Below are 53,149 nucleotides of genomic sequence, written 5' to 3' on the forward strand. Positions count from 1 at the left end.
CGATCGTACGGCTCAATGCCATGCTAAGGACGGGCAAGCCTTGGCTTGATCTGGTCTTGCCACAGCCTATGCGGACCTAGAGCAGGAAGCCGACGTAACTCATACAGGAGCGGGCTTGCCCATCAATCCAATACCGCGCTGGATGGCACGGGCTTCGCCCGTGGCCGCGCGACAAGCGCGCCCCCTGGGGGGGCGGGCTAGATTTTAAATAAATCGGGCAAGACAGTTGCTCCCACCCCGGGAGGCGTTAGCCTTCAGATGCGGTGCTAGGCAGGCGATGACACGGCGTGAAGCACAGGCCTACCCGGACCTGTGGGAGCGGCCTCGCGCCGCGATGGGCCGCAAAGCGGCCCCAAGATCTAAAGCGCGCCCACCATCTCCGCGGCTCTTACCCCGTAGGGCACCCAGCACCCCCGCATTCAGCACCACATCACACACCCTAACCCCCAAGCGACTACCCCGACACGCTTGTCAGACTCAAGACCCCCACCACGTCAGCCCCATTTTCCATCGGCCATCCCCCTGCCCATAAACCCTGCACGCCCCGGCCAACCCAGGCAAAACCACCTCTCCAACCACCCCCCACCCTAAGCCCACCCCCGACCAATCCGGTAACCATTACCCCATCCCCAACCCTGTCCCACCCCCACCTCCAGCGCTAGGGTTAACCCCGCAGCCCAAGGAACAGGCTGCCAGAAACGACCAACCCTAGGAGTCTTCATCATGCGTAAAAACCTGCTCACCGCGCTGCTGCTCCCACTCATCGCCAGCCTTTCGTTCACCGTAAACGCAGCACCGACCAATGCCACGAACATGGTCGAACCCATGGCGATGGTCGCCCAGGCAAGCCAGTCAGCAACCCCGCTGGTCGACCTCAACAGCGCAGATGCCCTGACGCTCCAGAAAGAACTCAACGGCATCGGCAAGGCAAAGGCCGAGGCAATCGTCGCCTACCGCGAAGCCCACGGGCCATTCGCGTCAGTCGATGAATTGCTCGAGATAAAAGGCATCGGCAATGCGCTGCTAGAACGCAACCGCGACAAACTGAAAGTGCAATAAGTACAGAGGGGCGGGCCTTCGACAGGCCCGCTCATTGAAAGGCCATCAACCGCATTCAGCGGTCTTGCGCATCCCGGGCATCGGCCTCGGCGTTGCGTTCATGAACCTTGCGCAACTGCTCGTCAGTCAACGGCAGCTTCTTGGCCGTGTCGCGCAGCATCATCAAACCGCCGACGATCGAGCCAATGGCAACGATGAGTATCAGCCAGGCATACCAAGGCATTTTCCTTCTCCTGTTGCGAATGTAAGCGGCTTGCTCACCTGTTTTGAGCCAGGCGCCGCTTCGTTGGTTCAATGGTACGGCGCCTCACGCAGGCCCAGCACCCACCGGCCCACATCCTGGCCCACCGTCCGACCAATTCCTGGGCCAGCGGCCCCCCCAGCCTGCGTCACATCGTTTACAATGCGCGCCGTTTCCGACTTGCCAAGAGACCCTGCCATGCCTGCTTGCCAGACGCCCCTTATCGTCGCCCTGGACTTCCCTACCCGCGAAGCCGCCCTGAAGCTGGCTGACCAGCTGGACCCTGCGCTGTGCCGCGTCAAGGTGGGCAAGGAGCTGTTCACCAGCAGCGCGTCGGGCATTGTCGAAACCCTGTGTGACAAAGGCTTCGAAGTGTTCCTGGACCTGAAATTCCACGACATCCCCAACACCACGGCCATGGCCGTCAAGGCCGCTGCCGAGATGGGCGTGTGGATGGTGAACGTGCATTGCTCCGGCGGCTTGCGCATGATGGCTGCTTGCCGTGAAGAACTGGCCAAGCGCAGCGGCCCGCAACCTCTGCTGATCGGCGTGACCGTGCTCACCAGCATGGAGCGCGAAGACCTGGCCGGTATCGGCCTGGATGTAGACCCGCAAGAACAGGTACTGCGCCTGGCGGCGCTGGCCGAAAAGGCCGGTATGGACGGGCTGGTGTGCTCGGCGCTGGAGGCCCCGGCGCTCAAGGCCGCTCACCCTGGCCTGCAGCTCGTCACCCCCGGCATTCGCCCGGCAGGCAGCGCCCAGGATGACCAACGTCGCATCCTCACGCCGCGCCAGGCCCTGGACGCCGGCTCGGACTACCTGGTAATCGGCCGCCCCATCAGCCAGGCCGCCGACCCGGCCCAAGCGTTGGCAGCGGTAGTGGCCGAGATTCGCGGCTGAGCCTGAGCCGCACGCCTTTCAGGCACCGTCATCGGATCGGGACCTGAAAGGCGTGCGTCCAGTCAGTCATTACACCTTCAACACCAGCTTGCCGAAGTTCTGCCCGTTGAACAGTTTCAACAGGGTGTCTGGGAAGGTTTCCAGGCCGTCCACCACGTCTTCCTTGCTCTTGACCTGCCCATTGGCCAGCCAGCCGGCCATTTCCTTGGCCGCTTTGCCGTAGTCCTTGGCGTGGTCCATCACCACGAAGCCCTCCATGCGCGCACGGTTCACCAGCAGCGCCAGGTAGTTGGCCGGGCCTTTGACCGCTTCCTTGTTGTTGTACTGGCTGATCGCACCGCAGATCACGATGCGCGCCTTGAAGTTGATGCGCGTCAGCACCGCATCCAGAATCTCGCCCCCGACGTTGTCGAAGTACACGTCCACGCCTTTCGGGCATTCGCGCTTAAGGCCTGCCTGTACGTCCTCGGCCTTGTAGTCGATGACGCCGTCAAAGCCCAGTTCATCCTTGAGGTACTGGCATTTCTCGGCACCGCCCGCGATACCCACGACGCGGCAGCCCTTGATCTTGGCGATCTGCCCCGCAATGCTGCCCACCGCACCCGCGGCGCCGGAGATCACCACGGTGTCGCCGGCTTTAGGCTGGCCCACTTCCAGCAAGGCAAAGTACGCCGTCATGCCGGTCATGCCCAAGGCCGACAGGTAGCGGGGCAGGGGTGCAAGGCTCGGGTCGATTTTCTGCAGGTTCTGGGGCTCGCCGGTGAAGTAATCCTGCACGCCCAATGCGCCGTTCACATGGTCGCCAGGCTTGAAGTCCGGGTGGTTGGACGCAACCACTTCGCCCACGCCCAGGGCGCGCATCACCTGCCCCAAGGCAACCGGCGGGATGTAGGACTTGCCCTCGTTCATCCAGCCGCGCATGGCCGGGTCCAGGGAAAGGTACAGGTTGCGCACCATCACTTGCCCTTCACCGGGTTGTTCGGCAGGCAGGGTCTCGAACTTGAAGTCTTCACGCGTTACCGCCCCGACCGGGCGTTTGACGAGCAGGAAGCGGCGATTGGTCTGGGTCATGACGGGTCCTTGAAGAATGGGATGTGCACAAGAGGATAAATCTACCTTGTTGATGAAAGCAGGTCCTCAACATCACTGACAAGCATGGTCCTATAAATGTCCATGTGATGATGCTGCGGCCTTACCAGCGGCTGGCTATGCTCGTGTGCCTCACAGGCCCTGACAGGAGCGCGGCATGAGCATGAGTTTTTCGGGCCAGGTAGCACTGGTCACCGGGGGCGGGGCGGGCATCGGCCGGGCAACGGCGCTGGCCTTTGCCGGCGAGGGCCTGAAGGTGGTGGTCGCCGACCTGGACGCCGTGGGCGGCGAGGAAACGGTCGGGCAGATTCGGACCGCAGGTGGCGAGGCGTTGTTCATCGCCTGCGACGTGACCCGCGAAGACCAGGTCCGCCAGCTGCACGAGCACTTGGTCGCCGCCTATGGCCGGCTGGACTATGCCTTCAACAATGCGGGCATCGAGATCGAGCAGGGCAAGCTGGCCGACGGCAGCGAGGCGCAGTTCGACGCCATCATGGGCGTGAACGTCAAAGGTGTGTGGCTGTGCATGAAATACCAGCTGCCGCTACTGCTGGCCCAGGGCGGCGGCGCTATCGTCAATACCGCCTCGGTGGCGGGGTTGGGCGCAGCGCCGAAGATGAGCATCTACAGTGCGTCCAAGCATGCCGTGATCGGGCTGACCAAGTCTGCCGCCATCGAATATGCCCGCAAGGGCATCAGGGTCAATGCCGTGTGCCCGGCCGTGATCGATACGGACATGTTCCGCCGTGCCTATGAAGCCGACCCCCGCAAAGCCGAGTTCGCTGCCGCCATGCACCCGGTAGGGCGCATCGGCACCGTGGCCGAAATCGCCAGTGCGGTGTTGTACCTGTGCAGCGATGGTGCGGCGTTTACCACTGGGCACTGTCTGACGGTGGATGGAGGGGCCACGGCAATTTGAATCGGTGAGGTTGTGGTGGATGAAGCCCAAAGGCTGCCAGGGGCTGAGCACTTGTCTGAAGAGGCATTATTACGCTGACATCCTGGGGCCGCTGCGCGCCCCATCGCGGTCGGTCCGGCGCCCCGGAAAGGCCGCTCCCACACGGGGCTCAGTAGCCTGTAGATTGCACTTTTGTGGGAGCGGTCTTTGTGCCGCGATGGGCTGCGCAGCGGCCCCAAGTTCTCCGCCCCGAGCCGCAAATCTTCATCCCTCGCGCACCCCCAGCGTGCCGCCACCATGTCCCTCCACCAACCACCGTCGTTGCCAGACAACATCCGGCCACCCATCCCTGCCTTTCATACGTAGGACGACTCCTACAAACCCATTACCGACATACTCATAGCTATTTGACACTATTCTGACGTCAGGCCCTTGTTCAGGGGTTGGCAACGTTGCCACCCTTGGCGTTCGGGATAACCTGACACCCACAAGGGGAATCGGCATGGGCGCGAGCAAGCACGGTGTGTTGGCCAACCTGGGCATGGCGCGCAAACTCGCGCTGGGCTTCACCCTGGTGTTGCTGCTGACCCTGGCGGTGGCTGCCATCGGTATCGCGGCGTTGCACAGTGTCGGACAGCGCTTTGACAGCCTGCGCGCGCTGGCACAATTCAATACCGACCTGTTGCGTCTGCGCCAGCACGAACAGGCATTTGCACTGCGCTCCGACATCAAGCAAGCCGAAGCCTTGCGCGCCGGCTTGCAAGGGTTGGTCGAGCGCGCTCGTGCACTGCCGGCCCTGGCCGCAGCCGAGCCCGAGCTGGCCGCCTATGGGCAGGCATTCGAAGCGTTCGTCGGCGCGGTGCAGGCCAAGGAACTGGCGCTCGATACCGCCAGCTGGTCGGTCTCAAGCGTTGCCAACAACCTCGACGTGCTGCAATCCGGCCTGGCTGATGACGGGGTGTATACCCTCAAGCAATCACAAGGCCAGCAGGGCGGTGAGTTCCTGGAGCAGGCCGCGCAGGTGGCGCAGGTCTCGCGGTTGATGCTCCAGGCCATGGATGAAGCCCGGGTGCGCCTTGAGAAAAGCCGCAAGGGCGAAGACGACGTCAGCCAGGCGCGCATCGCGCAAACGGTCGAGGCCGCCAGCCTTGTGGGCCAGTTACAAGCGGCTGTCACCGACAGTGGCTACCAGAGCGTACTCAACGAGGTGGCGGGGCACATTGGCAGCTTCTCCGAAAAACTCAACGAATACACCGACCAACTGGCCAGCGAACAAGGCCTCAAAGCGCAGTTGCAGGCCTCGGCCGAGCACGTCACAAGTCGCGTCGATCAGGCCTACCTCACCGAAGAGCGCGTGCTGCAAGGCGACTTGCAGCGCAACACGGTGGCCATCGCCATCGCCACCGCGCTGGCCTTGCTGGTGGGCGTGCTGGCCGCCTGGCTGATCACCCGCGCCGTGGTTGGCCCGCTCAAACATGTGATTGCCCGTGCGCAACGCATTGCCGACGGCGAACTGGCGTTCGAGCCCGTCGCCCCGCGCCGCGATGAAGTGGGGCAACTGATGCAGGCCATGCAGCAGATGGCCGCCGGCCTGTCAGGCATCGTCAGCGGTTTGCAGCAAGGCATCGAGCAGTTGGCCGGCAACGCCCAGGCGCTGTCGGCCGTGACCGAGCAGACCAACCGCGAAGTCGGCAGCCAGAAGGAAGAGACCGAACAAGTGGCCACGGCAATGCAACAGATGACGGCTACCGTGCACGATGTGGCGCGCAACGCCGAGGAAGCCGCGCAAGCGGCGCAGGCTGCGGACGAGAAGGTCGATTCGGGGCAGCATGTGGTGCGCCAGAGCATGCAGCGCATCGAGCAGTTGGCCGCCGCGGCCGAAACCGCCAGTGCGGGCATCGAGAGCCTCAGCTCTGAAATCCATACCATTGGCGATGTGCTCGAAGTCATCAAGAGCGTGGCCGAGCAAACCAACCTGCTGGCCCTCAACGCGGCCATCGAAGCGGCCCGGGCCGGCGAGCAGGGGCGCGGCTTTGCAGTGGTGGCCGACGAGGTGCGTGCACTGGCCAGGCGCACGCGCCAGTCCACCGAGCAGATCGAAACCCTGGTGGCCAGCCTGCGCGGCAATGCGCAGCAGTCCGTCGCGCAGATTCGCGGCAGCACGGAGCTGGTGCGCCTGGCCGTGGCCGATGCCCTGCACACTGAAAGCGCGCTGGGCAGTATTGCTGCAGCGGTGTCGTTGATTCAGCAGATGAACCAGCAGATCGCCGCCGCCGCCGAACAGCAAAGCTCGGTCGCCGAAGAAATCAGCCGCAGCGTCACGCAAATTCGTGGCAGTGCCGACCAGGCTGCGTTGGCCATGCAGGACAGCGCCCGGTCCAGCGTCGAGCTGGCGCAGCTCGGCACCGACCTCAAGGGCATGGTGGGGCACTTCAGGCTGTGATGGCGCCGCCCTGGCAGGGCTCCGCCGGCGTAGAGCCTGCCATGGGCGGGTGTCTTACGCCTTGCGTGGGTTCAGGATCAGCAGGGCCAGTACACCGGCCACGATGCCCCAGAAGGCCGAACCGATGGAGAACAGCGTAAGCCCCGAGGCCGTGACCATGAAGGTGATGACGGCCGCTTCACGCTCGCGCGCTTCACTCATGGCTACCGTCAGGCCATTCATGATCGAGCCAAACAGGGCCAGCGCCGCAATCGACAGCACCAGTTCCTTGGGCAAGGCCGCGAACAGCGCTGCCAGGGTCGCTCCGAACACGCCGGCTACACCGTAGAACACGCCGCACCACACGGCCGCGGTGTAGCGCTTGCTCGGGTCTTCATGGGCATGCGGCCCGGTGCAGATGGCCGCGCTGATGGCGGCCAGGTTCACCCCGTGCGAGCCGAACGGGGCCAGCAGCAACGAAGCCAGGCCGGTGGTTGAAATCAACGCAGAGGCCGGCACCTGATAACCGTCTGCCCGCAGCACGGCAATGCCCGGCATGTTCTGCGAGGTCATTGCCACCACGAACAGCGGAATGCCGATGCTGATGGTGGCTGCCAGCGAAAAGTGCGGCGTGGTCCATACCGGCGTTGCCATTTCCAGGGCGAAGCCGCTGAAGTCCAGCAGCCCCAAGGCACCGGACAGGGCCGTGCCCACCAGTAGAGCGGCCAGTACGCAGTAGCGCGGGGACAGGCGCTTGACCAACAGGTAGCTGAAGAACATGCCCAGCACCAGCAAGGTGCGGTGCTGGGCGGCGACGAAGATTTCGCTGCCGATCTTGAACAGGATGCCTGCCAGCAGCGCCGATGCCAGCGAGGCAGGAATCCGCTTGACCAGGCGCTCGAAGCTGCCGGTCAGCCCACAGATCAGCACCAGCGCAGCACAGGTGATGTAGGCCCCGATCGCCTCCCCGTAGCTCACCCCGCCCAGGCTGGTGATCAGCAGCGCCGCGCCGGGCGTGGACCAGGCCACGGTCACGGGCGTGCGGTAGCGCAGGGACAGGCCGATGCTGCAGACCGCCATGCCGATCGAGAGCGCCCAGATCCAGGAGGATATCTGCGCGGTGGTCAGGCCAGCCGCTTGCCCGGCCTGAAACATCAGCACCAGCGAGGAGGTGTAGCCGGTGAGCATGGCGATGAAGCCTGCGACCACCGCCGAGGGCGAGGTATCTGCCAGGGGGCGAAGACGAGCGGAAGTGGCATCGGTCATGAAAAATCCTTGTAAGGGTGTACGCCGTGGTTTTCAGACTAACGCCAGGCGAGGTGACAGCAGCGATACAGCGATCATTGCTTTTAACCGTACAGTCGTTAACTATCAGGCGCTCTGGTATGACGGCATTGCAGGGGTAGGGGTGATGTACAAGGTTTACGGCGATTATCAATCGGGTAACTGCTACAAGGTCAAGTTGATGCTCAGCCTGTTGGGGCGGCCCTACGAGTGGCACGCCGTGGACATTCTCAAGGGCGAGACCGAGACGCCCGAGTTCCTGGCCATGAACCCCAACGGCAAGGTGCCGGTGTTGCAACTTGAGGACGGTAGTTACTTGTGGGAATCCAATGCCATCCTCAACTACCTGGCCGACGGCAGCGAGTTCCTGCCCGCCGAGCCGCGCCTGCGCACCCAGGTCTTGCAGTGGCAGTTCTTCGAGCAATACAGCCATGAGCCGTATATCGCTGTGGCCCGCTTCATCCAGTTCTACCTGGGGCTGCCGGATGATCGCGTGGAGGAGTACCGCAAGTTGCACAAGGGCGGGTACAAGGCGCTGCGTGTGATGGAGCGGCAGTTGCAGGTGACGCCGTACCTGGTAGGTGACCAGTATTCCATCGCCGATGTGGCGTTGTATGCCTACACCCATGTGGCACAGCAAGGCGGTTTCGACCTGGCGGACTACCCGGCCGTGCGTGCCTGGCTGGAGAGGGTGAGCAGCCATCCGCGGCATGTGCCGATGGTGGGCTGATTCACGAGCAACATGTAGGAGCGACCTCGCTCGCTGGCGGGTGCCAAGGCTGCACCCGCCACCGCTGAATCAACCCTTGCCAAACCGCTCATCCAGGTAAGCAATGATGGCCTTGGACTCATACATCCAGGTCACCTTGCCCGCTTCCTCGATGCGCAGGCAGGGCACCTTTATCCGGCCACCGCCTTGTTCCAAGGCCTGGCGGTGCACAGGGTCGTTCTTGGCATCGCGCAACGCCACCGGCACATTCAGGCGGTGCAAGGTGCGGCGGGTCTTGACGCAGAACGGGCAGGCATGGAACTGGTAGAGCGCCAGGCCCTTGGCCGCCTCGTCCACGCGGGCCTGGGCCGCCGGGTCGCGCTTGCGCTTGGCCGGGCGGCTGGCCCAGTCGCCGAATACGATAAGCTGGCCGAGGCCAACCCGCAGGGCTTTGACGATCATGTACAAACTCCTGAAATGAAAAAGGCCGACCGGCAGGGGTCGGCCTGGGTGACGCAGCCGGTTACTTGATCAGGCTGAGGAACTCGCTGCGGGTGGCCGCGTTGGCGCGGAACTCACCCAGCATCACCGACGTGATCATGCTCGAATTCTGCTTCTCCACACCGCGCATCATCATGCACATGTGCTTGGCCTCGATGACCACGGCAACGCCGGCGGCACCGGTCACCTGCTGCACGGCATCGGCGATCTGGCGGCTGAGGTTTTCCTGAATCTGCAGGCGGCGGGCGTACATGTCGACGATACGTGCCACTTTCGACAGGCCCAGCACCTTGCCCTTGGGCAGGTAGGCCACGTGGGCCTTGCCGATGAAGGGCAACATGTGGTGCTCGCACATCGAATACAGCTCGATGTCCCGGACCAGCACCATTTCGCTGTTGTCGGAACTGAACAACGCGTTGTTGGTCACTTCTTCCAGTGTTTGCTCATAACCGCGGCAAAGATACTTCATCGCCTTTGCAGCCCGCTTGGGCGTGTCGAGCAGGCCCTCACGGGAGACGTCCTCGCCAATCTGGCTGAGGATCTCGGTGTAGTTCTGTTCCAGGGACATGGATCTACCTGTGGGAAAAATCGCAAAAACGAAGGTTACGGCGGCAAGGGCGGCGCTGCAAGCGCGGCGTTACTCGTCGCGGCCTTCGAGCATGGTTCGTTTGAGCATCACATAGACCGCGCCGGTGCCACCGTGGCGGGCACTGCAGGAGGCAAAGCCGAGCACTTGCGGGTGCTGGCGCAGCCAGGTGTTGACGTGGCTCTTGATCATGGGGCGCTTGCCGTCCAGGCGTGCCGCCTTGCCATGGGTGACCCGCACGCAGCGTACTTCAAGGCGCGTCGCCTCGGCGATGAAATCCCAAAGCGTCTCGCGCGCCTTTTCCACGGTCATGCCGTGTAGGTCCAGGCTGCCTTCGAACGGTATCTGTCCAAGCTTGAGCTTGCGCAGCTGGGTTTCCTGAACACCGTCACGGCGCCACATCAGTTCGTCTTCGGCGCCCACGTCGATGACGAACTGGTCGGACATGCCATCGATGACCAATGCCTTGTCGCTGGACACGGTCGCCGACTGGCGCAGGCCGGCCAGTTTCTGGCGATCGGCCTTGGGCTTGCCGACCTCGGCACGGTCGTGCGTGATCGGCTTGACGCCGCGCACTTCGGCCTTGAACAGGGAAAAATCGTCGTCTTGCATGATGCCTCCGCGTGGGCGGCATAGTTTACGCGAGTGCGCGGCGGTGTGCAGCCATGGTGGTCGGGTGGGGAAGGGCGACGGTGGGCTACTAAGGGGGACGGTGAGCTAAGGGAGACGGTGAGCTAATGTAGGAGCGGCCTAGTGCCGCGAGGGGACGCGCAGCGGCCCCGGCGATCTAGGCGGCCAAGCTGAAATCCTGGGGCCGCTGCGCGCCCCATCGCGGCACTAGGCCGCTCCTACAGGGGGGCTGCGGTTGCAGGAACCTCACTCATGCTTCTTCATCAAGTGGGGCGACATGTTCAGCTCCCGAGCACGGCGCATGCGAATGCGGCTCAGGCGCCAGAAGCGTACGCCAAGCCACAGCATCAGCAGCCCCACCACCGTCAAGGTGGCGGCAAGCGGCTTGTTGGCGTTGAGTTCGGCCAGGGCAGGGTAGTTGCCCAGCAGCCCGGCCACGCCGGCCATGGCCAGTAACACACCAAGGGTGGCCAGCAGCGCGGCAAGCGCAGCACCCAGGCGTGCGCCCCAGCTGCGCGGTTGGCGCGGGCGCAGGCGCTTGGCGTCGATACTGCCTTTAAGCTTCATCCTGCTCTCCTGTAGGGGTCTGGGCCCTTGGACCCACAAACACACCTCGGGTTCCTGCCTGCCGCCACCCTCCTGATCGGATCAGATCAGGCTGGACGTCGGCGCCACGCAGGCGAAGTTGTCGGCCATCACGGCCATTTCACATCGGTGGATCTGCGCCGCTGGAATCACCTCATTGTTGAAAGCCAGGTCGCGAGTGGCCGACGCGTCTTCCACCAGGGTGCACCGGTAACCATAGTCCTTGGCACGGCGCACGGTGGTGCTGACGCTGGAGTGGCTCATGAAGCCGCAGACGATCAGGTCGAGATGGCCGAGTGCTTGCAACGTCTCGTGCAGCTTGGTGTTCTTGAAGGCATTGGGCATGCGTTTTTCGATCACGGTCTCGCCTTCCAGCGGTTCGAGCCCCGGAATGAACTGACCTGCAGGGCCCTGGGGGTCGAAGCGCCCGCCAACGGTGCCCAGATGGCGAACATGGATGATCGGACGGCCGCCCTTGCGCGCGGCGTCGAGCAACCTGGCGATGTTGGCCACGGCCTCATCCATGCCCGACAGCGCCAGGGGCCCGGTCAGGTACTCCTTCTGCGCATCAATGATGATCAGGCTGGCTTGGCTCAGCTTGGCCGGCGGGTAATCGCGGCCAGTGAGGCGGAACATCGTGGTTGGAACGGACATCAAGGGCTCCTTGGTATAGGGCTTTTGTACGCCTATTCTCCCCTGCCTTGGCGACAATGGGAATGGTTGACAACGCAAGCGGCGTGGTTGCTGGCCTGTGGCTACCGTACAGGCGATTGCAGGGAACAAATCCAGGGCCTGGGCTGTTAGACTTTCGGCCAGTCTGAATTAGGAGTTTCCCGTGATCACATCCCGTCTGCGCACGCTGCGCGACTACATCCGTTGGGCGGTCAGCCGCTTCCATGAGCACGACCTGTTCTTCGGCCACGGTGCCGACAACGCCTGGGATGAAGCCCGGTTGCTGGTGCTGGGGGCAGTCCACCTGCCGTGGGAGGTGGCCGACAGCTACCTGGACTGCATGCTCGAGGATGCCGAGCGTGTACAGCTGCAGCACCTGCTCAAGCGCCGCATCGAAGAACGGGTGCCCACCGCCTACCTGTTGGGCGAGGCCTGGTTCTGTGGCATGTCGTTCATCGTCGACGAGCGTGTGCTGGTGCCGCGCTCACCCATTGGCGAGCTGCTGGAAAAGCGTGTTGAGCCGTGGCTGGGCGCTGAGCCAGCCCGCATTCTGGACCTGTGCACCGGCTCCGGCTGCATCGGGATCGTCGCCGCCGACGTCTTCCCGCAGGCCGAGGTGGTGCTGGCCGACCTGTCGTTCGAAGCGCTCGAAGTGGCCAACCAGAACATCGAGCGCCATGGCCTCGATGGCCGGGTGTACACCGTGCAGGGCGATGGTTTCGAGGGGTTGCCGGGCCAGCGCTTCGACCTCATCCTGTCCAACCCGCCCTATGTGGACGCCGAAGACTTCGGCGACATGCCGGCCGAGTACCACCACGAACCGGAGCTGGGCCTGGCCTGCGGTGCCGATGGTCTGGACCTGGTACGGCGCATGCTGGCCGAAGCGGCCGATCACCTGACCGACAAGGGCTTGCTGATCGTGGAGGTGGGCAATAGCCAGGTTCATGTCGAGGCGCTGTACCCGGAAGTCGACTTCGCCTGGCTCGAATTCGAGCGCGGCGGGCATGGGGTATTCATGCTCACCGCCGAGCAGTGCCGTCAGCATCAGGCGTTGTTCAAAGGCCGCGTCTGAGGCCGAGTGGGGGGCACGGGTGCCAGGCGCCCGTTCCGCCCAAGCCGTCTTCACACCACCTGAGGCTCGCACAACGCCGGCCCCAGGCTTTCAACGCGTGGCGATCCAGATCAGCAGCCCGGCCTGAAACAGTGCAAAGGCCACCAGGCAGGTGATGGTGAACCGCAAGCCGCTGTCTTCGCGCTGGTACTTGGCCACACGCTCGTCGCGCTCGCGCAAGCGGGCTTCGCCTTCCTGCAACTGCTGGTCTGCCTGCTGCAGCAACTGCGCTGCATCCAGAAGGCCCACGCGCTGCACGCGCTCGCTGTTCCAGCCTACCTCCAACTGGTCTACCCGGGTCTCGGCCGTTCGGCCCTTGAGCACCTGCCCGTCTTCGTAGTGCACCTCAAGGCCTACCCCACGCAGGCACTGGTCCCGGCGCAGGCGCGAGTCCTCCTCCAGCGCATCCTTGCTCGGCAGCGCAAAAGCCTCTACTCGGTAATTCGGCCATTTGCGCTGCAGCCACTGGGCAGCCTGGGCCAGCAAAAAGCGGCCCAGGCCGCGATTGACCGGCTCCAGTTGCAGGCCATGTTCATCCCCCAGGTACACGCGCTTCGTCTGGTGATCTACGCGTATGTCCACCTGGTTATGGCCCTTGTGCACCTTCTGGCCGGGCAACCCAATCTGCATGCGCAGCAGGCTGTGGGCCGGGTCGTGGCGCTCGGCATAGCCGAACTGCACGAAACGCAGGGGGCGGGCGCCGGTTGCGCGGTCGCCAGGCAGGGGCGCCAGGCGCAGCAACTGGTGATGTTCGACGGCCAGGTCCGCCCAGGGCAGGGCGGGGGTGTGTTGGGGCTCTTCAGCCGGCTCTGTGGCAGCAGGTGGTGTGGTCATCAGGGCATGTCCTTGGCTATGCACGCTGTATCGGCCGCCTGCGCGCAGACCTGAGCCCGTCGATCAGGCCGGTGGCAACTGGCGAATGAACGCGACGATCTGCTCGCCCAGCTCCCGTGCCAGCGGCAACTGGGGGTTCTGGTAACTCTCGCGCTGTTCGCTCATGTCCTTGGGGCTGATGCGCAGCATATGGTTCATGCCCTCGATCAGCACCAGGTGGGCATCGGGTTTGGCGTCCTTGAGCTTCTGCGCATCCGCCACGTCCACCTGCACGTCGTTGCGCCCCTGCACGATCAGCGCCGGCATGGACAGCCGCGCAAACGCGGCTGCCGGGTCCTGCCGGAACAAGGTGATCAGGTAGGGCTGCACGCTGGGGCGAAACACCTGGCGCAGTGGTGCGGGCACGTCCAGGCTGGTCTGGCCAGCTTCCAGGCGGTCGAGCAGGGCGCTGCCACGGGCCAGCTGCGCAGGCGGCAGGCGCTCGGCCAGCTGCTCACGCACCACCTCGGCCATGGGCCTGCCGCTGCCGGCCAGGCTGATCACTGCGCTGGCCCCGGCCTGCTCGGCGGCCAGGCTGGCGATCAGCGCACCTTCGCTGTGGCCGATCAGGATCAAGGGGCCGAAGCGGGGGTCGGCCTTGAGCTTGTGGCCCCAAGCCACCACATCGGCAACGTAGCGTTCCACGCTCAGGTCGCGCTCATCGGGCGTGGCCGGTTGGCTGGCGGCCACCCCGCGCTTGTCGTAGCGCACGCTGGCGATGTTTGCATTGGCCAGCAGCAGGGCCAAGCGCTTCAGGTTGTCCACGCGCCCGCCGGCCGGGTTGTTGCCGTCGCGGTCGGTGGGCCCGGAGCCTGCGATGATCAGCACCACCGGCGGCGGCGTGTCCTGCTGGGGTAACAGCAGGCTGCCGTGCAGTACCCCCTGACCGGTGTCCAGGTCGATGGGGCGGTGCAGGACGGTGGGGGTGGCGGCATGGCAAAGGCTGGTCAACAGCAGGCAAAACAGGGCAATGAAACGCGGCATCGTGCGCAACTACACAGGGGGAGATAGCACTTTGACCCACAATGGCCAATGAAGGTTCTAGGGCCAGGTCCAAGGCCCTGTATCGTCCGTAACGATGCGCTTGCCAACCGGCCCGCACAGGCAGGCAATCCATCTGTATACTGCCGCTTTCGTTCACTTCAGGCAGATCTCGCGGAGCGTCCATGTCCGGCAATACCTACGGCAAGCTGTTCACTGTCACCACCGCTGGCGAAAGCCATGGCCCGGCGTTGGTCGCCATTGTCGATGGGTGCCCGCCAGGCCTTGAGATCTCTCTCGCCGACCTGCAGCGTGACCTGGACCGGCGCAAGCCCGGCACCAGCCGCCATACCACCCAGCGCCAGGAGCCCGATGAGGTGGAAATCCTCTCGGGCGTGTTCGAAGGGCGCACGACCGGTTGCTCCATTGGCCTGCTGATCCGCAACACCGACCAGAAGTCCAAGGACTATTCGGCCATCAAGGACCTGTTCCGCCCGGCCCATGCCGACTACACCTACCACCACAAATACGGCACCCGCGACTACCGTGGCGGCGGGCGTAGTTCGGCCCGCGAAACGGCCATGCGCGTGGCTGCCGGCGCCATCGCCAAGAAGTACCTGGCCACCCAGGGCATCACCGTGCGTGGCTACATGAGCCAGCTGGGCCCGATCGAAATCCCTTTCAAGACCTGGGACTCGGTGGAGCAGAACGCTTTCTTCAGCCCCGACCCGAGCAAGGTGCCGGAGCTTGAGGCGTACATGGACCAGCTGCGCCGCGATCAGGATTCGGTAGGCGCCAAGATCACCGTGGTGGCCGAGGGCGTGATGCCGGGCCTGGGCGAGCCGATTTTCGATCGCCTGGACGCCGAGCTGGCCCACGCGCTGATGAGCATCAATGCTGTGAAGGGTGTGGAAATCGGCACAGGCTTTGCCAGCGTCGCGCAGCGCGGCACCGAACACCGCGACGAGATGACCCCGCAGGGTTTTCTCAGCAACAACGCGGGCGGCATCCTGGGTGGTATCTCCTCGGGCCAGCCGATCGTTGCCCACCTGGCACTCAAGCCCACCTCCAGCATCACCGTGCCGGGCCGCTCGGTGGACGTCGACGGCAACCCTGTGGACGTGATCACCAAAGGCCGGCATGACCCCTGTGTAGGCATTCGCGCCACCCCGATCGCCGAGGCGATGATGGCCATCGCGCTGATGGATCATCTGTTGCGCCACCGTGCCCAGAACGCCGAGGTGAAGGTGAGCACGCCGGTGCTGGGCCAGCTCTGACCCACCTGGGCCTGTTTTCTCGCGGCGGTGACTCAAGCGGCTGAGTCACCGCCAGCAGGCCCTGCTTTCCAAGGCAACCCCATGCAGCCAATACCCTACTGGCGATTGTCCAGTTTCTACCTCTTCTATTTCGCCTTGCTGGGGTCCACGGCGCCGTTCCTGGCGCTGTACTTCGACCACCTGGGCTTTTCGCCCGCGCGGATCGGCGAACTGGTGGCCATTCCCATGCTGATGCGCTGCATAGCGCCCAACCTGTGGGGCTGGCTAGGGGACCGGACCGGCCAGCGCCTGCTGATCGTGCGGCTTGGGGCGCTGTGCACGCTGGCAACGTTCAGCCTGATCTTCTTCGGCAAGAGCTACGCTTGGCTGGCGATGGTCATGGCCTTGCATGCGTTCTTCTGGCACGCGGTGCTGCCGCAGTTCGAGGTCATTACGCTGGCGCACCTGCACGGCCAGACGTCGCGCTACAGCCAGGTAAGGCTGTGGGGGTCGATCGGGTTCATCCTCACCGTGGTGGGGCTTGGGCGCCTGTTCGAGTGGCTGAGCCTGGACATCTACCCTGTGGCCCTGGTTCTGATCATGGCGGGTATCGTGGCCGCCAGCCTCTGGGTACCCAATGCCCAGCCCGTCGAGCACGGTGAGCGGCAGGCGGCCGGCGGTTTCCTCATGCAGCTGCGTGCGCCTGGGGTCCTGGCGTTCTATGCCTGTGTGGCACTCATGCAACTGAGCCATGGGCCGTACTACACCTTCCTTACGCTGCACTTGGAGCACCTGGGTTACAGCCGAACGGCCATTGGCCTGCTGTGGGCGCTCGGGGTGGTGGCGGAGGTGGTGATGTTCATGCTCATGAGCCGGCTGTTCGCGCGGTTCAGCGTGCGCCGGGTGCTGCTAGCAAGCTTCGTACTGGCCGCGGTGCGCTGGCTGTTGCTGGGTAACCTGGCGGCGGAGCCCAGCGTACTGGTGGGCGCGCAGGTGCTGCATGCGGCCACCTTCGGCTGCTTTCACGCCGCCAGCATCGCCTTCGTACAGGCCAGTTTCGGCGCCAGGCAGCAGGGGCAGGGCCAGGCCCTGTATGCCGCGCTGTCGGGTACCGGCGGCGCCCTGGGCGCGTTGTACGCCGGCTACAGCTGGAACATGCTGGGCCCTGGGCTCACCTTTGGTATGGCCAGCGCCGCAGCACTGGCAGCAGCCGTTATCATGGCCTTTCATTCGCAACCGAACAGGACCTTACGATGAGCATCCTCTGCGTATTCGATCCCTCCACCCCGCAGTTGCCCAACAAGGTGCTGACCCACGCCGAAGACATCACGGCCGCGCTCGCCGAGCATGGGGTGACGCTGACCCAGGCTGAGCACGGGCTGCGGGTGCGTCCGGGCACTTTGCACGATGAGATGATGGAAGCTTGCCAAGCCCATCTGGATCACCTGATGACTACGCACGCCTGCCGGGCCTATGCGGTGATCAACCGTGACGGCATCGAGGCGCAAGGCCCTGATCTGCGCGATGAGCATGTGCTCGAGACCAACGAAGTGATCGCTGTGGTGAGCGGACGCGTGCAGGTCGGCTTGCGCCTGGGCGCTGGGGTGTATTCGGTGATGTGTGAGAAGGGCGACCAGTTGCGCGTGCCGGCGGGGACGCGGCGCTGGCTTGAGCTGGGTGAGGCGCCGTTTTGCCTGGCGTTCAGGCTATTTGCAGCGCAAGCGGGGAGTCAGCCGATCTTCACCGGCGATGCGAGCGCGCGAGCGTTTTTGGGGATAGACGAGCTGTAGCCTTGCGCCCAAGACATGTGATGCCCGGGTAGGAGCGGCCTTGTGCCGCGATGGGTCGCGTAGCGGCCCCGGCGGTATTAGCTTTTACGCCGAAATCTTGGGGCCGCAGTGCGGCCCATCGCGGCACGAGGCCGCTCCTACCTGGAATGGTCGCTTTTACCTGGAATGGTCGCTTTCGGGCAGTGAAAGAATCAGCGATACGTCGGCAACGCAAAACGCTGTTGGCTCTGCAGCATCGAAATCACCGGCAGCTCGCTGGCTTGCTCGGCCAGGTCACGGCGGATGGCGCTGATGGCCCAGGACAATTGCTCGGCGCTGTGCAGTTGGGTGTAGGTCAGTACACGGCGGGTAACCTTGCCGTCGGCCGCACGCAGAGTCAGCAAGATGCCGCCGTCAGGACGTGGTTGAGTCGCTACTTGGTAAGCAGGGAACACCGAGACGAATTTTTCCTGGATAAGGTTCATGACTACTCCTGACAAGGTGTGTGGCAATCGATGTCTAGATAGATTGCAGCGACCGTGCCAGAAACAGCGTGTAGAAAAAATCCAATAAAATCAGGGGCTTGGGCTACTTTTGGAGAATGCTTTCCATGCAACCTGCAAGGTCATGCATTTTGCACAGTGCATTTTGCACGGCGAGCCGACCAACACTATGGGCTCGATAGAAACGGAACCTTTGACGCGCAGGAAGGGCCTGACAAACACTTGGGCAACGATTTCTACCAGGAGGTTCCTTATGTCCACCCAGACTGCGCCCGCTCAGCCTGCTCAAATGTCTACCGATGAAGCGGCGGCCTTCGCCGCACAAGTATTCGACAAGGCCCGTCAAGGCGATGCCCCGATGCTGGAGCGCCTGTTGCAAAGCGGTCTGCCGGTGAACCTGCGTAATCACAAGGGCGACACCCTGCTGATGCTGGCCAGTTACCACGGCCACCATGACGCCGTTCAGGTGCTGCTCAGCCACGGGGCCGATCCGCTGATCGCCAACGACAATGGTCAGTTGCCCATTGCCGGTGCCGCCTTCAAAGGGGACATGGCCATGATCCGCCTGTTGCTGGAAAACGGTGTACCGGTCGATGCCGCTGCCCAGGATGGACGCACGGCACTGATGTTGGCCGCCATGTTCAACCGTGTCGAGATCCTCGAGTACCTGCTGGCCCAGGGTGCCAACCCCGCCTTGCAAGATGCCCGTGGTGCCAACGCACTGATGGCAGCCCAGACCATGGGCGCAGTGGACGCCACCGCACGCCTGCAAGCGCTGGCAGGCTAACGGGCAGGGGGCGTTTGCGGCTATCCTTGGCGACTTTGCCATCGCCACAGGCCCCCCTCATGAAAACTCAGCTGCTCGAATTCATCCGCCTCATCGGTGCAGGCTGCCTGCGCGAAGAAGACATCGAGCGCATTGCCGACGAGGCTGCCCAGGCCTACGCCGACCCCGACGCCTTCCTGGTCGCCAACCCCGACATCAACTACGACGACAGCTTTCCCATCCCACTGGGCGAATGGACAGTGCTCGGCAGCCTGCCCGATACCGTGGTATTCCAGGCCGACACTTATCAGGAGCTGTTCCAGCAGATCAGCGACTCTTTCGACAAGAGCGTGCCGTTCACGCTCAAGCCCAAGCAGCTGGCACGCACCGAACCGCTCGTTGCGCTCAACCGCATCCAGGTGCAGATGGGAGCGCTCAACAAGGAAGCCGGTGGCTACGTACTGCTCGATTTCAGCCAGTTGCTCGATGATGAGTTGCAGATGGTCATGGTGGGCCAGCAGGATCTGGAACGGGTCCAGGCGCTGGCCGCTGAACTCGGCATCAAGGCCGAGCCAGCCTTGGAGGCCCTGAAAATCGCCCTGCACGCCTGACCGTTTCGTACACGGCCGCACATCGGCGCTGTCAGCCCAGTGCGGTGTCCAGGAACATCATCACCGCAAAACCGCCCATCAGGCCGAGCGTGGCTGAGGTCTGGTGGCCGTGACGGTGGGTTTCAGGAATGACCTCGTGGCTGACCACGAAGATCATCGCGCCCGCCGCCAGCCCCATGCTGATGGGGTAGGCCACGGCAAAGCCGGTGGAAATGCCCAGGCCGATGATCGCGCCCAAGGGTTCCATCACCCCTGAACCAATCGCCACCAGTGCGGCCTTCAGGTTGGACAGCCCGGTCGCCCGCAGCGCCAGCGCCACGGCCAGGCCCTCCGGGATGTCCTGGATGGCGATGGCGGTAGTCAGTGGCAGGCCGATGTTCATGTCACCGTTGGTGAAGCTCACTCCGATGGCCATGCCCTCGGGCAAGTTGTGCAGGGTAATGGCCAGCACGAACAGCCAGACCCGGCTGAACCGTTCGGTTTCTGGCCCAACCACGCCGACGCGTTCATGCTCGTGCGGTGTGAAACGGTCAAGGCCCAGCATCAGCAGCACGCCCAACCCCATGCCGACGACCACGATCAAAGCCGCACCCGGCCCACTGCCGGTGATTTCCCGCGCCGCGTCCAGACCCGGCAGGATCAGCGAAAACGAACTGGCCGCCAGCATCATGCCGGCAGCGAACCCCAGCATCACATCCTGGTTACGGCTACTGACATCACGCAAAACCACGGCCAGCACGGCGCCCAGTGCGGTGGCGCCAAACCCGGACAGGCCACCGAGCGCGGCCAGGTGCAGGTTTTCGGAATGATCGCCGTTGACCGCGTTCCACAGGCTTGCACCCAGCAGGATCACGACGGCCACCAGGCTCAGCGCAAGGCCTGCTCCGACCCAGGGGTTGTTGGCTATCTGTTGCCGCCACACGCTGAACGGCGAGGGCGGGGTGGCGCTGTGGCTGTGGGCAGGTGGCATGCAGAACCTCTGATCGAAATGACGATGCATCATAGGCAGTGACCTGCTGGCCAGGCCAAGGATTCCCTTCTATTGAACCGATAGGGGGCTATGCTATGCAGCAATACACTCATCAACTGGAGTACGCGGTATGGGATCGATGTTCAACAGCCTGGTAGGTCTGATCATTCTTGCCCTGGATATCTGGGCCATCATCAACGTCTACAAGAGCGACCGCGAAGTGGGCGTAAAAGTGTTGTGGATTCTCCTGATTGCCCTGCTGCCAGTCGTGGGGCTGGTGATCTGGGCCATCGCCGGGCCGCGCGGCTCGGGCCGGCTTTGAAGTCAGCACAACTACACCCCTGGCGCCACAGGCGCATCCAGGCCGTGACAAAATTTTCACAATGAATTAAACAGAATCCGCACCCGCACAATGCCGCGCTGGTCTTGCGCCAGCGCCTTCTTCGCAAACCGCATTTCTAGGACCTTCCTGTTCATGGCCAACCCGGACGCCTTGAAGCAACGGCGCGCGCGAGCGCCGTTCTCGCCGACCCTCAAATCCCACCTGGCCTATACGCTGCTCAGCGCGCTGGTCATCATGCTGATGCTCAGCCTCGTGCGCCTGGCACTGCTGGTCTACAACAGCGACATGATTGGCGACACGCCAGCGGCCACGGTCGCCGAAGGGTTCGTCAACGGCCTGCGCTTCGACCTTCGGGTGGTGGTGTACATCAGCATACCGCTGCTGCTGGCACTGCTGAGCCCCTGGGCCATGGCCCGCCGGGGTGTGTTCCGGTTCTGGCTGACGCTCACCGCCAGCGTGGTGATGTTCCTGGGCCTGATGGAGCTGGACTTCTATCGCGAGTTCCACCAGCGTCTGAACGGCCTGGTGTTCCAGTACATCAAGGAAGACCCCAAAACCGTCATGAGCATGCTCTGGTACGGCTTCCCAGTGGTGCGCTACCTGCTGGCCTGGGTGTTCGGAACCTGGCTGCTCAGCCTGCTGTTCAAGGGTGTGGACCGGCTGACCCGCGGGATTGGGACCCAGCCGGTGGCTGCCTGGTATTACCGCCTGGCAGTGTTCATGGTGATCCTGCTGGTGGCCGTGATCGCCGCCCGTGGCACCCTGCGTCAGGGCCCGCCCATGCGCTGGGGTGACGCGTTCACCACCGACTCGAACTTCGTCAACCAGTTGGGCCTCAACGGCACCCTGACCCTGATCGACGCCGCCAAGAGCCGCTTTGGCGAGGACCGCGCCAACATCTGGAAGCCGGTGCTGGAGCAGAATCTGGCGACCCAGACCGTACGCCAGCAGCTGCTGACCCCCCATGACACCCTGGTCGATGCCGACGAAGCTGCCGTGCGCCGCGATTTCGTGCCGCCAGCCGAGGGCACCCTGCCCATCAAGAACGTGGTGGTGATCCTGATGGAGAGCTTCGCGGGCCATTCGGTCGGCGCGCTGGGCAGCCCCAACAACATCACCCCTTACTTCGACAAGCTGGCCAAGGAAGGGCTGTTGTTCGACCGTTTCTTCTCCAACGGCACCCACACGCACCAGGGCATGTTCGCCACCATGGCGTGCTTCCCCAACCTGCCAGGCTTCGAGTACCTGATGCAGACCCCGGAGGGCGGTCACAAGCTGTCCGGGCTGCCAGCCTTGCTCAGCGCCCGTGACTACGACGACGTGTACGTCTACAACGGCGATTTCGCCTGGGACAACCAGTCCGGCTTCTTCGGCAACCAGGGCATGACCACCTTCATCGGCCGGCAGGACTTCGTCGACCCGGTGTTCTCTGACCCGACGTGGGGCGTGTCCGACCAGGACATGTTCGACCGCGGCAATCAGGAACTGGCCAAGCACGATGGTAAAAAGCCGATCTATGCCTTGCTCCAGACCCTGTCCAACCACACGCCGTACGCCCTGCCCAAGGACCTGCCGGTAGAGAAGGTGACCGGGCAAGGCCGCCTGGACGAACACCTGACGGCCATGCGCTACTCGGACTGGGCCCTGGGCCAGTTCTTCGAGAAGGCGCGCAAGGAGCCTTACTTCAAGGACACCCTGTTCGTGATTGTGGGTGACCATGGTTTCGGCAACCATCAACAGGTCACCGAACTGGACCTGGGACGGTTCAACGTACCGCTGCTGCTGATCGCTCCAGGCATCCAGGAGAAGTTCGGGGCGGTCAACCACACCGTGGGCACCCAGGTCGATATCGTACCGACCATCATGGGTCGCCTGGGCGGCCAGACGCGCCATCAGTGCTGGGGGCGCGACTTGCTCAACCTGCCTGAGGGCGACCCAGGCATCGGCATGATCAAGCCTTCGGGCAGCGAGCAGATCGTGGGCCTGGTGCAGGGCGACCGTATCCTGATCGAGTCCAAGGACATGACCCCGCGCCTGTACCGCTATCAGTTGGGTCGCGAGTTCAAGGCCGAGCTCATCGAAAGCCCGGACCAGCCGCAGTTGCTCAAGCAGCTCGAAGCCTATATTCAGACGGCCACCAAGAGCTTGCTGGACAACACGGCAGGGGTAGTGCACGGCACGCCGAAGTAACCGTGTCCACATCCCCGACCAGGGCCGCTCCCGGGCGGCCCTGGTCGGGGGTGTTCAACTTTCTGAACATTCCCCAAGGGCCAAGGTCAGTTATTCAGGCATCGCGTAAGGTGTCGTTTGATTGAGAGGGCTCGTTCGATGAAAGAGTGGGAAGTCATCTTTGCCGACCAGAAAGGCGCACCGACCTCGATCGTGCTGCAGGCAGAACATCGCCCCAGCGAGGAAGACGCCGCCCGTGCCATCCGCACGCGGTTGTTCCCGGTCATGGATGAGCTGGACCTCAACGATTTTCAGGATCGCGCGGTTTCCCCCACGGCGCGCTGGCTGAAAGAACACAGCGGCGTCACCATCACCAGCATTGAAGAGGCGCCCTGATTCACGGTTTGCGTAGCGTCCGCCTGGGCACTACGCTGCATGAAGGTGCCCGCCGGCTGCGCAGGCGGCACCGTTCCCACCCGCGTCTTGTATCAGCTCGAACTGCCCGACGATTTGGGGCAGGTGCCCGTGCACGGAAAGTCTATCCACTGCGTTATTCAGGAGGACGATTCATGAGCAGCCAACACGACGATATCAGCAGCAACGTCCTGCGCCAGATGAAGGCAGGCGGTTTCGATTTCACCCAGATTCACCCTATCGAGTTCTATGCCGTTTTCCCGGATGAAGCCGCTGCGCGTCGCGCAGCCGGGGAGTTTCGTGGCGAATCGCTCAACGCTCAGGTGACCGAGCTCGATGACGGTGCCTGGCACCTGGAACTCAGTAAAATCATGTTCGCCACCCACGGTGGCATTGGCGATTTCGAGGAGGCCTTCGAGCAGGTTGTCACGCCTTATGGCGGCGAAGTGGAGGGGTGGGGGGTCAAGCACGAGCGCCTCACGGCCTAGGCCATTGGGCCGTCCTGCGGCCCAATTTTCTCAGGATTTGCGCGTGGCCATGTGCCGCAGATACGCCAGCAGCGCATCGAGTTCCTTATCACTCAGCACACTTGGGGCAAAGCCCGGCATTTTCGCCTGGGGCCATTGCCGCAAGCTTTGCGGGTCCCGAATCAGCCTGCGCAGGTAACCTGGCTGGAAGTATTCGGTCGGGTTATGCGGCACGTTCAGATCAGGCCCTACCTGAGCATCCCCTGCACCGTTAAGGCGATGGCAGGCCAGGCAGTTTTGCTGGAACAGTGCAAAGCCTTGTCGCACGGGACTGCCGCTGGGCAGCTTCGGGTCCGGCAGCAACGCCGGAAACCGCTGCTCGACAGGCGCCAGCTTACGGATCGTGGAAATCTGAAAGGGCCATTGTTCGGGGCGAATGCCGCTTGCTTGCGGCGCGGTCCACACCAGGTAGAACGGCCCTGCACTCGGTTTGCCCTTGCTTAGGGGCGGCCATGGGTCGCCCGGGTCTTCGACGGCTAGCCAGGCCTGCGCCGGGCCGGATTGAAGCAAAGGGCCAGCGGGCATTTCTGCCGCAAAGCCATCGGCTGCAATGGCCTGCAGATGGTCTTCTGGCCCCACACCGTCCAGCAGCACCGCCAGGGGTACTGCGCGATAGCGCATGGGGCGCTTATAGGAAACGTCCTCGCTGATATCTACCGCTTTGGCCTGGGAATGCGCGAGCAGCTGTTCGCTGTTCCACTGTGTTTGGCCAGTGCCCAGTTCAAGGTGCAGTTGGGCCGCCGACAGCGGCAGGCATGACAGCAGGGCTGCCAAGGCAATGCATGGGCGCATGGGATACTCCGGCCATCAGGGGCCAGCAGGTTACCGCTATGCAGCCTGCTCCCGCCACCACTGGCCTTAACCGAACACCCGTGTCAGGTTCGGCAGTATCAGCAACAGCGTGGTCGCGAAAAGAATGAGCCCAGCTTGGCGAAGTTTCGATTGTCTGAACATGGCGGACCGCCTTCTTGTTGTTATTCCTCAATACCCGTTGGCTTCCTTGTCACACGTCGGGTCGATCGCAATGGCCCCTACCGGCACCTGTACCGCTTGCCTCATGAATGTGGACATACCTGCAACATTAGGGTGTACACGATTCAGGCTTGAGAACCCTTTGTTCTAACTACCAACGCCTATAAAGCATTTCGATTTAAAGCATCAAGCCATCGCGCTGATAGGCTTCAGCTAGACAGGCTCGCTGTTTTTGTACTGCCTCTACCCTGCGTGCACCGTTCGTCTGCGCGACCCTCTTGCTTGTACGTGCCTTTCGCGTCACGCTCTATAGCTGTTTTCCATCCATGTCGTTCAGGACTATCCCTATGTCGTTACGCATCTGCATCCTTGAAACCGATGTTCTGCGACCGGAATTGACGGCGCAGTACGAAGGCTACGGCAGGATGTTCGAGCAGCTCTTCGCCCGTCAGCCGATCACAGCACAGTTCAGCGTCTATAACGTCATGAACGGTGAATATCCGGCAGAGGATCTCAAGTTCGATGCTTACCTTGTGACGGGCAGCAAAGCCGATTCGTTCGGTTCCGATCCTTGGATCCAGACGCTCAAGGCTTACCTGCTCAAGCTGTATGACCAGGGTGAGAAGCTGCTGGGCGTGTGTTTCGGTCACCAGTTGTTGGCACTGACCCTGGGTGGCAAGGCGGAGCGGGCCGAGCAGGGCTGGGGCGTCGGCGTGCACCGTTATTCGCTGTCTGCACGGGCACCCTGGATGCAACCTCAGGTGTCTGAGCTGACCTTGCTGATCAGTCACCAGGACCAGGTGACCGAATTGCCCAAAGGCGCCACGGTCATCGCATCCAGTGATTTCTGCCCCAATGCGGCGTATTGCATCGGCGATCAGGTGCTGTGTTTCCAAGGTCACCCAGAGTTCGTGCATGACTACTCCCGGGCCCTGCTCGACGCTCGACAGGCGCATCTGGGCGATGAGGTCTACCACAAGGCCGTCGCCAGCCTCGCCACTGAACATCAAGGTGACGTGGTAGGCGAGTGGATGTTGCGTTTCATCCAGCAACCGGCCAGCAAGCACAACGCGGCCTGACAGGGCAGGGGGCGCCGGGTGCCCCTTGCTTTGTTACAACCAGCCGGATTTCTTGAAGCTGGCGAACAGCCCTGCGCATCCGGCCGCAATCACCCCCAGCACCACGTAATAGCCGTAGTGCCAGCTCAGCTCCGGCATGTTCTGGAAGTTCATGCCGTAGATGCCGGCAATGGCAGTGGGGAAGGCCAGAATGGCCGCCCAGGCGGCGAACTTGCGCTGCACGATGCTCTGGCGAGACGCTTCGAGCAGCATGCCGATCTCGATGGTCTGGCTGGCAATGTCGCGAATCCCGGCCAGGTCTTCCATCTGCCGGGTGACGTGGATCTGGACGTCGCGAAAGTAGGGGCGCATGTTCTTGTCGATGAAGGGAAAGCTCAGGCGCTGCAATTCCTCGCTCACTTCCACCATGGGCGCCACGTAGCGGCGCAAGCGCAGCAGATCGCGTCGCAGGCTGTGCAGGCGACGGATGTCGGCTTCGAGCAAGGATCCGCCGAGCACGCTCTGCTCCAGCGCTTCGATTTCCCCATGAATCGCCTCGCTGACCGGCTGGTAGTTTTCGGTAACGAAATCCAGCAGCGCATACAACACGAAGTCCTCGCCGTGTTCGAGCAGCAGCGGCCGCGCTTCGCAGCGTTGGCGCACCAGGGCATAGGATTTGGAATGGCCATTGCGACAGGTGATCACGTAGCCATTGCCGGCGAAGATGTGGGTTTCGATGAACTCCAGCCGCCCCTGCTGGCGTACCGGTGAATAGGTGACGATGAACAAGGCGTCGCCGAAGGTTTCCAGCTTCGGCCGGCTGTGTTTCTCCAGAGCGTCTTCGATGGCCAGTTCGTGAAGGTTGAACTGGCGTTGCAGGTTGGCCAGCGCTTCGGCGTCGGGCTCCTCCAGCCCGATCCAGACGAAGTGGCCTGGCTTGCGTGCCCATTCGCTGCCTTCATCGATACTGATGTTGGTGACCTTCCTACCGGCGCTGTATACCGCCGCTGCCACGACTCGCCCCATGATTGCCCGCTTTTTTGTGGTTGAACACGGCCTACAGCTTGGGCTGTAGTGGGCGGGAGAGCAACGGGTCAGGGCAGTTCGTGTTCCATCCGGTCGATGCACTGCTGCATGTGGGTGCGGCACTGCTCGATCAGCGCAGGCAGGTCCTGTTGCGTCATGCCGGTGGTGGCGATGGGAGGCAAGGAGCGTACGATTACCGTCCGGCGCCGCCAGCTGTTGAGGTTCAGCCGGTGGGCATAGCGGCTCACGCACACGGGCACGATGGGTACCCCGGCCTCGATGGCCATGTGGAATGCGCCTTTCTTGAACGCCAATAGCTGTTCACTGGCGTTACGCGTGCCTTCAGGGAATATCCAGATGGAGGTGTCGTTCTGCAGGACGCGGGTGGTCTTTTGCAACGCCTTGCGGGCCTGGTAGGCGTTCTTGCGGTCGACCAGCACGTTGCCGCCCAGCCAGAACAACTGCCCGAACAGCGGAATCCAGCCCAGGCTCTTCTTGCCGATGGCCACGGTGCGTTGCGGGACCACCTGGCCCAAGACGAACAGGTCGAAGTTGGATTGGTGGTTGGCGATGATGACGCAGCCCGGTGGCTGGTCCCACAAAGGCCCCACCTGCTTCTGGACCTTCAGGCCCATGAGCCAGGTAGCCGGCATGCTGTAGAGCCGGGCGAACACGCGGCTGTTGTCGGGGTTGAACGGGCGGCACAGGCCAATGATCAGCCCCACGGCGCCGACGGCGAGAAAATGCAGCGCCAGCAGGAACATGCGAAGAACGTAAAGCATGGTACGACTCACACCAGACAGTCGCCCGGCAGTGTACGACTGTGCACTGGCCGGGGCAAACCCTGGTGGAGGCGCTCTGGTCGATCTGTGCAGGTGGTGAGGTCACCCCATGTGTTGCTGGTCCAGCTCGATAGCCTTGTCCAGGGCTTCGAGCAGGCCCTTGCGGACCTTGAGCTTGGTGTTCTTGTGGGCCAGCATGTTCAGCTGCTTGAGCGCTTGCGCTGTAGCCAAGGCGGTATCCATCAGTTGCTCGGCGGGCACCACCTTGTCCAGAAAGCCTGCATCCACCGCCCCCTGGGGGTCGAACACTTCGGCGTTGATCACCGAGCGGTGGAAGGCCGAGCGGTGCAGACGGTCACGGGCCAGTTCGATCCCGGCCTGGTGCATGGTCATGCCGATCTGCACTTCGTTCAGGCACACCTTGTACGGGCCTTCGACGCCAATGCGGTAGTCGGCCGACAGCAGCAGGAACGCCCCTTTGGCTACGGCGTTGCCTGGGCAGGCCACCACCACTGGAAACGGATGCGACAGCAGGCGGCGCGCCAGGGTGGAGCCTGCGGTGACCAGCGCTATGGCCTCTTTGGGGCCGCGGGTCATGACCTTCAGGTCGTAGCCGCCCGACAGAATGCCCGGCTGCCCGGTGATGATCACCACTGCCCGGGCCTCGAGGGCGCGATCGAGCGCGGCATTGAACGCGTCGATGACGTCCGGCGAGATGGCATTGACCTTGCCGTTGTTCAGGGTCAGGGTGGCGATGCCGTCTTCGGCATGGTAGGTGATCAGCTCGCTCATGGCAGAGTCCTTTTGTTGGCGTGGCGCCGACGTTACCCAGCAGCGCAGGCCAGGTAAAGCAGCAAGGCTGACTGGCCAGTCAGGCGCTGCCGACGGCGAGATGCAAATGCATGAAAAAACTGAAAAAAATGCTTGCCAAAGGAAACGTCTTTCACTAAATTAGCGCACCTCGACAGGCCATACGGCTTGAAGAGAAACGGTGAAGTGTCCGAGTGGTCGAAGGAGCACGCCTGGAAAGTGTGTATACGAGAAATCGTATCAAGGGTTCAAATCCCTTCTTCACCGCCACATTCTACGAAGAGCCCCTGTGCTGCAAAGCATGGGGGCTTTTTGTTTTTGGGGTGTTTATTGATGGCGCTGCCGACGGTGTGTGAGGCACGGGCTGCAGCTTTGCAGCGGTAATCGCCGGGGCCGCGCCGCGGCCCCGGCGATTCCTGCTGCGAAGCGAGTAATCTCAGCCACTACAACTCAAAAACTCACCGAAGCCGACAACCGTGCCGTACGCGGTGCCCCCTGGAACAGGTAGTTATCCCCCAGATAATCCCCCACATCCCGCCAATAACGCTTGTCGAAGACGTTGTCCACTGTCAGCCGCAGCGCCGTGTCATACCCCCCGACGCGCGTCTGGTAGCGCCCGCCCAGGTCGAACACGGTATACCCACCCACCGCCACGTTGCCGGCATGATCAGCGTACTTGCGGGCGCTGTAGCGTACCCCGCCCAGTATCGCCAGCCCTGGCACCGGCAGGGTGTACTGCGCCTGCAGGGCTGCCCGGAACCTTGGCACGTTGATGGCCTGGTGCCCCTCACGCTCAGCCGTACCACTGCCGACCACCCGCGCATGAATGGCGGCCGCGCTGGCCTGCAACTGTAAGTTGGAGGTCACCCAACCGCTGGCCCCGAGTTCCAGCCCCGTGTTTTTCTGCTGGCCTTGCTGCACATAGGTGAAAGCGCCGTCGCCGTCAGGGCGGGCGTACTGGTACGCCTGACGAATCTGGAACAACGCAGCGCTCACGCTCAGCGCCTCCCAGTCATGCTTGAGGCCCACTTCCAGCTGGTGCGAGAGGGTGGGCGCAAGGATCTGCGCAGCGTTACGGGCAAACCACGGTGCAGTGCCGCCCGCCGAAAGGCCTTTGGCGTAACTGGCGTAGAGCGTCGTGTCTGGCGCAGGTTTGAAGACCAGCGCCGCGTTGGGCAGCAGTTGATACTGGCGAGTGTGCCGCCCGGCGGTGCCGGTTTCATCCCAGGCGCGTTCATCCAGGCGCACTTCCCGGGCGCCGACGATGGCTTGCCAGTGTTCACTGAACGTCACCCGATCAGTGACGAAGAGCCCATACTGGCGGCTATCCAGACGCCTTTCGCGAGCGCCGACGGGTTGGTCCGAGGGGGCAAGGTCGGGCGCGGCTTCATCCAGGTTGCCGGTGCCGAGCCACGCGTTGTAGTACGGACGCTGGTCCAAGGTGCGGCGCTGGACGCTGGTGCCCAGGGTTAACGCGTGGCCCACGCCCAGCGCATCGAAGCGCCCATCGAGCGTGGCCTGCGCCTCGTCGATACGCCGGGTATCGTCGGGGCTGCGAAAATCATAGATGTCGTAGTCGCCGGTGCTGCTGAAGAAGGCGCCTTCCCCAGAGCCCCAGGCAAAGGCACTGTAGTCGTCGATCACCGCCTGGCTGCGTGAGGCGCTGACCGTGCCTGTCCAGGCCTCGCTGAAGCGGTACTCCAGGCGCCCGCCCAGGTTGAGCGAATCGTTCTGCACAGGCTTGGCCCACTGCTGGTAGGCAAGGTGGTTCTCAGGGTCTACGTCGTGGGGCAGGCGCGTGCCGCCCAGCAACTGGTAACCCGGTACCGAGCGCTGCTGGCGGTGCTGGTAGTCGGCGTCCAACTGAAAGGTGGCGTTCGGGCTGATCTGCCAGTCGAAGGCCAGCGCCGCGAAATCACGCTGGCCGTCGGCATGCGCGACATAGGAGCGAATGTCCTCATGCGCCAGGTTCACCCGCAGGCCGAACTGCTGCTGGTCGCCGAACCAGCCGCCGACGTCGGTGGCCAGGTAACGTTCGCCCTGCGCGTTGGTGGACAACGTGACCCGGCGCACAGGCTCGGCCCGCTTGGTCACATAGTTGACCAGGCCCCCGGGCGCCGACACGCCGCTTTGCAGCCCCGACAAACCCTTGAGCAGTTCCACCTGCTGCTTGTTCTCCAGGGCCACGTTCTGCTCACCGACCATGGTATGCCCGTTGAGGCGATAGCTGCTGGCGGCATTGAGCTCGAAGCCGCGCACGTTGAAGTTTTCGTAGTAGCCGACCGGTGCGTAGCTTTCCCCCACCGAAGCGTCGCCTTGCAGCACTTCGCTGAGCAGGCGCACCTGCCGATCCTCCAGCAAAGGCTGGCTGAAAACGCTGATCGATGCCGGGGTGTCAAGCAGGGGGGCAGCCTGAAAGCTGCCTACGGCAGCCTCACGTGCCTGGTAGCCGTCGTTGCCGTAGGTATCAGACACCTCAAGCGGGTCCAGTTGCACCCCGTGGTCTGCGAACACCGCAGGGCATTGCAAGGCCAGGCCCAGGCTTAGCAGGCGAAAGGGCAGGCGAGGGTGACGCGGGGGCATGCGTGGGGCTCCTGAAGGCGCGGCACAGGCCGTGAAAAAGGCCGCATAGTATCAGTCGCTTCAGGTATTGGGCGCGGACAAAAGCCCGGGAGCCCCGACTTGGGGGCTGCGCACCACGCAGCCCCCGTAGGCACGGCTATTGGCGCACCAAGGCTTCGGGTTTGGCTTTACGCGCTGCCACCCACCACACTACCAATGCCAGCGCGCCAATCACCAGGCCTGCCACCACGATCCCTGGCCAGCCCTGGCGCTGGAACAGTTGCGTGCCCAACAGTGACCCCAAGGCGCCACCGATGAAATAGCACGTGATATAGCCCGCATTGAGTCGGGTGCGCGCTTCGGGGCGCAGCGCGATGACCGCGTTCTGGTTGCTCACATGCACCAGTTGCACGGCTAGGTCGAGCATCAGCACGCCCAGCAGCAGGGCCAGCAAGGACTGCTCGGCAAAGCCCAGCGGCACCCAGGACAGCAGCAAGACCACCAGCCCCACCGTGGTCCCCAGCGAGCCTTTGCCATGGTCAGCCAGCCGACCGGCCCAGTTGGCCGAAAGCGCCCCGGCCGCACCTGCCAGGCCGAACAGGCCGATCACCGCATCGGAGTAATGATACGGCTCGTTGGCCAGCAGAAATGCCAGGGGCGTCCAGAACAGTGCGAACAGGCTGAACGCCAACAGGCCGAGCAGCGAGCGCAGGCGTAGCACCGGCTCTTCGATGAACAGGCGGAACACGGAGCCAATCAGGGCGGGATAGCGCAGGCCTGCATGGCTGTGATGCTCCGGCAGGCTACGATGCAGCGCCAGGGCCGTGATCGCCATCAGCACCGCGGCCAGCACGTAGATGCTGCGCCAGCCGCCCAGTTCGGCCATGAAGCCTGCGGCCGTGCGCGCCAGCAAAATGCCCAGCAGCAGGCCGCTCATCAGGGTGCCGATGGCACGGCCCCGTTGATTGGGCTCGCTCAATGAGGCGGCCATGGGCACCAAAATCTGCGCCACGACGGAGAACAGCCCAGTCAATGTGGTGCCGAGTATCAACCAGGGCAGGCTGGGGGCACAGGCACTGATGACCAGGCCAAGCGTGGCGATCACGGTCATCACGGTGATCAGCCGGCGTTGTTCGAACAGGTCGCCCAGCGGTGCTAGCAGCAACAGGCCGGCCCCGTAGCTCAGTTGCGCGGCAATCACGATGCTGCCGGCGCTGGCGGTGCTCAAGCCGAACTGCTGGGCGATGCTGTGCAGCAGCGGTTGAGCGTAGTAATTGCTGGCCACGGCCAGGCCAGTGGCCGTGGCCATCAGCAGAATCAGGGCACGGCTGAGGGTTGAGGTGTGCATGGTGGTTCTCGTGACGGGCAGTGAAGTGGGGAAGATTATCGACGCCCTCGACGCATGACACCAATGTATAGTTCTCACGCCATCCATCTTGAAAGCAGATTGATCCATGAATCTCAAGCAGCTCGAATATGCATTGGCGGTGGCCGAGACAGGCAGCTTCACCCGTGCCGCCGAGCGCTGCCATGTGGTGCAGTCGGCGCTCAGTCATCAGGTGGCCAGGCTGGAAAGCCAGCTGGGCGTGAGCCTGTTCGAGCGCACCTCGCGCCGGGTGTTGTTGACCCTGGCAGGGGAGGCGTTCGTGCTAAGCGCCCGGCCAGCGGTGGAGGCCGCGCGACGCATTGCCGACGATGTGGCCGCCGCCTGTGGCCAGGTTCGCGGTCGGCTGACCATCGGTGAAATCAGTTCGCTGACGGCTCTGGACCTGGTCGACCTGCTTGCCGAGTTTCACGTGCACTATCCGGATGTGGATGTACGGTGGCTCACGGCCAAGAGCGAACGGTTGGTCGCCGATGTGCTCGAGCGTCGCCTGGATGTGGGTTTCATCGGGTTGTGGGAAGGCGAGGGCGTGCAGGGGGTACAGCATCGTCTACTGGCTCGGGAGGCTCTGGTCGCCGTGCTTCCACCCACCCACCGCCTGGCCGGACACGGGCAATTGACGCTCGCCGACCTGGTCCAGGAGGTGCTGGTGGATTTCCCGGAAGGCACCGGTGCGCGCCGGCAGACCGACGAAGCGTTCCAGGCGGCAGGGCTGCAACGTCGGGTGCAGTTCGAGATCGGTCATGTGCGGCTGGTGGAGAAGTTCGTGCAGCGCGGCATGGCGATCGGCCTGGTGCCGGAGCGAGTGGCCCAGGGCTTTGACGGCGTGGCCAGGGTACAACTGCTCGATGCGCCGGTACGGCACCTGTACGCGATCTGGTCCGCCCACCCGACACCCGCCGCCCGGGCTTTTCTAGCGCTCATGGAGCAGCGCCTGGGGGCGCTTGAGCACAGGCGCTAGATCACCTCGACGAGGGTCCAGCCTGTGGCATTGAGACTGACCTCCTCGTCAATGCGCTTGCCCATCAGTTGTTGCCCCAAAGGTGAGCGCGGCGTGATCACCATGACCACCTCATCGCCCAGGACGATCTTCAACCCAGCCGCCTCGGGCCCGATGATCAGCCTGCGGCATTGGCCCTGTTCATCTTCCAAGGTGACCACCTGGCTTACCTGCACCCCTTGTTCAGGGTCGTAGTCGCGCAGCTTCAGCTGTCGGTAGGTCTGGAGTGCCTGGCGGATCTCGGCGCTGCGCCGGGCCTGGCCCGTGGCCAGGTAGGAGGCTTCCAGGCCCAACGTGTCGTACTTGTTCTCGGCGATGTTTTCTTCGGCAGTGGCAGCTTCATAAGCGCTCTGCGCTGCTCGGGTTACCACATCCAGGTCGTGTTCGAGGGCCGCGATGATCTGCGCTATCAGGTGGGTCTTGTTCATGATCAGTAACAGAACTCCAGCACGTTGGCCTGGCTTTTGTCTGTGGGAGCCGTGCGGTTCTGCTGTAACCAGAACTGGCATTTGGGGGTGTTGAGGTTGCGAGGGTTGCCTTCGGCGGCTTGCTCCAGTTGCTGCTTGTGCAGCGTGTCCTTGTAGCGCTCGAACATTTCGGCCTGGGCGTTCGGTGGCTGCGTCGAGGTCGGCGGCGTAGCGCCGCGGGGGGCGTCCTGCGCGGTGGCTGGCTCCGGTGCCTCGACCGGGGTGGGCATCAGCTGGTCCACAAGCCACAGGCTGGCAGCAATCGCCACAGCGCCCAGCCATAGGCCCAGCGCGATGCTCAGTATCAGTGGCAAGGGTTTGAGCGTGATCGTCAGTTCGCGGCGACGGGGCATGGTTGCTTCCTGGCAAGGTGGGCGTTAGCGCATTGTTGCATGCGCGTTGGCATTTTTACGCGCACGGCTGTCTTTGGTGACAATTTATGCGCAGAATCCGCAGCTTTGGCATGGGTTAGGGAGCCGAGCATGACAGCCACGTGGGACATCTTTTGCAGCGTCGTGGACAACTACGGCGATATCGGTGTGACCTGGCGCCTGGCTCGGCAACTGGTGGCCGAGCACGAGGTCGCCGTGCGCCTGTGGGTTGATGACCTCAATGCCTTCGTGCCTTTGTGCCCGGGCGCAGACGCCACTGCGGCGCAGCAATGGCTACGAGGTGTGCAGGTGCGTCAGTGGTCGTCTACCTGGGTGCCGGTGGAGCCGGGTGATGTGGTGATCGGCGCGTTCGCCTGCCAGTTGCCGGATGCATTTGTCCAGGCCATGCGAGCGCGCCACACCCCGCCTGTGTGGCTGAACCTTGAATACCTGAGTGCCGAGCCATGGGTGGAGGGCTGTCACGGGCTGCCGTCACCGCAGCCAAACGGGCTGCGCAAGGTATTTTTCTTCCCGGGCTTCACCGAAAAAACCGGTGGGCTGGTTCGCGAGCATGACCTGTTGCCAAGGCGTGATGCCTTCGAGCGATCCAGCCGAGCGCGCACAACGTTTCTCGAGGCTTTGAAAGTAACGCCCGCGCAGGGTGCCCTGTTGATCATGCTATTTGCCTATGAGAACCCGCAGCTTGCCAGCTGGCTGCAAGCGCTGGCCACCGACCCGCAGCCGTCTCATGTGCTGGTACCGCAAGGGCGCAGCATCGCCGGGCTTGGGCAGTGGCTGGGGGTAACGCACCTTGAGGCGGGCGATGTGCATGTGCGCGGATCATTGACGGTGCAGGTGTTGCCTTTCGTCAGTCAGGACGATTTCGACCGGCTGTTGTGGAGCTGTGATTTCAACGCCGTACGGGGCGAGGATTCCTTCGTTCGCGCCCAGTGGGCGGCCAAGCCCATGCTTTGGCACATCTACGTGCAGGAAGAAAACGCGCATTGGGAAAAACTCGAAGCGTTCCTGGCGCTTTATCGACGCGGCTTGTCGGACGAGGCGCAAGCGGCCCTGCTCGGGTTATGGCGTGCCTGGAACAGGGATCAGGACATGGGGCAGGCCTGGCGCGCAGCCCGCCCGCATTGGGCGCAATTGCACCAGCATGCCCGTTGCTGGGCTGCCCAGCAGGCCGCTGGGCCGGACCTTGCCAAGGCGCTAGTACACTTTTGTGGAAATTCGCTATGATATGCGGCCTCGATTTTTATAAATCCATCCAGATTCGGATACTGCGTAATGAAAACTGGTAAAGAACTGAAACCCGGTACCGTCCTGCGGATCGACAACGACCCGTGGCTGGTTCAGAAAGCGGAATTCACCAAGTCGGGCCGTAACAGCGCGATCATGAAGACCAAGCTCAAGAACCTGCTGACCGGCTACAAGACCGAAACCGTATACGGTGCGGACGACAAGCTGGACGACGTGATCCTGGACCGCAAGGAAGCCACCCTGTCGTTCATCAACGGTGATGAATACACCTTCATGGACACCAGCGACTACACCATGTACGAGCTGAATGCCGAAGACATCGAAGCCGTTCTGCCGTACATCGAAGAAGGCATGGAAGATGTCTGTGAAGCCGTCTTCTTCGAAGGCCGCCTGGTCTCGGTAGAACTGCCGACCACCATCAGCCGTCAAGTCGTCTACACCGAGAACGCTGCGCGCGGCGATACCTCGGGCAAGGTCATGAAGCCTGCCAAGCTGAAGAACGGTACCGAGATCTCGGTGGCCGACTTCATCCAGATCGACGAGTGGATCGACATCGACACCCGCGACAACAGCTTCAAGGGTCGTTCCAAGAAGTAATGCTTCCTGGATAGCCTGAAGCACCGCACTGCCTGGTGCTTCTGTGGGGCCGCAAAGCGGCCCCAACTATTGAGCACACGCAAGCGTGGATTTCTACGCCACCGCACCTCGGTAGCGCCGCTCCAGCCCAAGTTAGCCCCCCCTCACAACGTCTTCTGCAAGCTCTCGCGCAGTTCCAGCAAATCGGCTTGCAGCTTTTGCAGCCCCTCGTGAGTGCGCCCACTGGCCTTGAGAATCAGCTGAGGCACCTCTTCGGCTTGCTTGTGCAACTTGCGCCCTTTATCCGTCAGCTGCACCAGCACAACCCGCTCATCTTCACGGCTGCGGGTGCGCTTGAGCAGGCCTTCGCTTTCCAGGCGCTTGAGCAACGGCGTCAGTGAACCTGGGTCAGTGAGCAAGTGCTGGCTGATTTCGCCCACGGTCAAACCATCGTGCTCCCACAACACCAGCATCGCCAGGTATTGCGGGTAGGTCAGGTTGAGGGCCTGAAGCAAGGGCTTGTACACCTTCGTCATCAGTAACGAGGTGGAATGCAGCGCGAAGCAGACCTGGTTCTCCAGTAGCAGTTCGGCGCCAGAGGCTTTGTTATCGGCGTTCATGCAGGTCCTTGAATTCGTTGAATAAGAAACTAGCACGCTGATGGTGGGGTACGCTTACTACCAGCGTAATTCACTGCGCAGTGCCAAATCCCACGGCGGGACCGGGCTAAAGCGGCTCTTGAGAAATTCGAGCAGCAATCGGCTGCGAGAGTTCGTTTCATGTTCAAGGCGAAGTGCATAAATGCCGCTCGTCTCCGCTTGGGGCAGGCCGGCGTCGCAAAAAAGCGCGATCAATTCCCCACGCAACAGATATTCGCTGATCAGCCAGGTAGGCAAATGGGCGATTCCCAGCCCGGCCAAGGCGCCGAACAGAAGGGTTTCGGCATTGTTGGCAACCATGCGCATGCGCGAGGGCCGGTACAGACGTGTCTGGCCGTCTACCTCGAATCGCCAGGCGAACGGGGGTGCCAGGCCGTCCCAGTCCAGGCCGTCATGGCCAGGCAATTCGCTGGGGCACTTGGGCACGCCCCGTGCCGCCAGGTAGGCGGGGCTGGCGCAGGCGATGCGCACCATGTCGGCAAGGGGTGTCGCCACCAGGCGTGTGTCGGCCAGCGGACCTGCCCGTAATACCAGGTCGACTTCGCCTAAATGGCTGCCGTGCATGTCGACGAAACTGTCGATCAAGCGCAACTGCACATCGAGGCCAGGGTAGGCCACCAGAAAATCGGCGATCGCCGGGGCCAGGTGACGGCGCCCGAAGGCCGCCGGTGCATCGAGGCGTATCAAGCCTTCCGGGGCATTGCTCAACGACACCGCTTCGGCCCGGGCCAGGCGCAACTCATCTATGACGTGCCTGGCGCGTTCGGCAAACGCATTGCCCGCAGGCGTCGGCCGCACAGCGTGGGTGCTGCGGCTGAACAGGCGGCTGCCGAGGGCGCGCTCCAGGTTATCGATGCGCCGGGCAACCGCTGACGGCGTCAGTGGATGACGCCGGGCCGCGCCGGAAAAGCTCCCGGTTTCCAGTACATCGAGAAACAAGCTCAATTGATCGGTCAATGTATCAGGGTTCATGGCCAAGTCCGCTTTTGCAGGAAACGCACAGCCATTGTGCGTGGCTGTGCGTTTCGCTGCCAGCACACAGCCGCTAGCATGACGGTCCCTGTGCACGATAGAAGTTGAAATCTGATGATCGAGTGGGTGCTGTACGGCGTATTGGGCGTCGCCCTGGGAACCGTGGGTGGGCTTTTCGGCATCGGTGGCGGCCTGATTGCCATTCCGGCCCTTGGCGTGTTGTTCGGCCTTGACCAGCAGTTGGCGCAGGGCACGGCGTTGGTCATGGTGGTGCCCAATGTGCTATTGGCGTTATGGCGCTATCACCAGCGCAACCGCATCGAGCTACGGCATGCCCTACCGCTGTCCTTGTGCAGCTTCGTGTTCGCCTGGCTGGGGTCGATCTGGGCCGTGGGGTTGGACGCGCATGCCATGCGCCTGGGTTTTGTGGGCTTTCTGGTGGCGCTGGCGATCTGGAACGTGGCCAGGATGTTCATGAAAGTCAGCCCTGCCAGTACAGAGCTGCGTCATCCCTGGCCTTGGCTTGGCGTACTCGGCAGCTTCGCCGGGACCATGGGCGGGTTGTTCGGCGTCGGTGGCGCGGTCGTCGCCACGCCGATATTGACCAGTGTGTTCGGCGCAACCCAGGTGGTCGCGCAAGGGTTGTCACTGGCGCTGGCAGCGCCAAGCACGTTGGTCACCCTGGTGACCTACGGCGTGCACCACAGTGTGGACTGGAGCGTCGGTATCCCGCTTGCGGTGGGCGGGCTATTGAGCATCAGTTGGGGCGTCAAGTTGGCCCACGCCCTGCCGGAAAAGGCGCTGCGGGCGATGTTCTGTGTTTTCCTGGTGGTCTGCGCGGTCATGCTTGGTTTCGAACTGTAGCCGCAGGCGTGTCACTTGAACCCTTCGATGATGTACTGCGCCATGCAATCGGTGATGGGGGAGGGTGACTGACCGCCACGTACCAGCATGACGTTGGCCAGCGGCAATTCAGGCAAGCCTTCGGCTTCGCCGAGTACCCGCAGATTGCCGCTAATCAAGCTCTGCAACTGCGCGGTCACCGCCAGCCCTGCGGTGACCACGGCAAAAATGGCCGACAGGCTGGGGCTTGTGTAGGCCACCCGGTAGTCGATGCCCTGGGTTTCCAGTGCGTTACAGGTCCAGGCGCGGCAGAAGCACTCGGTGTTGAACAATGCCAATGGCATGGGGCGCTGCTCGTGTGGGCAGAAGCCCTCGGCCGCAGCCCATACCAGCCGCTCCTGGCGCAGCAGTTGGCCGATTTCGTTGCCGGGCTCACGGGTGACGATGGTCAGGTCCAGGTCCTTGCGCAGCATCAACTGGCGTGAGGTGTCGCAGTGCACTTCCACCTGGACCAAGGGGTAGGCCTTGGCAAAACTGGACAAAATGCTCGGCAGAAAACGCATGGCGTAGTCGTCCGGCGTACCGATACGCACCAGACCCACCATGTGCGGCATGCGCAGGGTGTTGAAGACCTCACCGTGCAACTTGAGAATGCGCCGGGCATACCCCAGCAATACCTGTCCTTCGGCGGTCAGACGCACTTGCCGCCCCTCGCGTTCGAACAAGGGCCGTTGAAGGATATCTTCTTCCAGGCGCTTCATCTGCATGCTGACGGCCGATTGGGTGCGGTTGACCACCTCACCGGCACGGGTAAAGCCGCCTTGCTCGGCGATGGCAACAAAGGTACGCAGCACGTCGGCGTCGAGACTCTGGTACTGGGACATTGCATCAATCTCCGAGATGCATGGCATCAGAAACATTCGTTGGATTGATCTTAATCGGCGCGTGAGACTGAAGCCATCGATAACGGAGGGCTTCACGATGAAAGGTACGATCAGCCGCGCAGAGGCTTCAGTTGTGTCGTCAAGGGCGTTGTGGCAAGCGACCTGGGGGCGCGTGATCCGGTGGTTGGAGCTGCACCGCCAGCGCCAGCAGCTTGCCAGCCTGAGCGACGCCATGCTCCACGACCTGGGCTTGAGCAGGGCCGATACGCATCAGGAAAGCGAGCGGCACTTCTGGGACGACCCGCTGTGCAAGTGAGCGCAGCGAGGTCCCTGCCTTGCCTTTTTCGGAGCGCCGCTTAGCGGCGCACCTGCTTCAGTGTCTCGGCGATCAGGAACGCCAGTTCCAGCGACTGGTCGGCGTTCATCCGCGGGTCGCAGTGGGTATGGTAGCGATCCGACAAGGCGTCCTCGGTGATCGGGCGGGCCCCACCGATGCACTCGGTGACGTTCTGCCCGGTCATCTCGATATGAATACCACCTGCGTGGCTGCCTTCGGCCTGGTGAACCTGGAAGAACTGCTTCACCTCGTCCAGGATCTGGGCGAAGTCGCGGGTCTTGTAGCCGCTGCTGGCCTTGATGGTATTGCCATGCATCGGGTCCGAACTCCACAGCACCTTACGGCCCTCGCGCTCGACCGTGCGGATCAGCCCCGGCAAATGGTCCCCGACCTTGCCCGCGCCCATGCGCGCGATCAGGTTCAGGCGCCCTGGGTCGTTGCTGGGGTTGAGGATGTCGATCAGGCGGATGAGCGCCTCCGGGTCCATGCTCGGGCCCACCTTGACCCCGATCGGATTGTGCACCCCACGCAAGAACTCCACGTGTGCGCCGTCGAGCTGACGTGTGCGATCGCCAATCCAGAGCATGTGCGCGGAGCAGTCGTAGTAGTCGCCAGTCAGGCTGTCCTGGCGCACGAAGGCCTGTTCGTAGTTGAGCAGCAGGGCTTCGTGGGCCGTGAAGAAGCTGGTCTCGCGCAGCTGGGGTGCGCTGTCCAGGCCACAGGCGCGCATGAACGCCAGGGTCTCGTCGATGCGGTTGGCCAACTGGTGGTATTTGTCGGCCAGCGCCGAATTGGCGATGAAGTCCAGGTTCCACTTGTGCACCTGGTGCAGGTCGGCGAAGCCGCCTTGCGCGAAAGCGCGCAGCAGGTTCAGGCTGGCCGTGGACTGGTGATAGGCCTGCAGCAGGCGCTCGGGGTCGGGGATGCGGCTTTTGGCATCGAAGCCGATACCGTTGACGATGTCGCCACGGTAGGCGGGCAAGGTAACGCCGCCCAGGGTCTCGTCACCGGCCGAGCGAGGCTTGGCGAACTGCCCGGCCATGCGCCCTACCTTGACCACAGGACAGCCGGCGGCAAAGGTCATGACAATGGCCATTTGCAGCAGCACCTTGAAGGTGTCGCGAATCTTGGCCGCGGAAAATTCCGCGAAGCTCTCGGCACAGTCGCCACCTTGCAAGAGAAACGCCCGGCCTTCGGTCACCTCGGCGAACTGACGCCGCAACTCGCGGGCTTCGCCAGCGAACACCAACGGCGGGTAACTGGCCAGGGTTTGCTCGACCTTGTGCAGGTGCGCAGCGTCAGGGTAGACGGGTTGTTGCTGGATCGGCAGGGCACGCCAGCTGTCAGGGCTCCACGTTTGGGTCATTTCAGGCTCGGTCATGTAGGTTGCAGGCTGGCAGCCATGGTAACAGCTGGCACCGTGCTTGTTGCAGCACGGGTGTTGACGGACAATGCAGCTTTTGCGGGGGTGATTTGCACATGGTGGCGCAACGGCAGGAGCGGTTGCTGGCACGCGTGGAGGATGCCTTTGGCGTCATCAGCGTGTACGAGGTGGATGATTACCGTTTCCTCGAATTCGGCGACGCCATCGAGCAGAGCTGCGTGTTCACGGCAGACCCCAGCTGGCTGGAGTACGATTACACCCGCGCCATGCTGGTAGGGGCGCTTTGCCATGAACAGCCGGAAAGTGCGCTGTTCCTGGGGCTGGGCGCCGGAACCCTGACCCAAGCTTGCATGAAGTTTCTGCCCCTCGAAGACATCGAGGCCATCGAGCTGCGCCCGGATGTGCCACGCCTGGCCATGGAGCACCTTGGCCTGGATGATGACCCGCGGTTATATGTGCGCATCGGCGATGCGGTCGAATTGCTGCCGACTGCGGAAACGACCGACTTGTTGTTCGTCGACCTTTATACCGACCATGGGCCTGGCGTCGGGCATTTGGCTTGGAATTTTCTGGAGGGCTGCCAGCAACGCCTCAACCCCGGTGGTTGGCTGGTGATCAACCAGTGGGCCACTGACGAGGGCAAGCCGCTTGGGGCGGCATTGCTGCGCGGGTTGTACCACCGCCATTACTGGGAATTACCGGTCAAGGAGGGCAACGTGATCGTGCTGGTGCCAGCCGACCTGGAGCAGACCCTCGACATGGCGGGGCTGCGGGCGCGGGCCGAGGCCCTGGCGCCATGCCTGGGGTATAGCCTGGACGGGTTGATCAAGGACATTCGGCCGGCCAGTTGAGCCGCAGGGATGGGATGAAATTGCAGGGGGCCGTTGCGCGGCCCCGCGCGCCATACAGAGGGCTTCGGTGGTTTGACCGCAGCGTTCCAGTCACTTGGCGATAACCAAAACACCCCCCCCCTGCAGGTGTAAAAGATGTATCGTTTCAGCCGCTGCCCACCGACAGCGCCCTCAAACCCCGCGGCCTGAAAAAATTCCTCCCGCCCCGTTCGATTTCAGGTATAGTACGCGCCGGTCTTTTAGCGGGCCTCAAAAATCAGGCGGTGCAAATCCTCCGAGTCCAGCTTCGGCTGCACGTCCGCTAGGCGGACCTTCCCAAGTATCTTTTTCAATCGTTTTCGCAAATCCCCGCCGCCAAAGCTGCCTGGGTGACCTGTCGGTCTTTCATGGCTTGTGCAGCTTTGGAGCATGGGTCTTTGCGGATGCACTCTAGAGGCAGACCCATGACCCAGGAAATCGCCGGCTTCGCCGCTCTCGATCTCAATCCGAACATTGTTGCCGCTGTCGTGGCCACCGGCTATGAAGAGCCGTCGGCCATTCAGCAGCAATCGATCCCGATCATCCTCGCCGGTCACGACATGATCGGCCAGGCGCAGACAGGCACCGGCAAGACCGCTGCCTTCGCTCTGCCGATCCTCAACAAGATCGATGTGAGCAAGCGCGAGCCGCAAGCCCTGATCCTGGCACCAACCCGTGAGTTGGCGCTGCAAGTTGCAACCGCTTTCGAAACCTACGCCAAGCAGATGCCGGGCGTGAACGTCGTGGCCGTCTACGGTGGTGCCCCGATGGGCCCGCAGCTGCGCGCCATTCGCAACGGCGCGCAAATCGTCGTCGCCACCCCAGGCCGTCTGTGCGACCACTTGCGTCGTGACGAGAAGGTCCTGTCGACCGTGCAGTACCTGGTACTGGACGAAGCCGACGAGATGCTCAAGCTGGGCTTCATGGACGACCTCGAAGTGATCTTCGATGCCATCCCGGCCACGCGTCAGACCGTACTGTTCTCCGCGACCCTGCCGTCGTCGATCCGCTCGATCGCCGAACGTCACCTGCGTGAGCCCAAGCACGTCAAGATCCAGAGCAAGACCCAGACCGTCACCGCGATCGATCAGGCTCACCTGATGGTGCATGCCGACCAGAAGATCCCGGCCGTGCTGCGTCTGCTGGAAGTCGAAGAGTTCGACGCGCTGATCGCCTTCGTGCGCACCAAGCAGGCTACCCTGGACCTGGCTGCCGCGTTGGAAGCCAAGGGGTACAAGGCTGCTGCGCTGAACGGCGACATCGCCCAGAACCAGCGTGAGCGCGTGATCGACTCGCTCAAGGATGGCCGCCTGGACATCGTCGTCGCCACTGACGTCGCTGCCCGTGGCCTGGACGTGCCGCGCATCACCCACGTGTTCAACGTCGACATGCCGTACGATCCCGAGTCCTATGTGCACCGTATTGGCCGTACCGGCCGTGCGGGTCGCGAAGGTCGCGCACTGCTGCTGGTGACGCCGCGTGAGCGCCGCATGCTGCAGGTGATCGAGCGCGTGACGGGTCAGAAAGTCGCCGAAGCGCGCCTGCCCAACGGCCAGGCGGTGCTCGATGCCCGTATCAAGAAGCTGACCAATAGCCTGGCGCCGCTGGTTGCCGAAGCCGAAGCCACCCACGGCGAGCTGTTCGACCGCCTGACCGTCGACCTGGGCTGCAGCGCTCGCGCGCTGGCTTCTGCCCTGCTGCGCAAGGCCACCAATGGCCAAGCCCTGGACCTGGCAGCGGTAGAACGCGAACAGCCCCTGGTGCCAAGCTTCGCCCCGCGTGGCGAGCGCACCGAACGTGGCGAGCGCCCGGACCGTGGCGACCGCGAGCGTCGTGCGCCACTGCCGTTGGCAGAAGGCCGCGTACGCTGCCGTACTGCCCTGGGCGCACGTGACGGTATCGCTGCCAAGAACCTGCTGGGCGCGATCCTCAACGAAGGTGGCCTGGCGCGTGATGCCATTGGTCGCATCCAGGTGCGTGATAGCTTCAGCCTGGTCGAGCTGCCGGAAGACGGCCTCGAGAAGCTGCTGACCAAGCTCAAGGACACTCGCGTCGCTGGCAAGCAGCTCAAGCTGCGTCGCTACCGCGAAGATTGATCCTCAAGCAATAAAACATCCCCGGCCTAGGTCGGGGATTTTTTTTGCAAGCCATCAGGCGCGACCTAACCGAACCGGTAGATATCCATCCCCAGCGCGCCCAAGGTGAAGCCCTGGTGCACCACGTCAAAAGCCCCACCCGCGCCTAGGGCAAAGAACAGCGGCAGCAGATGCTCATCGCTGGGGTGATTGCGCACGGCAAACGGCGCCTGCGCCCTGTAGTCGAGCAGGGCCTGGCAGTCGTTGGCCTGCAACGTCTCTACCATCCAGTTTCTGAAGGCCAGCGCCCACGGCGCCATCCTGTCCGGCCCAGCCTGCCAGTCCAGTTCACCAAGGTTGTGCGTGATACTGCCAGAGCCAATCAGCAGGACACCTTCTTCGCGCAGCCCGGCCAGGGCCTGGCCAATGCGTAGCTGCCCCGTGGGGCCCAAATGGCTGGGCAAGGACACCTGCACCAGCGGGACCTGTGCCTGCGGATACATCAGCGATAAGGGCACCCAGGCGCCATGATCGAAGGGGCGCTCGGTGTCTGGGTCAGCTGGCAGCCCGGCCGCCTGCAAACGATCACAGATACGTTGCGCCAGGTGCGGATCGCCCGGTGCTGGGTACTGCACCGCATACAGCGCCGCAGGAAAGCCAGCAAAGTCATGCCAGGTCGCCGGCCTCGCGCCGCTCGTCACTGCCAGGTCGCGGCTTTCCCAATGGGCCGATACCACGACAATCGCACGTGGCGTAGGCAGCTGTTGAGCCAACTGCGCCAGTGCAGGCCCGCTGGCGCCGGGCTGCAATGCCAACATGGGTGAGCCGTGGGAGATGAACAAGCTAGGCAGCATGGCAGGGTCCTGAGGGTTAAGATGCTCGCATCTTCGGCCAAGGCTTGATCGAATCCAAATCAAGTTATGGCTGGGAACCATCGAATAATCGGGAGGAAACATGGAACCGGCATTCTGGCAGCAGCGGTGGGCCGACAACCAGATTGGCTTTCATCAAGCCCAGGTGAACCCCTACCTGCAGGCCTATTGGCCTGGCTTGCATCTGGCAGCCAACAGCAAGGTCCTGGTGCCCTTGTGCGGCAAGAGCCTGGACGTACTGTGGCTGGCCGGGCAGGGACACCGGGTGATGGGTGTCGAGTTGTCTCGTCGGGCAGTGGAAGACTTCTTCCGTGAGCAGGGGCTCCAGGCACAGGTCTCGCACACAGGCGCATTCGAGATCTGGGGTCATGGGCCTATTGAGCTTTGGTGCGGCGATTTCTTCGCGCTGACGAGCGGCGACGTGGGTGACTGTACCGCGCTCTACGACCGAGCGGCCTTGATTGCCTTGCCCTCGGCGATGCGGGAGCGGTATGTCCGAGCGCTGTCGGGCTTGTTGCCTGCTGGCACCAAGGGGCTGGTGGTGACCTTGGACTATGACCAGGCGCTGGTGCCCGGGCCGCCGTTTTCGGTGAGCGACGACGCGTTGCGGCAGGGGTTCACCGGCTGGCAAGTGGATGAGCTCGAAGCGGTGCAGATGATCGAGCAGAGCCCGAAGTTCGTGCAGGCGGGGGCTTCGAGCTTGTGGGAGAGGGTCTATCGGGTCAGCCATTGAGGTCTGCACCCCGCCTTGTGATTAACAGGCGCTCATAAAAAAAGGCGACCGAAGTCGCCTTTTTGCAGGGTGGGGTGGATCAACCGCGGCGGCGCAGGGCGTCGATGCGGTCTTCCAGTGGCGGGTGGCTCATCAGCAGGCCGGCCAGGCCCTGCTTGAGGCCCCCATTGATGCCGAAGGCCTTGAGCGTGTCGGGCATGTGAACCGGCAAACCCTGTTCCACACGCAGGCGCTGCAAGGCGCCGATCATGGCCGAGGTGCCGGCCAGGCGAGCGCCGGCTTCGTCTGCGCGATACTCGCGGCGGCGCGAGAACCACATGACGATGATGCTGGCCAGGATGCCCAGTATCAGTTCTGCCACGATGGTCGCGACGTAATAGGCGATACCTTGGCCTTCCTCGTTCTTGAAGATGACCTTGTCGACGAAGTTGCCGATGATCCGGGCGAAGAACATCACGAAGGTGTTCACCACGCCCTGGACCAGCGCCAGGGTGACCATGTCGCCGTTGGCAACGTGGCCGATCTCGTGCGCCAGCACGGCGCGCACTTCATCGGGCGAAAAACGCTCCAGCAGGCCTTGAGAGACCGCCACCAGTGCATCGTTACGGTTCCAGCCGGTGGCAAAGGCGTTGGCTTCATAGGCCGGGAAAATACCCACTTCCGGCATCTTGATGCCAGCCTCGCGGGACAGCTCCTCGACCGTTTGCAGCAGCCACTGCTCGTGCCGGGTACGCGGCTGGCTGATGATCTGGGTACCGGTGCTCATCTTCGCCATCCACTTGGAGATGAACAGCGAAACCAGCGAGCCGGCAAAACCGAACACCGCACAGAACACGAGCAGGCTGCCAAGGTCCAGGTCGACCCCGTTGGCAGCCATGAACCCGTTGAAACCGAACAGGCTCAGGGTAATGCTTGCAACCAGCACCACCGCAAGGTTGGTGGCCACAAACAACAGAATGCGCATCATGGTTGTTACGTTCTCCTGACGGATGAATTGTCGCTTACTGCGGGGTATATAAGGGGCCTGCCGCCGGGATTCAATCGACGGACTATTTCAAACTGTGTAAGCCGCAGTATGGCAGAGGAGGGGAAGCCGGCTGTGGGATAGAGCATTGCAGGATGTAAGAAACATGCTACAGCGCGCGCAGGGCCGTCCTTTTCCTGAGGCGGCCCTGCCAGCGCTCACAGCTGCAACCAGAGTGTCGGCCCTCTGTGAGCGCCAGCGGCGCGTGTGCTTACTGCGAATAGGTCCTGAGGAAATTGCCGATCCGCCCGATGGCCGCTTCCAGGTCATCTACGCGGGGCAGCGTCACTACGCGGAAATGGTCCGGCCAAGGCCAGTTGAACGCAGTGCCCTGGACGATGAGCAGTTTCTCGGACAGCAGCAGGTCCAAGGCGAATTTCTCGTCGTTGAGGATCGGGCAGACCTTCGGGTCGATCCTCGGGAACGCATACAGCGCGCCCATGGGCTTGACGCAGCTCACCCCGGGGATGTCGTTGAGCAGCTCGAAGGTGCGGTTGCGCTGTTCTAGCAAGCGCCCCGGTGGCAGCACCAGGTCGTTGATGCTCTGGTAACCACCCAGTGCGGTCTGAATGGCATGCTGGGCCGGCACGTTGGCGCACAGGCGCATGTTGGCCAGCATGTCGATGCCTTCGATGTAACTCAGGGCATGATGCTTGGGCCCGGAAATGATCAACCAGCCGGAGCGAAAGCCTGCCACGCGGTAGGATTTGGACAGGCCGTTGAAGGTCAGGCACAGCAGGTCCGGTGCCAGGGAGGCCGTGCTGATGTGCACCGCTTCGTCATAAAGAATCTTGTCGTAGATTTCGTCGGAGAACACCACCAGGTTGTGCTGGCGAGCGAGCTCCAGCATGCCCCGCAACAGCGCTGTGGAATACACCGCGCCCGTTGGGTTGTTGGGGTTGATGATGACCAGTGCCTTGGTGTTGGGGGTGATCTTGGCCTTGATGTCCTCCAGGTCGGGGAACCAGTCGGCCTGCTCGTCGCACAGGTAGTGCACCGGTTTGCCGCCGGCCAGGCTTACGGCTGCCGTCCACAGGGGGTAGTCGGGGGCGGGGATGAGCACCTCGTCACCGTTGTTGAGCAGGGCCTGCATCGACATGACGATCAACTCGGACACGCCGTTGCCCAGGTAGATATCTTCGATGCCGACGCCTTCGATGCCCTTTTGCTGGCAGTACTGCATCACCGCCTTGCGTGCGCTGAACAGGCCTTTGGAATCGCTGTAGCCCTGCGCGGTAGGGAGGTTGCGGATCACGTCCTGCAGAATTTCATCGGGCGCCTCGAAACCGAACGGCGCCGGGTTGCCGATGTTCAGCTTGAGGATGCGGTGGCCTTCCTCTTCCAGACGCTTGGCGTGCTTGAGCACAGGGCCGCGAATGTCGTAGCAAACATTGGCGAGCTTGTTCGATTTGCTGAACTGCATGATGGAATCCCGATTGAGAAAACGCGCTATGCCCGGCCGAAAGGTTTGTAAGGGCACAAAGCGGGTGCGAGACTGAACGCCTTGCACACGAAGCCAACTAATATACGTGCCACCCGCGCCCCGGAAAAGACGGCGCAGGGTGAAATTGAGCCTGCCGAGGGAGCCCCATGCAAAAGATCGAGAAAACCCTGGAACAGTGGCGGTCGATGCTCGACCCCGAGCAATACCAGGTGTGCCGTCTGAAAGGCACCGAGCGGCCGTTCAGCGGCAAGTACAACAGCGAGCGCCGCGACGGCATCTATCACTGCATCTGCTGCGGTCTGGCGTTGTTCGATGCCCAGACCAAGTTCGATTCGGGCTGTGGTTGGCCAAGCTTCTACGCCCCCATCGAGGATAGCGCGATGATCGAGATCCGCGACACCTCCCACGGCATGATCCGCACCGAGGTGACCTGTGCCCGCTGCGATGCTCACCTTGGCCACGTGTTCCCCGACGGGCCACCACCGACCGGGCTGCGCTACTGCATCAACTCGGTGTGCATCGACTTGCGCCCTCGTGACTGACCGGAGCTCGAACATGGCCGCATCGCTGCTGGATATTCCCTGTGTCACCCTTGCAGGCGAACACAAGAAGCTGGGCGACTTCCCAGGCAAGGCCGTGCTGGTGGTCAACACCGCCAGCCAGTGCGGCTTCACGCCGCAATACGCCGGGTTGGAACAGCTGTGGCAGAGGTACCGTGATCGCGGGCTGGTGGTGCTGGGCTTTCCCTGCAATCAGTTCGGCAAGCAGGAGCCTGGCGAGGCGCGTGACATCGCGCAGTTCTGCCAGCGCAATTTCGGCGTGAGCTTTGCGCTGTTTCGCAAGGTGGAGGTCAACGGCCCAGGCACCCACCCCTTGTTCGCCGAGCTCAAGCAGCGGGCGCCTGGCATTCTGGGTAGCCAGAAGATCAAGTGGAACTTCACCAAGTTCCTGCTCGACCCGGCCAGCGGCCAGGTGGTGCGTTATGCACCGACCACCAAGCCGCAGGCCTTGGAGGCGGACATCGAGCGTCTGCTCAGCCGCTGACCGGCACCCAGCGATCGACCACGGCCAGCAGGTCCTCGCGCCGGAACGGCTTGGCCAGGTAATCGTCCATACCGGCGGCTCGGCAGCGGTCGCGCTCCTCGGGCATCGCATTGGCGGTGAGCGCGACAATGGGCAGCCCTGGCCAATGGCCGCGCTCACGGATGCGCCGGGTGGCCTCGTAGCCATCCATCACCGGCATGTTGCAGTCCATCAGCACCAGGTCGAAGGCTTCCTCTTCTAGCCGCGCCAGGGCTTCGACTCCTTGCGTGGCCAATTCCACCTGGCACCCCAGCTTGGCCAGCATGCCTTTGGCCACCAGCTGATTGACGGGGTTGTCCTCCACCAGCAGGATGCGCGCCCGGCCTTTGGCTGTAGCGGGGGGTGGGGTTGCCAGTGGGTGCTCGGCATCGTGTCCTTGCAATACCCGATGCAGCGTCTGGTACAGCGCCCCACGGGTCAGCGGGCGTGCGAGCTGATGCAGGGGGGCCATGGCCAAGGCCTGTTCGCTGGGCAGGAAGTTGCCGTAGGCAGTGACGAGCAGGATGGGTACCTGCGAAACCCTGCGCACCTCGGGCAGCGCCTGCACATCGTCGAGTATCAGCAGGTCGGTTGCGCCTGCTACGGTGTCAATGCCGTCGTGCCGTGCATACGCCAGGCCCAAGGCCGGTAACAGGCCAAGCATCAGCTCATGCAGGCCGCTGCCCGCTGCGGTCAGTGCAGCCACGCTGGCGTGCAAAGGCTCGGGTGTATCGGCCTTGGCGCAGGCGTTGAGGGGGAGTTCTGCAGTGAAACGGCTGCCAAAACCGGGCTGGGACCGAATATGCAGATGCCCATGCATGGCCTTGCACAGGTTACGGGTCAGGGCCAGTCCCAGGCCGGTACCGCCGTACTGACGCGTGATGCCTGCGCCAGCCTGGGTGAAGGGCTGGAAGATACGCGCTTGCGCTTCTTCCGGGATGCCGATGCCGGTATCCCGGACTTCCAGGCGCACGCCGCCGATCATCGGCTCAAGCCTGACGTCCACCCGTCCGAAGCGGGTGAATTTCAACGCGTTGGACAACAGGTTGCCGACGATCTGGCGCACCCGCGTAGGGTCGCCCAATACGCTTGCCGGAAAGTCATGGGCAATCAGGCAAGTCAGTTCGACCCCCTGGGCCACGTTCTGCGACAGCAGGCTAGCGGTGTCCTCGACCAGGGTCGCCATGTCGAAGGGGATTCGTTCTAGCTCGAGCTGGCCTGCATCGAATTTCGACAGATCGAGGATATCGTTGAGCAGTTCGACCAGGACTTTCCCGGAGTCGTGTGCAATGGTCAGCTGCTGGCGCTGCTCACCTGGCAGCGGGTTGTCCAGCGCCAGGGCGATCATGCCGAGCATCCCATTGAGGGGCGTACGGATCTCGTGGCTCATGTTGGCCAGGAACGCAGCCCGTGCATGGGCCATGTCCAGCGCCCGACGCCGGGCTTGCTCAAGCTCTTGGTTGGTCAGGCTGAGGTTGTCGTTGCTCGCCTTGAGTTCATCGGTACGGGCCGCAACGATGTTTTCCAGCTCGTTGAGGTACTGGGTGAGCCGATTCTCGGCCGTACGGCGCTGCTCGATCTCGGTGGACATGCTGACGAACTGCTGGTTGGCCACTTTCACCAGCACGCCGATTTCATCGTGCTCATGACCGGGCGGGCATTGCAGTCGTCCCTGCAGGGGCTTGCGCGCATCGCCGCCGCTCAGCGCACCGATCACCGTGACCAACGGCTTGGTCAGCATCATGTAGAACAGGGCCAGCAACAGGCCTGTCAGCACCAGGCTGCGGGCAAAGCCGTTGAGCAGGGTGAGGCCGGCGCGGTCGAGAAAGCGCCGGCCGAAGGGGTAGGTGTCCACGTCCAGGTACAGCGTGCCCAGGTACTCGTCGGGCATGTGGGTGAGAAACAGGGGGTCGCGCAGTTGACGGTGATCGCCGAACAGAAAGTCGCTGATCGGCCTGTAACGGTCTTCGAGTCGCGGCCGTTCCACGTCTGCCAGCACCGTCTCGTTGTTGTCGATCAACCGCGCGCGCACGATGGCAGGCGACTCCAGCAGCCCCCGTGTCAGTTCCAGTGCCAGCTCCGAGTCGATGTTGTAGGCGATGCGCGAGGCCGGGTTGTGGCTGATTTGCAGCAGCGCACGCACTTCGCGGTTGATCGAGGCGTCTTCGCTGGCATAATCGATGCCGATCTGGACAAGACTGAGCAATGTTCCCAGGATGAAGCCAACCAGGACTGTCAACCGGGCTTGCTTGTATGACAGGCGATTGGTGAACTTGATATCCATGAGTCCCGAGCCGGTTCCACATTCCTTGCGCTGCGCAAGCATAGCCGATCGATCGCGGCTGCTGGCGGGTCTGTCACATTTTCAGCCCTGATCAGGCTGAGCGCCTGGGCTGGCCGTTTGATTGCTCAATCGCCTTGTACGCCATGGCACGGTGCTACGTGCCGTCGTGACTTTACTAGGCGGTTCTAGGATAACGGGCCACCCGCCAACCCGAATTCGACTGTGTAGGAGTCGTCATGGACGCCCGCTTGATTACTTTTCTGGACCGCGCCGAAACGGTGCTGGCCCGTCTCGAGCCGCTGCTGCCGGCAGCGCGTCCCGAGATAGACTGGTCCGCGACCCTGGCTGCCCGTTGGCAGCGCGATGGCCGCAGTGGCTACCTGATGCCGCTTGAGGTCAGCCTGGATATCCGCCTGAGCGACCTGATCGGTGTCGACCAGCAACGTGACCAGCTTGGCCGCAACACCCATCAGTTCATCAGTGGCCTGCCTGCCAACCACGCGTTGCTGTGGGGCTCGCGGGGCACAGGCAAGTCCTCGCTGGTGCGTGCGCTGCTGGCCGAGCACGCCGCAGCGGGGCTGCGCTTGATCGAGATCGAGCGCGACCATTTGGCCGACCTGCCGCGGGTGGTGGAGCAACTGCAGAAATTGCCGCAGCGCTTCATCCTGTTCTGCGACGACCTGTCGTTCGAGGCGGGGGAGGGCGACTACCGGGTACTCAAGAGCGTGCTCGATGGCTCGCTTGAGCAGGCCCCGGATAACGTCCTGTTGTACGCCACATCCAACCGCCGCCACCTGGTACCAGAAAAACAGAGCGACAACGAAAACTGGCAGATGGTCGATGGCGAGTTGCACCCCAATGAGGCCGTGGAAGACAAGATCGCCTTGTCCGACCGCTTTGGGTTGTGGCTGTCCTTCTACCCGTTCAGCCAGGAGCACTTCCTCGATGTGGTCGAGCACTGGATCGGCCAGCTCGCGCGCCCGGCCGGGCTGCGCTGGCAGCGTGACGAAGCCCTGGACATACTCGCCGTGCGCTGGGCTACCGGCCGCGGCAATCGTAATGGCCGATGTGCCTATCAGTTCGCCCGCTATTGGGTCGGGCTGCAATTGCTGGAGCAAACCCGATGATCGATCTCAATGCCAGTGGTGCTGGCCTGGACGGCTACGCCTTGCTGGCGGCGCAAGTACAGGCGCTGTTCGCCGACGAGCGTGACTTCACCGCCAACGCCGCGCAATTCTCGGCTTTTGTCTATCACCAGATCGAAGACCTGAACTGGGCGGGGTTTTACATCAATCGCGATGAACAGCTGGTACTCGGCCCGTTCCAGGGCCAGGTGGCCTGCGTGCGCATTCCCTTTGGCAAAGGGGTGTGCGGCACCGCAGCAGCCACGCGCCAAACCCAGCGGGTAGAAGACGTGCACGCCTTTGCCGGGCACATTGCCTGCGACAGCGCGTCCAACAGCGAGCTGGTGATTCCACTGATCAAGGCGGGCAGGCTGGTGGGCGTGCTGGATCTGGACAGCCCCACGATCGGGCGTTTCAGTGAAGCCGATCAGGCAGGGCTT

The 53,149-nt window shown here is 63.0% G+C and carries 56 protein-coding genes, 1 tRNA gene and 1 pseudogene (1 of these 58 cut by a window edge); 30 read left to right on the top strand and 28 right to left on the bottom strand.

Annotated elements, in window-relative coordinates; genetic code table 11:
* Window positions 1-723 precede the first annotated feature (723 nt).
* Window positions 724-1,059: a ComEA family DNA-binding protein gene (locus PFU01S_RS20135; RefSeq protein WP_028687828.1), complete on the top strand. Its 336-nt coding sequence runs from the start codon at window positions 724-726 to the stop codon at window positions 1,057-1,059.
* Window positions 1,060-1,114: 55 nt separating this feature from the next.
* Here the strand turns inward: PFU01S_RS20135 and PFU01S_RS21955 are convergent, their stop codons facing one another.
* Entirely contained in the window at window positions 1,115-1,282 is a 168-nt protein-coding gene (locus tag PFU01S_RS21955) for a DUF2897 family protein (protein WP_023535343.1), read from the bottom strand.
* A 216-nt stretch (window positions 1,283-1,498) separates the two neighbouring features.
* On the opposite strand from PFU01S_RS21955, the gene pyrF reads away from it, so the two are divergent.
* On the top strand, window positions 1,499-2,200 hold the full coding sequence (gene pyrF / locus PFU01S_RS20140; RefSeq protein ID WP_027914290.1) for an orotidine-5'-phosphate decarboxylase: 702 nt from the start codon (window positions 1,499-1,501) through the stop codon (window positions 2,198-2,200).
* Window positions 2,201-2,269: 69 nt separating this feature from the next.
* On the opposite strand, the gene PFU01S_RS20145 is transcribed toward pyrF, so the two are convergent.
* Complete coding sequence (locus tag PFU01S_RS20145; protein WP_027914291.1) at window positions 2,270-3,271, bottom strand: NADP-dependent oxidoreductase; 1,002 nt, start codon at window positions 3,269-3,271, stop codon at window positions 2,270-2,272.
* A 175-nt stretch (window positions 3,272-3,446) separates the two neighbouring features.
* Here PFU01S_RS20145 and PFU01S_RS20150 point away from each other — a divergent pair, with 175 nt between their 5' ends.
* The 3 genes and pseudogenes from PFU01S_RS20150 to PFU01S_RS23010 all read left to right on the top strand — a co-directional run bounded on the left by PFU01S_RS20150 (window position 3,447) and on the right by PFU01S_RS23010 (window position 6,630).
* Window positions 3,447-4,208: an SDR family oxidoreductase gene (locus PFU01S_RS20150; RefSeq protein WP_028687829.1), complete on the top strand. Its 762-nt coding sequence runs from the start codon at window positions 3,447-3,449 to the stop codon at window positions 4,206-4,208.
* A 1,033-nt stretch (window positions 4,209-5,241) separates the two neighbouring features.
* Window positions 5,242-5,769 (top strand): annotated as a pseudogene (locus PFU01S_RS23005) (HAMP domain-containing protein); the annotation flags it as partial.
* Window positions 5,767-6,630 carry a methyl-accepting chemotaxis protein gene (locus tag PFU01S_RS23010; RefSeq protein ID WP_414226569.1) on the top strand — a complete coding sequence of 288 codons (864 nt, stop codon included), beginning with the start codon at window positions 5,767-5,769 and terminating at the stop codon, window positions 6,628-6,630. The pseudogene PFU01S_RS23005 and the gene PFU01S_RS23010, both read left to right, overlap by 3 nt.
* 54 nt (window positions 6,631-6,684) lie before the next feature.
* Here the strand turns inward: PFU01S_RS23010 and PFU01S_RS20160 are convergent, their stop codons facing one another.
* A complete protein-coding gene (locus PFU01S_RS20160) occupies window positions 6,685-7,875 on the bottom strand; it encodes a benzoate/H(+) symporter BenE family transporter (RefSeq protein WP_027914294.1) in 1,191 nt (396 codons plus the stop codon).
* 145 nt (window positions 7,876-8,020) lie between these two features.
* Between PFU01S_RS20160 and PFU01S_RS20165 the strand changes: the two genes are divergently transcribed.
* On the top strand, window positions 8,021-8,623 hold the full coding sequence (locus PFU01S_RS20165; protein WP_028687830.1) for a glutathione S-transferase family protein: 603 nt from the start codon (window positions 8,021-8,023) through the stop codon (window positions 8,621-8,623).
* A gap of 69 nt (window positions 8,624-8,692) precedes the next feature.
* Here the strand turns inward: PFU01S_RS20165 and PFU01S_RS20170 are convergent, their stop codons facing one another.
* The 5 genes from PFU01S_RS20170 to PFU01S_RS20190 form a co-directional block, all read right to left on the bottom strand.
* Window positions 8,693-9,064 (bottom strand): glutaredoxin family protein, encoded by a 372-nt coding sequence (locus PFU01S_RS20170; protein WP_028687831.1) that lies wholly within the window; start codon window positions 9,062-9,064, stop codon window positions 8,693-8,695.
* Window positions 9,065-9,125: 61 nt separating this feature from the next.
* A complete protein-coding gene (folE, locus tag PFU01S_RS20175) occupies window positions 9,126-9,671 on the bottom strand; it encodes a GTP cyclohydrolase I FolE (RefSeq protein WP_023535356.1) in 546 nt (181 codons plus the stop codon).
* 69 nt (window positions 9,672-9,740) lie between these two features.
* Window positions 9,741-10,301 carry a Smr/MutS family protein gene (locus PFU01S_RS20180; protein ID WP_023535332.1) on the bottom strand — a complete coding sequence of 187 codons (561 nt, stop codon included), beginning with the start codon at window positions 10,299-10,301 and terminating at the stop codon, window positions 9,741-9,743.
* A gap of 264 nt (window positions 10,302-10,565) precedes the next feature.
* Window positions 10,566-10,886 (bottom strand): hypothetical protein, encoded by a 321-nt coding sequence (locus PFU01S_RS20185; protein WP_027914296.1) that lies wholly within the window; start codon window positions 10,884-10,886, stop codon window positions 10,566-10,568.
* Between the two features lie 81 nt (window positions 10,887-10,967).
* Window positions 10,968-11,558, bottom strand: a complete 591-nt coding sequence (locus PFU01S_RS20190) for a cysteine hydrolase family protein (RefSeq protein ID WP_028687832.1) — start codon at window positions 11,556-11,558, stop codon at window positions 10,968-10,970.
* 181 nt (window positions 11,559-11,739) lie between these two features.
* Here PFU01S_RS20190 and prmB point away from each other — a divergent pair, with 181 nt between their 5' ends.
* The gene (prmB, locus tag PFU01S_RS20195) at window positions 11,740-12,648 is read left to right on the top strand and encodes a 50S ribosomal protein L3 N(5)-glutamine methyltransferase (RefSeq protein WP_028687833.1); all 909 of its coding nucleotides are present in this window, start codon (window positions 11,740-11,742) and stop codon (window positions 12,646-12,648) included.
* A 90-nt stretch (window positions 12,649-12,738) separates the two neighbouring features.
* Here the strand turns inward: prmB and PFU01S_RS20200 are convergent, their stop codons facing one another.
* On the bottom strand, window positions 12,739-13,521 hold the full coding sequence (locus tag PFU01S_RS20200) for a hypothetical protein (protein WP_028687834.1): 783 nt from the start codon (window positions 13,519-13,521) through the stop codon (window positions 12,739-12,741).
* A gap of 63 nt (window positions 13,522-13,584) precedes the next feature.
* A complete protein-coding gene (locus PFU01S_RS20205) occupies window positions 13,585-14,544 on the bottom strand; it encodes an alpha/beta hydrolase (RefSeq protein ID WP_027914300.1) in 960 nt (319 codons plus the stop codon).
* 182 nt (window positions 14,545-14,726) lie between these two features.
* Between PFU01S_RS20205 and aroC the strand changes: the two genes are divergently transcribed.
* The 3 genes from aroC (at window position 14,727) to PFU01S_RS20220 (ending at window position 17,587) form a co-directional block, all read left to right on the top strand.
* A complete protein-coding gene (gene aroC / locus PFU01S_RS20210; protein WP_028687835.1) occupies window positions 14,727-15,818 on the top strand; it encodes a chorismate synthase in 1,092 nt (363 codons plus the stop codon).
* Window positions 15,819-15,899: 81 nt separating this feature from the next.
* Entirely contained in the window at window positions 15,900-17,054 is a 1,155-nt protein-coding gene (locus PFU01S_RS20215; RefSeq protein ID WP_028687836.1) for an MFS transporter, read from the top strand.
* Entirely contained in the window at window positions 17,051-17,587 is a 537-nt protein-coding gene (locus tag PFU01S_RS20220; protein WP_028687837.1) for an oxidase, read from the top strand. The genes PFU01S_RS20215 and PFU01S_RS20220 overlap by 4 nt, the downstream gene beginning before the upstream one ends.
* A gap of 191 nt (window positions 17,588-17,778) precedes the next feature.
* Here the strand turns inward: PFU01S_RS20220 and PFU01S_RS20225 are convergent, their stop codons facing one another.
* Window positions 17,779-18,051, bottom strand: coding sequence for a DUF3509 domain-containing protein (locus tag PFU01S_RS20225; RefSeq protein ID WP_023535336.1), 273 nt, complete (start codon window positions 18,049-18,051; stop codon window positions 17,779-17,781).
* A 271-nt stretch (window positions 18,052-18,322) separates the two neighbouring features.
* Here PFU01S_RS20225 and PFU01S_RS20230 point away from each other — a divergent pair, with 271 nt between their 5' ends.
* Entirely contained in the window at window positions 18,323-18,856 is a 534-nt protein-coding gene (locus PFU01S_RS20230; RefSeq protein ID WP_028687838.1) for an ankyrin repeat domain-containing protein, read from the top strand.
* 59 nt (window positions 18,857-18,915) lie between these two features.
* Window positions 18,916-19,446 (top strand): hypothetical protein, encoded by a 531-nt coding sequence (locus PFU01S_RS20235; protein WP_028687839.1) that lies wholly within the window; start codon window positions 18,916-18,918, stop codon window positions 19,444-19,446.
* A gap of 31 nt (window positions 19,447-19,477) precedes the next feature.
* Here PFU01S_RS20235 and PFU01S_RS20240 read toward each other — a convergent pair whose 3' ends face one another.
* The gene (locus tag PFU01S_RS20240) at window positions 19,478-20,416 is read right to left on the bottom strand and encodes a ZIP family metal transporter (RefSeq protein ID WP_027914306.1); all 939 of its coding nucleotides are present in this window, start codon (window positions 20,414-20,416) and stop codon (window positions 19,478-19,480) included.
* A gap of 130 nt (window positions 20,417-20,546) precedes the next feature.
* Here PFU01S_RS20240 and PFU01S_RS20245 point away from each other — a divergent pair, with 130 nt between their 5' ends.
* The 4 genes from PFU01S_RS20245 (at window position 20,547) to PFU01S_RS20260 (ending at window position 23,830) form a co-directional block, all read left to right on the top strand.
* Window positions 20,547-20,738: a PLDc N-terminal domain-containing protein gene (locus PFU01S_RS20245; protein WP_027914307.1), complete on the top strand. Its 192-nt coding sequence runs from the start codon at window positions 20,547-20,549 to the stop codon at window positions 20,736-20,738.
* A 153-nt stretch (window positions 20,739-20,891) separates the two neighbouring features.
* Window positions 20,892-22,949 carry an LTA synthase family protein gene (locus tag PFU01S_RS20250; RefSeq protein ID WP_023535377.1) on the top strand — a complete coding sequence of 686 codons (2,058 nt, stop codon included), beginning with the start codon at window positions 20,892-20,894 and terminating at the stop codon, window positions 22,947-22,949.
* 138 nt (window positions 22,950-23,087) lie between these two features.
* Complete coding sequence (locus tag PFU01S_RS20255) at window positions 23,088-23,324, top strand: hypothetical protein (protein WP_023535304.1); 237 nt, start codon at window positions 23,088-23,090, stop codon at window positions 23,322-23,324.
* 173 nt (window positions 23,325-23,497) lie between these two features.
* Window positions 23,498-23,830: a ribonuclease E inhibitor RraB gene (locus PFU01S_RS20260; RefSeq protein ID WP_023535326.1), complete on the top strand. Its 333-nt coding sequence runs from the start codon at window positions 23,498-23,500 to the stop codon at window positions 23,828-23,830.
* A 30-nt stretch (window positions 23,831-23,860) separates the two neighbouring features.
* Here the strand turns inward: PFU01S_RS20260 and PFU01S_RS20265 are convergent, their stop codons facing one another.
* On the bottom strand, window positions 23,861-24,661 hold the full coding sequence (locus PFU01S_RS20265) for a c-type cytochrome (RefSeq protein ID WP_028687840.1): 801 nt from the start codon (window positions 24,659-24,661) through the stop codon (window positions 23,861-23,863).
* A 527-nt stretch (window positions 24,662-25,188) separates the two neighbouring features.
* Here PFU01S_RS20265 and PFU01S_RS20270 point away from each other — a divergent pair.
* Window positions 25,189-25,920, top strand: a complete 732-nt coding sequence (locus PFU01S_RS20270; protein WP_028687841.1) for an amidotransferase — start codon at window positions 25,189-25,191, stop codon at window positions 25,918-25,920.
* Window positions 25,921-25,953: 33 nt separating this feature from the next.
* Here PFU01S_RS20270 and PFU01S_RS20275 read toward each other — a convergent pair whose 3' ends face one another.
* The 3 genes from PFU01S_RS20275 to PFU01S_RS20285 all read right to left on the bottom strand — a co-directional run bounded on the left by PFU01S_RS20275 (window position 25,954) and on the right by PFU01S_RS20285 (window position 28,499).
* Entirely contained in the window at window positions 25,954-26,925 is a 972-nt protein-coding gene (locus PFU01S_RS20275) for a magnesium and cobalt transport protein CorA (RefSeq protein ID WP_027914309.1), read from the bottom strand.
* A 68-nt stretch (window positions 26,926-26,993) separates the two neighbouring features.
* Entirely contained in the window at window positions 26,994-27,707 is a 714-nt protein-coding gene (locus PFU01S_RS20280) for a lysophospholipid acyltransferase family protein (RefSeq protein ID WP_028687842.1), read from the bottom strand.
* Between the two features lie 102 nt (window positions 27,708-27,809).
* Window positions 27,810-28,499, bottom strand: coding sequence for a crotonase/enoyl-CoA hydratase family protein (locus PFU01S_RS20285; protein WP_028687843.1), 690 nt, complete (start codon window positions 28,497-28,499; stop codon window positions 27,810-27,812).
* A gap of 198 nt (window positions 28,500-28,697) precedes the next feature.
* Here PFU01S_RS20285 and PFU01S_RS20290 point away from each other — a divergent pair.
* Window positions 28,698-28,787, top strand: a tRNA-Ser gene (locus tag PFU01S_RS20290).
* A 180-nt stretch (window positions 28,788-28,967) separates the two neighbouring features.
* Here the strand turns inward: PFU01S_RS20290 and PFU01S_RS20295 are convergent.
* A complete protein-coding gene (locus PFU01S_RS20295; RefSeq protein WP_028687844.1) occupies window positions 28,968-31,100 on the bottom strand; it encodes a TonB-dependent siderophore receptor in 2,133 nt (710 codons plus the stop codon).
* 136 nt (window positions 31,101-31,236) lie between these two features.
* Window positions 31,237-32,427 carry an MFS transporter gene (locus PFU01S_RS20300; RefSeq protein WP_028687845.1) on the bottom strand — a complete coding sequence of 397 codons (1,191 nt, stop codon included), beginning with the start codon at window positions 32,425-32,427 and terminating at the stop codon, window positions 31,237-31,239.
* 106 nt (window positions 32,428-32,533) lie between these two features.
* Here PFU01S_RS20300 and PFU01S_RS20305 point away from each other — a divergent pair, with 106 nt between their 5' ends.
* The gene (locus PFU01S_RS20305) at window positions 32,534-33,424 is read left to right on the top strand and encodes a LysR family transcriptional regulator (RefSeq protein ID WP_028687846.1); all 891 of its coding nucleotides are present in this window, start codon (window positions 32,534-32,536) and stop codon (window positions 33,422-33,424) included.
* Here PFU01S_RS20305 and PFU01S_RS20310 read toward each other — a convergent pair.
* Together PFU01S_RS20310 and PFU01S_RS20315 are read right to left on the bottom strand one after the other, a co-directional pair.
* Complete coding sequence (locus tag PFU01S_RS20310; protein ID WP_028687847.1) at window positions 33,421-33,891, bottom strand: GreA/GreB family elongation factor; 471 nt, start codon at window positions 33,889-33,891, stop codon at window positions 33,421-33,423. The two genes, PFU01S_RS20305 and PFU01S_RS20310, sit on opposite strands and share 4 nt — an antisense overlap.
* 2 nt (window positions 33,892-33,893) lie before the next feature.
* On the bottom strand, window positions 33,894-34,283 hold the full coding sequence (locus PFU01S_RS20315; protein WP_027914316.1) for a hypothetical protein: 390 nt from the start codon (window positions 34,281-34,283) through the stop codon (window positions 33,894-33,896).
* A gap of 129 nt (window positions 34,284-34,412) precedes the next feature.
* Between PFU01S_RS20315 and earP the strand changes: the two genes are divergently transcribed.
* Together earP and efp are read left to right on the top strand one after the other, a co-directional pair.
* The gene (gene earP / locus PFU01S_RS20320) at window positions 34,413-35,546 is read left to right on the top strand and encodes an elongation factor P maturation arginine rhamnosyltransferase EarP (RefSeq protein WP_028687848.1); all 1,134 of its coding nucleotides are present in this window, start codon (window positions 34,413-34,415) and stop codon (window positions 35,544-35,546) included.
* A 48-nt stretch (window positions 35,547-35,594) separates the two neighbouring features.
* The gene (gene efp / locus PFU01S_RS20325) at window positions 35,595-36,164 is read left to right on the top strand and encodes an elongation factor P (protein WP_023535349.1); all 570 of its coding nucleotides are present in this window, start codon (window positions 35,595-35,597) and stop codon (window positions 36,162-36,164) included.
* 143 nt (window positions 36,165-36,307) lie between these two features.
* Here the strand turns inward: efp and PFU01S_RS20330 are convergent, their stop codons facing one another.
* Window positions 36,308-36,763 carry a MarR family winged helix-turn-helix transcriptional regulator gene (locus PFU01S_RS20330; RefSeq protein WP_027914318.1) on the bottom strand — a complete coding sequence of 152 codons (456 nt, stop codon included), beginning with the start codon at window positions 36,761-36,763 and terminating at the stop codon, window positions 36,308-36,310.
* 57 nt (window positions 36,764-36,820) lie between these two features.
* Window positions 36,821-37,774 carry a LysR family transcriptional regulator gene (locus PFU01S_RS20335; RefSeq protein WP_028687849.1) on the bottom strand — a complete coding sequence of 318 codons (954 nt, stop codon included), beginning with the start codon at window positions 37,772-37,774 and terminating at the stop codon, window positions 36,821-36,823.
* 114 nt (window positions 37,775-37,888) lie between these two features.
* On the opposite strand from PFU01S_RS20335, the gene PFU01S_RS20340 reads away from it, so the two are divergent.
* The gene (locus tag PFU01S_RS20340) at window positions 37,889-38,638 is read left to right on the top strand and encodes a sulfite exporter TauE/SafE family protein (RefSeq protein ID WP_027914320.1); all 750 of its coding nucleotides are present in this window, start codon (window positions 37,889-37,891) and stop codon (window positions 38,636-38,638) included.
* An 11-nt stretch (window positions 38,639-38,649) separates the two neighbouring features.
* Here the strand turns inward: PFU01S_RS20340 and PFU01S_RS20345 are convergent, their stop codons facing one another.
* A complete protein-coding gene (locus PFU01S_RS20345) occupies window positions 38,650-39,501 on the bottom strand; it encodes a LysR substrate-binding domain-containing protein (protein ID WP_027914321.1) in 852 nt (283 codons plus the stop codon).
* 97 nt (window positions 39,502-39,598) lie between these two features.
* Between PFU01S_RS20345 and PFU01S_RS20350 the strand changes: the two genes are divergently transcribed.
* A complete protein-coding gene (locus PFU01S_RS20350) occupies window positions 39,599-39,817 on the top strand; it encodes a DUF1127 domain-containing protein (RefSeq protein WP_027914322.1) in 219 nt (72 codons plus the stop codon).
* Window positions 39,818-39,857: 40 nt separating this feature from the next.
* On the opposite strand, the gene PFU01S_RS20355 is transcribed toward PFU01S_RS20350, so the two are convergent.
* Window positions 39,858-41,204 carry a class II 3-deoxy-7-phosphoheptulonate synthase gene (locus PFU01S_RS20355; RefSeq protein ID WP_027914323.1) on the bottom strand — a complete coding sequence of 449 codons (1,347 nt, stop codon included), beginning with the start codon at window positions 41,202-41,204 and terminating at the stop codon, window positions 39,858-39,860.
* Window positions 41,205-41,317: 113 nt separating this feature from the next.
* Between PFU01S_RS20355 and PFU01S_RS20360 the strand changes: the two genes are divergently transcribed.
* The gene (locus tag PFU01S_RS20360) at window positions 41,318-42,073 is read left to right on the top strand and encodes a spermidine synthase (protein ID WP_028687850.1); all 756 of its coding nucleotides are present in this window, start codon (window positions 41,318-41,320) and stop codon (window positions 42,071-42,073) included.
* A gap of 443 nt (window positions 42,074-42,516) precedes the next feature.
* Entirely contained in the window at window positions 42,517-44,187 is a 1,671-nt protein-coding gene (locus PFU01S_RS20365) for a DEAD/DEAH box helicase (protein ID WP_028687851.1), read from the top strand.
* Between the two features lie 65 nt (window positions 44,188-44,252).
* Here PFU01S_RS20365 and PFU01S_RS20370 read toward each other — a convergent pair whose 3' ends face one another.
* Entirely contained in the window at window positions 44,253-45,020 is a 768-nt protein-coding gene (locus PFU01S_RS20370; RefSeq protein WP_027914326.1) for a DODA-type extradiol aromatic ring-opening family dioxygenase, read from the bottom strand.
* A 100-nt stretch (window positions 45,021-45,120) separates the two neighbouring features.
* Between PFU01S_RS20370 and PFU01S_RS20375 the strand changes: the two genes are divergently transcribed.
* Window positions 45,121-45,771 (top strand): thiopurine S-methyltransferase, encoded by a 651-nt coding sequence (locus PFU01S_RS20375; protein WP_028687852.1) that lies wholly within the window; start codon window positions 45,121-45,123, stop codon window positions 45,769-45,771.
* A gap of 79 nt (window positions 45,772-45,850) precedes the next feature.
* Here PFU01S_RS20375 and htpX read toward each other — a convergent pair whose 3' ends face one another.
* Together htpX and PFU01S_RS20385 are read right to left on the bottom strand one after the other, a co-directional pair.
* Entirely contained in the window at window positions 45,851-46,738 is an 888-nt protein-coding gene (htpX, locus tag PFU01S_RS20380; RefSeq protein ID WP_023535364.1) for a protease HtpX, read from the bottom strand.
* A 268-nt stretch (window positions 46,739-47,006) separates the two neighbouring features.
* On the bottom strand, window positions 47,007-48,218 hold the full coding sequence (locus PFU01S_RS20385) for a pyridoxal phosphate-dependent aminotransferase (protein ID WP_027914328.1): 1,212 nt from the start codon (window positions 48,216-48,218) through the stop codon (window positions 47,007-47,009).
* Window positions 48,219-48,385: 167 nt separating this feature from the next.
* Here PFU01S_RS20385 and msrB point away from each other — a divergent pair, with 167 nt between their 5' ends.
* Both msrB and PFU01S_RS20395 read left to right on the top strand, forming a co-directional pair.
* Window positions 48,386-48,781, top strand: a complete 396-nt coding sequence (gene msrB / locus PFU01S_RS20390) for a peptide-methionine (R)-S-oxide reductase MsrB (protein ID WP_025338187.1) — start codon at window positions 48,386-48,388, stop codon at window positions 48,779-48,781.
* A gap of 13 nt (window positions 48,782-48,794) precedes the next feature.
* Complete coding sequence (locus tag PFU01S_RS20395) at window positions 48,795-49,283, top strand: glutathione peroxidase (RefSeq protein ID WP_028687853.1); 489 nt, start codon at window positions 48,795-48,797, stop codon at window positions 49,281-49,283.
* Here the strand turns inward: PFU01S_RS20395 and PFU01S_RS20400 are convergent.
* On the bottom strand, window positions 49,273-51,627 hold the full coding sequence (locus PFU01S_RS20400) for a response regulator (protein WP_027914330.1): 2,355 nt from the start codon (window positions 51,625-51,627) through the stop codon (window positions 49,273-49,275). The two genes, PFU01S_RS20395 and PFU01S_RS20400, sit on opposite strands and share 11 nt — an antisense overlap.
* A gap of 194 nt (window positions 51,628-51,821) precedes the next feature.
* On the opposite strand from PFU01S_RS20400, the gene PFU01S_RS20405 reads away from it, so the two are divergent.
* Entirely contained in the window at window positions 51,822-52,712 is an 891-nt protein-coding gene (locus PFU01S_RS20405; protein WP_028687854.1) for an ATP-binding protein, read from the top strand.
* Window positions 52,709-53,149, top strand: the 5' portion of a protein-coding gene (locus PFU01S_RS20410) for a free L-methionine (R)-S-oxide reductase MsrC (protein ID WP_027914332.1). The gene runs 42 nt beyond the window's last position; only the first 441 of its 483 coding nucleotides appear in the window; its start codon is at window positions 52,709-52,711; the stop codon falls past the right edge of the window. Before PFU01S_RS20405 ends, PFU01S_RS20410 begins: the two co-directional genes overlap by 4 nt.

The organism is Pseudomonas fulva NBRC 16637 = DSM 17717, from assembly GCF_000730565.1.
In the GTDB taxonomy this organism is placed as follows: domain Bacteria; phylum Pseudomonadota; class Gammaproteobacteria; order Pseudomonadales; family Pseudomonadaceae; genus Aquipseudomonas; species Aquipseudomonas fulva.

Excerpts from the sequence above, each read along its gene's own strand:
- PFU01S_RS20275 (WP_027914309.1), bottom strand. The coding sequence starts at position 26,925 with ATGGGGCGAGTCGTGGCAGCGGCGGTATACAGCGCCGGTAGGAAGGTC.
- PFU01S_RS20265 (WP_028687840.1), bottom strand. The coding sequence starts at position 24,661 with ATGCGCCCATGCATTGCCTTGGCAGCCCTGCTGTCATGCCTGCCGCTG.
- PFU01S_RS20335 (WP_028687849.1), bottom strand. The coding sequence starts at position 37,774 with ATGAACCCTGATACATTGACCGATCAATTGAGCTTGTTTCTCGATGTA.
- PFU01S_RS20185 (WP_027914296.1), bottom strand. The coding sequence starts at position 10,886 with ATGAAGCTTAAAGGCAGTATCGACGCCAAGCGCCTGCGCCCGCGCCAA.
- PFU01S_RS20385 (WP_027914328.1), bottom strand. The coding sequence starts at position 48,218 with ATGCAGTTCAGCAAATCGAACAAGCTCGCCAATGTTTGCTACGACATT.
- PFU01S_RS20205 (WP_027914300.1), bottom strand. The coding sequence starts at position 14,544 with ATGCCGCGTTTCATTGCCCTGTTTTGCCTGCTGTTGACCAGCCTTTGC.
- PFU01S_RS20405 (WP_028687854.1), top strand. The coding sequence starts at position 51,822 with ATGGACGCCCGCTTGATTACTTTTCTGGACCGCGCCGAAACGGTGCTG.
- PFU01S_RS20250 (WP_023535377.1), top strand. The coding sequence starts at position 20,892 with ATGGCCAACCCGGACGCCTTGAAGCAACGGCGCGCGCGAGCGCCGTTC.
- PFU01S_RS20310 (WP_028687847.1), bottom strand. The coding sequence starts at position 33,891 with ATGAACAAGACCCACCTGATAGCGCAGATCATCGCGGCCCTCGAACAC.
- PFU01S_RS20190 (WP_028687832.1), bottom strand. The coding sequence starts at position 11,558 with ATGTCCGTTCCAACCACGATGTTCCGCCTCACTGGCCGCGATTACCCG.
- PFU01S_RS20400 (WP_027914330.1), bottom strand. The coding sequence starts at position 51,627 with ATGCTTGCGCAGCGCAAGGAATGTGGAACCGGCTCGGGACTCATGGAT.
- PFU01S_RS20285 (WP_028687843.1), bottom strand. The coding sequence starts at position 28,499 with ATGAGCGAGCTGATCACCTACCATGCCGAAGACGGCATCGCCACCCTG.
- PFU01S_RS20245 (WP_027914307.1), top strand. The coding sequence starts at position 20,547 with ATGGGATCGATGTTCAACAGCCTGGTAGGTCTGATCATTCTTGCCCTG.
- efp (WP_023535349.1), top strand. The coding sequence starts at position 35,595 with ATGAAAACTGGTAAAGAACTGAAACCCGGTACCGTCCTGCGGATCGAC.
- PFU01S_RS20225 (WP_023535336.1), bottom strand. The coding sequence starts at position 18,051 with ATGAACCTTATCCAGGAAAAATTCGTCTCGGTGTTCCCTGCTTACCAA.
- PFU01S_RS20150 (WP_028687829.1), top strand. The coding sequence starts at position 3,447 with ATGAGCATGAGTTTTTCGGGCCAGGTAGCACTGGTCACCGGGGGCGGG.
- PFU01S_RS20365 (WP_028687851.1), top strand. The coding sequence starts at position 42,517 with ATGACCCAGGAAATCGCCGGCTTCGCCGCTCTCGATCTCAATCCGAAC.
- PFU01S_RS20350 (WP_027914322.1), top strand. The coding sequence starts at position 39,599 with ATGAAAGGTACGATCAGCCGCGCAGAGGCTTCAGTTGTGTCGTCAAGG.
- PFU01S_RS20370 (WP_027914326.1), bottom strand. The coding sequence starts at position 45,020 with ATGCTGCCTAGCTTGTTCATCTCCCACGGCTCACCCATGTTGGCATTG.
- PFU01S_RS20345 (WP_027914321.1), bottom strand. The coding sequence starts at position 39,501 with ATGTCCCAGTACCAGAGTCTCGACGCCGACGTGCTGCGTACCTTTGTT.
- htpX (WP_023535364.1), bottom strand. The coding sequence starts at position 46,738 with ATGATGCGCATTCTGTTGTTTGTGGCCACCAACCTTGCGGTGGTGCTG.
- PFU01S_RS20280 (WP_028687842.1), bottom strand. The coding sequence starts at position 27,707 with ATGCTTTACGTTCTTCGCATGTTCCTGCTGGCGCTGCATTTTCTCGCC.
- PFU01S_RS20160 (WP_027914294.1), bottom strand. The coding sequence starts at position 7,875 with ATGACCGATGCCACTTCCGCTCGTCTTCGCCCCCTGGCAGATACCTCG.
- PFU01S_RS20215 (WP_028687836.1), top strand. The coding sequence starts at position 15,900 with ATGCAGCCAATACCCTACTGGCGATTGTCCAGTTTCTACCTCTTCTAT.
- PFU01S_RS20240 (WP_027914306.1), bottom strand. The coding sequence starts at position 20,416 with ATGCCACCTGCCCACAGCCACAGCGCCACCCCGCCCTCGCCGTTCAGC.
- PFU01S_RS20165 (WP_028687830.1), top strand. The coding sequence starts at position 8,021 with ATGTACAAGGTTTACGGCGATTATCAATCGGGTAACTGCTACAAGGTC.
- PFU01S_RS20395 (WP_028687853.1), top strand. The coding sequence starts at position 48,795 with ATGGCCGCATCGCTGCTGGATATTCCCTGTGTCACCCTTGCAGGCGAA.
- PFU01S_RS20135 (WP_028687828.1), top strand. The coding sequence starts at position 724 with ATGCGTAAAAACCTGCTCACCGCGCTGCTGCTCCCACTCATCGCCAGC.
- PFU01S_RS20360 (WP_028687850.1), top strand. The coding sequence starts at position 41,318 with ATGGTGGCGCAACGGCAGGAGCGGTTGCTGGCACGCGTGGAGGATGCC.
- PFU01S_RS20145 (WP_027914291.1), bottom strand. The coding sequence starts at position 3,271 with ATGACCCAGACCAATCGCCGCTTCCTGCTCGTCAAACGCCCGGTCGGG.
- PFU01S_RS20295 (WP_028687844.1), bottom strand. The coding sequence starts at position 31,100 with ATGCCCCCGCGTCACCCTCGCCTGCCCTTTCGCCTGCTAAGCCTGGGC.
- PFU01S_RS20260 (WP_023535326.1), top strand. The coding sequence starts at position 23,498 with ATGAGCAGCCAACACGACGATATCAGCAGCAACGTCCTGCGCCAGATG.
- PFU01S_RS20340 (WP_027914320.1), top strand. The coding sequence starts at position 37,889 with ATGATCGAGTGGGTGCTGTACGGCGTATTGGGCGTCGCCCTGGGAACC.
- PFU01S_RS20230 (WP_028687838.1), top strand. The coding sequence starts at position 18,323 with ATGTCCACCCAGACTGCGCCCGCTCAGCCTGCTCAAATGTCTACCGAT.
- folE (WP_023535356.1), bottom strand. The coding sequence starts at position 9,671 with ATGTCCCTGGAACAGAACTACACCGAGATCCTCAGCCAGATTGGCGAG.
- msrB (WP_025338187.1), top strand. The coding sequence starts at position 48,386 with ATGCAAAAGATCGAGAAAACCCTGGAACAGTGGCGGTCGATGCTCGAC.
- earP (WP_028687848.1), top strand. The coding sequence starts at position 34,413 with ATGACAGCCACGTGGGACATCTTTTGCAGCGTCGTGGACAACTACGGC.
- PFU01S_RS20355 (WP_027914323.1), bottom strand. The coding sequence starts at position 41,204 with ATGACCCAAACGTGGAGCCCTGACAGCTGGCGTGCCCTGCCGATCCAG.
- PFU01S_RS21955 (WP_023535343.1), bottom strand. The coding sequence starts at position 1,282 with ATGCCTTGGTATGCCTGGCTGATACTCATCGTTGCCATTGGCTCGATC.
- PFU01S_RS23010 (WP_414226569.1), top strand. The coding sequence starts at position 5,767 with ATGGCCGCCGGCCTGTCAGGCATCGTCAGCGGTTTGCAGCAAGGCATC.
- aroC (WP_028687835.1), top strand. The coding sequence starts at position 14,727 with ATGTCCGGCAATACCTACGGCAAGCTGTTCACTGTCACCACCGCTGGC.
- PFU01S_RS20255 (WP_023535304.1), top strand. The coding sequence starts at position 23,088 with ATGAAAGAGTGGGAAGTCATCTTTGCCGACCAGAAAGGCGCACCGACC.
- PFU01S_RS20235 (WP_028687839.1), top strand. The coding sequence starts at position 18,916 with ATGAAAACTCAGCTGCTCGAATTCATCCGCCTCATCGGTGCAGGCTGC.
- PFU01S_RS20170 (WP_028687831.1), bottom strand. The coding sequence starts at position 9,064 with ATGATCGTCAAAGCCCTGCGGGTTGGCCTCGGCCAGCTTATCGTATTC.
- PFU01S_RS20200 (WP_028687834.1), bottom strand. The coding sequence starts at position 13,521 with ATGACCACACCACCTGCTGCCACAGAGCCGGCTGAAGAGCCCCAACAC.
- PFU01S_RS20330 (WP_027914318.1), bottom strand. The coding sequence starts at position 36,763 with ATGAACGCCGATAACAAAGCCTCTGGCGCCGAACTGCTACTGGAGAAC.
- PFU01S_RS20375 (WP_028687852.1), top strand. The coding sequence starts at position 45,121 with ATGGAACCGGCATTCTGGCAGCAGCGGTGGGCCGACAACCAGATTGGC.
- PFU01S_RS20180 (WP_023535332.1), bottom strand. The coding sequence starts at position 10,301 with ATGCAAGACGACGATTTTTCCCTGTTCAAGGCCGAAGTGCGCGGCGTC.
- PFU01S_RS20270 (WP_028687841.1), top strand. The coding sequence starts at position 25,189 with ATGTCGTTACGCATCTGCATCCTTGAAACCGATGTTCTGCGACCGGAA.
- PFU01S_RS20220 (WP_028687837.1), top strand. The coding sequence starts at position 17,051 with ATGAGCATCCTCTGCGTATTCGATCCCTCCACCCCGCAGTTGCCCAAC.
- PFU01S_RS20315 (WP_027914316.1), bottom strand. The coding sequence starts at position 34,283 with ATGCCCCGTCGCCGCGAACTGACGATCACGCTCAAACCCTTGCCACTG.
- PFU01S_RS20305 (WP_028687846.1), top strand. The coding sequence starts at position 32,534 with ATGAATCTCAAGCAGCTCGAATATGCATTGGCGGTGGCCGAGACAGGC.
- pyrF (WP_027914290.1), top strand. The coding sequence starts at position 1,499 with ATGCCTGCTTGCCAGACGCCCCTTATCGTCGCCCTGGACTTCCCTACC.
- PFU01S_RS20300 (WP_028687845.1), bottom strand. The coding sequence starts at position 32,427 with ATGCACACCTCAACCCTCAGCCGTGCCCTGATTCTGCTGATGGCCACG.